This window comes from Pedobacter miscanthi, from assembly GCF_003315595.1.
Classification (GTDB): domain Bacteria; phylum Bacteroidota; class Bacteroidia; order Sphingobacteriales; family Sphingobacteriaceae; genus Pedobacter; species Pedobacter miscanthi.
Genome location: NZ_QNQU01000004.1, coordinates 57,672 through 115,342 on the forward strand (window position 1 = coordinate 57,672; position 57,671 = coordinate 115,342).

Consider the following 57,671-nt stretch of genomic DNA (forward strand, 5'->3'; position numbering starts at 1 on the left):
ATTAATACTGAAAAACGCATTCAAAACTGGCAAACCGCTTTGCGTGCTTATGTAGAAAACGGCGGAACGATGGTAATGCAGTACAACACCACGCAGGATATGGCTTTACAGGATTTCGGAATTTATCCGTTCTCTATCGGAGGCAAAAGGGTAACTGAAGAAAATGCCGAGGTTAAATTTTTAAATCCAAATCATAAATTGTTAAATTATCCGAATAAAATTACAGCCGACGATTTTAAAGGATGGGTACAGGAACGCGGCGCTTATTTCCCTGATAAATGGGATGCCAAATACGAACCGCTTTTCGAAATGCACGATACGGATGAAGAACCACTTCAGGGATCAACGCTTTATGCAAAATATGGTAAAGGAAATTTCATTTATACTCCTTTAGCTTTTTTCAGGCAGTTGCCTGCAGGTAATGTTGGTGCAGCCAGGTTGTTTTTTAACTTTTTGTCGGCTGGTAAATAATGAAAAATCAGTTTAAAAAATGGAATACCTGGTACATATTACTCGCGCTGGCACTGTTATTCCAGATCGTGTTTTATTACCTGTTTACTAAATTCTGGGCATGAGTAATATCGATTGGGCAGTATTGATATTTACTTTGTTTGCTGTAGTTGCTTATGGCGTTTTTATTGGGCGTGGGCAAAAAAGCAATGCATCGTACTTAAAGGCAGATAATAAAATGCCCTGGTACATTGTGCTGCTGGGTATTATGGCCACACAGGCCAGTGCAATTACTTTCCTATCAGCCCCGGGCCAGGCCTATACCGATGGTATGCGCTTTGTGCAATACTATTTTGGCCTGCCATTGGCGATGATTGTAATCTGTATTACGTTTATCCCGATTTTTCAGCGCCTGAACGTTTATACGGCTTATGAGTACCTAGAGAACCGGTTTGATAAAAAAACAAGGGTTTTAACATCACTGCTCTTTCTTTTTTCTCGTGGTTTATCAACTGGGATCAGTATTTATGCCCCTAGTATTATTCTTTCGAGTGTTTTAAACTGGAATATTTATTTAACCAACATCCTAACCGGTGGAATACTGTTGATTTACACTTATGTTGGTGGCGCCAAAGCCATTGCGCATACACAGAAACTGCAGTTTTTAATTATTTTGGGTACCATGGCTTTTGCCGGATACCTCCTGGTGCAGAATATGCCCAATGGAATTGGTTTTAAAGATGCACTTTACCTGGCGGGAAAATCCGGAAAGCTAAATGTAATTACCACCGAATTCGATTGGAAAGATAAATACAACATCTGGAGTGGTTTAATTGGAGGTTTTTTTCTGGCACTTTCTTACTTTGGAACAGATCAGAGCCAGGTAGGGAGATATATTACTGCAAAAGACAATACAAATGCAAAAATGGGACTGCTGCTAAACGGATTGGTTAAAATCCCGATGCAGTTTGCCATCCTGTTGATTGGAGCCTTATTATTCGCTTTTTTCTCTTTAAAGCCTGCGCCTATATATTTCAACGAACGATCTTACCAATATTTAAAAGAAACACAACCTCAGCAGGCTGCAGCTTTTGAAAAAGAACACAGTACCCTGGAGCAGAAGTTTAATGCGCAATCCAAACATATTTTGGAAGAAAAAGAAAAGCAATCTCCATCTTTAAATAACTCGATAGCAGATTTTAGGCTAACCCAAAAACAGGTTAAGGAATTGCATGGCAGGGTAGAGGAAGCAATCAATAAATCGAATTACAATGCCGAAAAAACAGATACCAACTATATCTTTTTATACTTTGTAAAAAATACGCTCCCCGTTGGGATGATTGGTTTACTTTTTGCAGTGATCTTTCTGGCCAGCTGGGGTTCAATTTCGGCAGCGCTGAATTCTTTGGCTGCATGTTCTTTAAAAGATGTGCATCTTATTTTTGGCAAAAAAGAAGTAGACGACGAAACCGAATTGAAATATAGCCGTTTGCACACTTTGGCCTGGGGTATTTTTTCAATAGCCGTTGCCATGTTTGCTACACAAATGGGCTCGCTGATTGAAGCCGTAAATGTTTTGGGTTCGCTTTTTTACGGACCAATATTGGGTATTTTCCTGGTGGCCTTTTATTTTAAAAAAATAAACGGCCCATTGGTGTTTATCGCGGCAATCCTATCAGAAATAGCGGTTATTGCAGTTTACGAATTTGATATTGTTTCCTTTCTATGGCTAAATGTGATCGGTGCTTTTGCCGTAATTTTATTCTCAGTATTAGGCCTGTTATTTTATCAGCCTAAAACCGAAGTGGGTAAATCACTTTAATTTTTACTTCAGGAAGATATTTGCCACTTAGTTGCATCAACAAAATTCGATACCTTTATTTTAACCAATAAATAAATTACGCGAAATATGAATAACGCCTGGGTTGACAGATGGAATGACCGGTACAGTACCAATGAATTTGCTTACGGCGAACAACCGAACAATTATTTAAAAGACCAATTAGAAAAACTTAATCCCGGTAAAATACTTTTTCCTGCAGAAGGTGAAGGTCGCAATGCAGTTTTTGCAGCCCGTTTAGGCTGGGAGGTTTCTGCTTTTGATATCAGCACGGAAGGTAAAAACAAAGCCTTGCAATTGGCAGTAAAAAACCAAGTAAATATCGATTATCAGGTTGGCGAATTACAGGAATTGAATTACAGCAGAGCACAATTTGATGCCATTGCCCTGATTTATGCTCATTTTCCTGCATCCATTAAATCATCCTATCATAAAACCCTTAATCGGTATTTAAAAAAAGACGGTATCGTTATTTTTGAAGCTTTTAGTAAAAAACACCTCGAATACCTGGCTAAAAATGAAAAAGTTGGCGGCCCAAAAGAACCCGGCATGTTATTTTCCATCGAAGAAATAAAAGCTGATTTCCCTGATTATGAAATCATCACTCTGGAAGAAAAAGAGATCGAATTAAACGAAGGTTTGTTCCATAATGGGAAAGGTTCGGTTATCAGATTTGTTGGGCAGAAAAAATAGAAAAATTGCCAGTAAAATAATAAAGCCATTTTAGCGTTTTTAGACACTGGGATTATAGTTTTATTCAACCTAAAGCCATAAATTCGTAAAATCAAAAAACAACAAAAACAGATAAATATAAAATTCTATGAAAACGATGATTAAATCAATCGCGTTGCTATTTACAGCAATTACCGTTTCTGTAAGTGCAATGGCTCAAGATGCTCAGCCTAAGCCAAGTCCTGCGGCTACTGCTACAGGAAAAGTGAAAAACGCTACCATCACCATTAATTACAGCAGCCCTGCAGTAAAAGGACGCAAAATCTGGGGAGGCCTTGAGGCTTTCGATAAAGTATGGCGTGCCGGTGCAAACGAGGCTACAACTTTCGAAACCGATAAAGATATTGTGGTAGAAGGTAAACCTTTGGCAGCCGGAAAATACAGTTTCTTCTTAATCCCTAAAGAAAGCGGAACCTGGACAGCAATTTTTAACAAAGAACCTAAACAATGGGGTGCCTATAAATACGAAGAAGCAAAAGATGCTTTACGTGTTGAAGTGAAAACCAAAGCATTAAAAGCTACACAAGAGCGTTTGGTTTATAAAATTACCAAAAGTGGTTTCTCTTTGGATTGGGATAAAATCTCAGTTCCGGTTAGCATTAAATAATAAAGGAAATAAATTTATTTAAAGCCGTTTCGATGTAAAATCGGGACGGCTTTTTTATTGATTGTTAGTCGGGATTTGCAATCCCGTCTCAAGAACTCAGGATTTGTAATCCTGCTAAGGTAAAACTGATCATAAACTCAGAATACTGGTAAATCTGTCTCGAGATAGATCTCTCCGTTCCACTGTGTTCCAGTCGAGATGACGATCTTTTTGTTGAGTTTGTCGTGCTGAGCGGAGTCGAAGGATTGTAAAGAACCTAACACATAATACCTACTTCACATTAAAACATTATTTTAGGCCGAATTACAAACAAACCCCATAATGAAGTTTTCCATTAAATTACTGGCCTTATTGCCGCTTTTTTCGTTAAACGTTTTAGCACAACAAAAAACGCAGAATTTTTCTGTTAAAACTGCGAAACCTGTAGATCAGGTAAATGTTTTTTTAGGCTCTTCTGCCGATCACGGACAGATGTCGCCTGCGGCTTCTGCGCCTTTTAGCATGTTGAGTATTGGTCCGCAAACTTATCCAAAAACGCACACCGGTTACGAGTACCTGGCAAAGAAATTTGAGGGCTTTACCCATAACCGTTTCGAAGGTGTGGGCTGTCAAGGATCGGGTGGAAATATTTTTATCAAACCTTTTCTGGGTAGCGATCCGGCTGAGTCCGAATTAATCAAAACCTCAGAAAAAGCAAGTCCTGGTTATTACGAAGTAGGCTTCGAAAATAAAATTAAAGCAAGTTTTACCGTTTTGGGCAAGGCCGGAAAACATGCCTATCAGTTTCCAAAAGGAGCCAAAGGCTTTTATTTTGATTTGGCTTATGCTTTTAACAGCGCTTTTGTAGCCGAATCGCATGATGTTAACGGAAATGCTGTGAGTGGCTGGATTACGTCAAAAACAACTTGCGGAGCCGGTAAATATAAAATATTTTATTACCTCGAAATTGCCGATAATGTATCGTGGAAAGTAATGGATGATCATAAACTGATCGCAACATTAAAAGGAGATCTAACCTCAACAGGCATCAATATCGCGCTTTCTTCGGTAAGTGTTGAGGCGGCCAAAGCTGCTATCAATAAAAATCCCTTCAATACCGTAAAAGAGCAGAGCAAAGCCGATTGGAATACCAATCTTTCTAAAATTGCAGTAAACGGTGATCTGGAAAGTGCAAAATTATTCTACTCGCTTCTGTACCGTACCATGCAATCGCCTTATGTCATTTCTGAATCCGATGGAACTTACCGGAATACCAAAGGAGAGATTCAAAAAGATAAGGAAATCCGTTACAATGGCTGGGCAATATGGGATAACTACCGCACACAGTTACCGCTCTTGTCGCTCATTGAGCAGGACCGTTATGCCGGCATGGTAACTTCTATCGCTGATCTCTATAATTCGGGCAAAAAGGATTATGCCGGACAAAACGAACCTTCAAATACAGTCCGCTCCGAACATGCTATAGTTGTATTGCTTGATGCTTACCGGAAAGGTTATGCTGTTGACTTTAACAAAATTGCCGATTCGCTCGTAAAAGAGGTGAATGGTCTTGATTATAAATCGTCTGATAAAGCATTGGAATCAAGTTATGATAACTGGGCATTGTCTGAAATCTTTAAAGTTTTAAAGAATAAAGAGAAATCAGATTTTTACCTGAATAAAGCTTTGGAATACAAAAAGTACTGGAATAAGGATTTTAAAGACCTGAGCAAAAATGATGTAGACCGCATGCAGGCCCGTGGTTTATATCAGGGAACCATCTGGCAATACAGGTGGTTTGTACCTTACGATTTTAAAGGATTGATCGAGCTGGATGGCGGGGAAGAATCGTATCTCGCCAAACTGGATGAATTTTTTGTCCGTGATCTGTACAACCACGCCAATGAACCCGATTTACAGGTACCCTTAATGTATAACGTAACCAGATCAGGCTATAAATCGCAGTATTGGATGCATCAATTGGCTGCCGATACGGTGATCCAGAACTATTTTAATGATAACAGCCGTGGCATTGGCAGTTACATCGGTAAAATTTACAGAAATCAGCCACATGCCTACCTGCGTACCATGGATGACGATGCCGGTGCGATGAGTGCCTGGTATGTATTTGCTGCAAGTGGGTTTTCGCCTGCATGTGTGGGCTGGCCGATATATTATCTTAATGTGCCCTTATTCCCATCTTTAAGTTATAATTTACCTAAAGGGAAAACCTTTACCATCGAAACTGAGAATTTTAGTCTGAAAAACAAATATATCAAAGCTGTTTTTCTTAACGGAAAACCTTTTAAGAAGAATTATATCACCCAGGAGGAAATCAATGCCGGAGGTGTATTAAAAATTGTTGCTTCAGCCAGTCCGGTTAAAATTTCGGATACAGAGAACTGGATTTCTAGTCTTGAAAAATAATTTTGTAAAAATTAACATCGAATGACAAACTTATTTTTAAAAATCATGTTACTCTAGTATAAATTCAAGATCATGGCACCTTTAAAATTAAGCGAAGAACAAAATGCAACACTAGGCAACAAAAGTACCTTAGAACAAGTTAATGAACAACCTTTAGAACTTCATCCTGAAGCCTATAAAGTAAAGGGCCCATCACCTGACAAGATGAAGACGGTATCGTCGTCATTAAGGAACTATGCGCACGGTTTGTACGGATTGTTGTAAAACGCCTCCAAAAAAATCTTTTCATACCAGATTATATAAAAGCAGTTAAACGTAAAGTTTAGCTGCTTTTTTTTCCTCAATTCGATTTTAATAACATTTAATCAGATTTTCTTATATGCTAAACTAAGGACCGTCACCCTGAATTCATTTCAGGGTCTATCTCGCAGGAAAGATGCTGAAATGAATTCAGCATGACGACTGCCTAAGGAATGGGGCTAAAAATTGATGATTTTGAAAATATTAATCTAACAAAGGTTCTGTATCTTATCCCCATGAAACAAAGCGCCGGAATTCTCCTCTTCAGAAAAACAGACCAAAATGTCGAGTTTTTTCTCGTACACCCTGGCGGACCGTTTTTCGCTAAAAAAGACCTTGGTTTTTGGACCATCCCCAAAGGTGAATTAAATGAAAATGAAGAAGCGTTAAAAGCCGCTATCCGCGAATTTGCTGAAGAAACGGGCAAAACTCTTTCAGGTGATTTTATAGAATTATCGCCGGTTGTTCAAAAAGGAGGTAAAAAAGTTTTTTGCTGGGCCATAGCTGGTGATATTGATCCTGCAACTATTGTTAGCAATACTTTCGAAATCGAGTGGCCTCCCCGTTCGGGCAAAAAGCAAAGTTTTGCCGAAATTGATCAAGCTGCATGGTTTATTTACAGTGAAGCCGTTAAACACATTAACGAAAAACAGGTTGCCCTGCTCGATGAACTCATTTCGAAACTAAGCAGTTAATTCGAAGCTTGAAATTTCTTTTTCAGCACCATTAATAATCATCGATATCTGATGATCGCCCAAATGGAATTTTCTTGTGGTAATCAGCACAAATTTTTGTTTGCGAACAACATTAACACTTGCACCGGCAGGATAAATCCGCTCCGAAATTTTGTAAACTTTTTTGGTGTTCTGGCCATTTTGTTTTTTATAATAAATGGCATATTCCAAACGCACTTTTTGTTCCGCAGGATTTTCATTCAGGATCGAAAATGAAAATTCGAGGCTTTCGCCGATTTTGATTTCAGGTGTAAGGATTTTAAAATCACTTAACAAAATTCCCTTATCATCTAAACCATAATGTTTAAGAATATCGGCGTGACCTTGTTTAAGCAAAGTCCGGCTGCCATGTTTAATAATCGCATCTGTTTCGTCCCCCAAACCCGACCATTTTTTTGCAATATCCAGCACTACTTGTGGATGATCTTTAGCAATATCGTTTAAGCTGTTGGCCACACTGCGGCGTACATATTCTGATGGATCAGTTTTCAGATTTTCCAGTATCGGCAAAATAGAAGTTGGATCTTTTTTGAGAAAAGGGATAGCCATGGCCCATGGTAAACGCGGCCTGCTGCCTTCACTGGCCAATCTCCTCACTTTGTGGCTTTCGTGTAACGACCATTGCTGCATCCTTAAAATCATCTCATTTCCGTACTTCAAAATAAAAGGACGTACTGCAAATTCGCAACTTACAAATTGTGTTACAAATTCTAAGGCTTCAACAGAGGTTGCAAAATGGTTAATGCCATAAGTTTCAATATAATCCGGCAGGAACATAAAAGCCAGGCCATCCTCACCAATCCCCTGAATCCTTAATTGTGAAATGGTCTTTTTGATCAGCTCAATACTTTGGGCGTAGTCTGCCGGCAAGAAATTGTGCAAAACCTTTGAAGTATGTTTCATCCGCTCTTTCAGTTCTTTAGACTCAAAATCCGGACTGAAAATCTCTTTAACGAATTTTCCTTTGTCGAAACCTGGAATGGTGACAGCCAAAGCTTTGGTTAAGCGATCGTAAAAAGCAGGAGAATATAAATCTTTAAGGGGGCTTGCCATATTGCTGGGAGTTGCTCAGTCTAAAAATCGAATTATAACGCGGCTAATTTACTAATATTATTAGTAAATGTATGTGGTTTCTCATAATAATCTTTTGCACTGGTATTTTTACTAATTGTTAAATTTTCTTTGCCACATTTGTTTATCATAAAAACAATGGAATGAACACAACAAAAATAGGTTGGATTGGCTTGGGTAACATGGGTATCCCAATGGCCGGACAATTGGTAAATGCAGATTATAAAGTTACGGTTTACAACAGGAGCAAAGATAAAGAAGCCTCGCTGAAAGAAATGGGTGCATCAGTTGCAGGAACGCCTAAAGACCTGATTAGCGAAATAGATGTATTGGTACTAATGGTATCAGATGATGCCGCAATTGAACAGATTTTTAATTCGGAAGATGGTCTTTTTAGCGCTGATATTTCTGGCAAAGTAATCATCAACATGAGTACGGTTTCTCCGGCAATTTCAAAAGAGATGGCAGCATTATGCAGGGATAAAGGTGCACAATATTTAGATGCTCCTGTTTCGGGAAGTGTAAAGCAGGCCGAAACCGCTCAATTGGTGGTTATGGTTGGCGGTGATGAAACTGCTTTCGGGCAGGTAAAGCCTATCCTCGAAAAAATGGGTAAAATGGCGGTACGTCTAGGGGATGTGGGTTCAGGGAATGGCGCAAAATTAGCCATTAACTCGCTGTTGGCATTATATACCCAAGGTTTGGCCGAAACAGTATTGTTTGCCAATCAACAGGGTATTAAAACTGAAGATCTGCTTAATTTGCTTAATAATGGCGCCATTGCCAATGTTTTTACTAAAATTAAAGGAGATGCCATTATCGCCGGTAATTATAAGCCTGCTTTTGCCCTTAAGCATATCGTAAAGGATTTGAATTTAGCCAAAGCCATCGGTTTGGATTCGCCCCTGGCTAAAACTGCATTGAATACTTTTGAAGCCGCATCGTTTAAATATGGAGAAGAAGACCTGATTGCGGTGATTAAAGAGGTAAAAGGGTAGAAAGTTACCCCTTCAAAATACCGTCATTTCGAATAAACATCAGGCTGTGGCCTGAAAAAATCGGAATGACGTTTTTATATGGTGGTTAAATTATTTCTAAATTTTTCCACCTGTAAAACTCAGGTGATCTCAGGTACCTAAGGTGGTGATAAAAAATAAACACTACTCTGTTTCATTTACCACCTAAGCCACCTGAGAACATCTAAGCTCTTAAATATCCGCTTTCGTAAAGTTGTATTCTGTTTGACCATATATTAATTTAAGAACTATATAAGCTTATATGCCCTTAAATGTCTTATATGGTAAAAAAAATAAAGCTGATTATCAATGGTTTATACGGGAGTCATTATAAGCGGAGTGCAGCTAAGTCGAGAACCCGAAGATTCAGCGAAGCTAAACCTGACTCGAGATAGATCTCTCCATGCCCGAAGCAGGCGGGCGCTCCACTGCGTTTCGGTCGAGATGACGATTCTTTTTATTGCAATACCCAGTACTGGTCTTAGCGTCTCGCTAAGACCTATTTCACATAGCATAATCTCTTTTGCCACAGAGACACAGAAAACACGGAGAAATTAATGCAAAAAGATTCTGAAACAAGTTCAGGATGATGACTTTACTTTAAACTTTCAATCCACCAAAAGTGCTGATCATGATAATAGCGAGGACAATTAACGTAATTATCACATAAAGTTTATCTTTTTCCAGGATGAAAGCAAAGAGCGAAAATATTATCCGCATAATCGGTGTAATGATCAAAAGCAAGACGCCAAACTGGATAATAGCCATGGGTTTAAAAGTAAAAAGACCCATAAAAATGCCTTTAAAAGTAATGAAATCGCTTTCTTCGCCTTTAAAAATATGGTAATCAGGCCGGCCTTGTGCTCCGTTCTGTACTAAAAAGAGTATACCACCCAGTAAAACAATCAGACTGGCAGTGATTACGCCAAACCTTAGCAATTTACCCACAATTTTCTCTACATCGCGGTCTTGTATAAGATGTGTTGAGATCATATTTTTCATTTTGTTCTGATTTAAAATTTATGATGATAACCATTGTAAATCATTTCGAGGGCAACGAAAGTAATGGCGATACAGAAAATAATCCTCAAGGTTGCAGGGTTAATTTTTGTAAGCAATTTGGCACCGGTAAATGCACCGCCCAGTACACCCAGTACTACCGGGAACGCAATCCCCGGATCCATATAACCACGCTGCAGGTACACCACGGCGCTGGCTGCAGCGGTAACGCCAATCATAAAGTTACTGGTAGTGGTACTTACCTTAAATGGGATTTTCATTGCAGTATCCATGGCCAGTACTTTTAAAGCTCCTGAACCAATCCCCAACAAACCCGACATTACTCCGGCCACGGTCATGATTGAAAAACCTGCCCCGATGTTCTTAAGTTTATAATCAACTGTTCCGGTTTGAGTTGGATAACTGCTGTTGAGTTTAAGTACAGCCGAAAGATTGCTGCCTTCGGTTAAAGCTTCCTGGTTTTTCTTTCTTAAAGTCATGGCAGCAGAAAACAAAAGCACTGCTCCAAAAAGTATGGCGATGGTATTGGTTGGTGTATAAACTGCAATTAATGCGCCAATTACGGCACCTATGGTAGTGGCGATTTCTAAAAACATGCCCAGCCTGATATTGGTAATTCCTTCTTTAATGTAGGCACTGGCCGCACCTGATGAATTGGCTATCGAAGCCAGCAGCGCCGCACCTATGGCATAGCGGATATCAACATGGAAAACAAGGGTAAGCAATGGGATAACAACTACTCCGCCACCGAGTCCGGTTAGCGAGCCCACCAGGCCTGCAAGATAGGCCCCGAGTATTAAGATGAGCGTGAAAGTTAAAATTGACATGATTTAATATTTAATGATTGTTGTTCAAAATGGTGGTGGTAATTTCGCGGGCAGCATCGGCATCATGGTTATATATCGCATTAAACAATGCCTGGTGTAAATGATGGCTCATGGCGAAATGGGTAATGCCCGATGGCGCACGTTTGGCAAAAAAATCGCGGATAACTACGGTAAAACTTTCGTAAAGACTGGCCAGCACATGGTTGCCTGAAGCCCGTGCAATGGCTAAATGAAATTCGATATCAGCATTGGTACATGCTGTTCTCAAACCATTTTCAATGGCTACTTTTCTTTTTTCAAGGGCTTCGCTAATGGCATTTAAATCGGCATCACTTCTGTTTTGAGTAGCCAGACGAACAATTTCCTGCTCGAGTAAAGCCCTCACTTGGTTAATTTCTCCAAAATCAGAACTCCGTAAACGCTGTTCAAAAGGTTCGGCAGGAATAGGGTTAACTTTGGTTCCAAAACCTTGTTGTACGGTAAGGATGCCTGATAAGGTTAATGATTTAACGGCTTCCCTGATGGTAGATCGGCCAACGCCATACAATTCCATTAAGGCTGGCTCCGAAGGGATTTTTTCTCCCACCTTAAACCTGCCTTCTTTAATATCGCTTCTGATTTTAACAGCAATTTGCTCAAAAAGCCTGCTTTCCTGTTTCATTTTATTTTCAATTAATGATACAAACATACGATGTTATTTTTAAACATCTGATGTTTTGTGTCTGAGCAATCTCATTTTTGATTTGTCTGATCAGGTCCTTAATAAAGGGACTCATTTTGATACTTTATGATTTTTATTTAATTTGATGAACAGCTGCTTCATCAGGCACTTATTGTTGTTGTGTACATCTACCATAATTATCATGACTATCATCAAAAAAACTAGATCCATCTTTAAACGCTTTATTGAATTTCTTTCACCAACAGAAAAATCACCTGATATCGCAGGGAAGCTCATTGTTGCTTTTGTGGTGGTTTTTTTATCGGTAATGCATGTTTTTTATCTTTATCAGCACATTTCATCCGCGTATCTCATTGCCTACCTGCTGTTTTATATTGCCTGTGGCCTTATTCTTTCGATCTTAATCGTGTGGCTCTTAAAGCTGTTCCGATGCATTCCTTCTGTTTACCAGGTTGCCATTGTATTGGGTTACCTGGCGGCCTTCAACTTTTTTCATCTTCCTGAAACCTATGGCTGGTTACTGATTGCTGCGATGGTTCTTTTACCAGTATTGATTTTAACGGGGCTTTACCAATGGAAAAAAGGTAGTTTATTTCCGTTAAAAAATGCAAAACGTATTTTTTGGTTTGCCGCGTTGATCCTCTCTTCGGGGGCATTTGTATGGGGACTTGCTGTTTTTTTAGGGCAGGGAAACAGCCCGCAGGATGTAGAAAATTATAAAATGAAAGGTAATTTGCCTGTTGCCTTGAATCTGCCAGATCCATCGCTAAAGGGCACTTACAACCCTACTTTTCTGACCTATGGAAGCGGAAAGGATAAATGGCGGACAGAATTTGGAGATGGTGTAGGGATAAAAACAAAAAGTATTGATGGATCGCGGTTACTTAAATCATGGGCCGGTATTTCGGGAAAATTGAGAACGATGTATTTTGGTTTCGATCAAAAAGCTTTACCCATGAATGCGCTGGTTTGGTATCCAAAAGAAAAAAAAGGACCGCTGCCCCTCGTGATGATTATCCATGGAAATCATTTGGGCCAGCAAGCTTCCGACCCGGGTTATACCTTTTTAGGAGAATTGTTTGCCAGTCGTGGCTATATGGTGGTTTCGGTTGATGAAAATTTCCTTAACCTTTCGCTTACTGATCTGGGCGAATTTGGTGGAGGCCTGAAAAATGAAAACGCAGCAAGGGCCTGGTTGCTTTTAAAACACCTTGAACTGTTGCGCAATTGGAACAATACTGCCGGAAATATCTTTTATCAAAAAATAAATATGGATAAGATTGCCATCATCGGTCATTCCAGAGGTGGCGAAGCAGTAACCCATGCTGCAATGTTTAATAAACTTCACCATTATCCGGATGATGCGCGAGAAGTATTTAATTTTAATTTCAATATTGGTGCTGTTGTGGCCATTGCTCCTGTTGATGGTCAGTATAAGCCAGGAGGCACTTTAACGGTTGCGAAGGACATTAATTATTTTGTAATCCAGGGTGCACTCGATATGGATATGCAAACTTATGGCGGTTTAGCCACTATGAAAAGGATAGAATTCTCACCAAATTTTAATGGATTTAAGGCCGGCCTTTATTTGAGTGCGGCCAATCACGGTCAGTTTAATTCGGTATGGGGCAGAAGAGATGATACCGGGCCAGGCATTAACCGGTTTAATTTAAGGCAATTAATGACTGAACAGGAGCAGCAAAAAATATTAAGCGTGTTTGTCAGTTCTTTTTTAGAAACTACGATTAATGATCAACCTGATTATAAGCCGCTTTTTATGGATTCGCGCTTCGGTAGAAACTGGTTGCCCAAAAAGTTGTATATGAGCCAGTTTGAACCTGCCCAAAAAACAGTACTGGCCAATTTTGATGAAGATGTGGATGTTAATTCGGCAACTATTAACGGCGGCCGGTTTACCACGAGCGGGTTGCGCGAGTGGAAAGAGCAGCAGAATAAATTTTTGTGGGGATTGCAGGTTACAAAAGCCGTTTACCTGGGCTGGGACAGCATAAAACCAAAACATCAGCCTGCTTTCTTTTCCCTCAGCCTATCAGCCCCGATTTCATTATCCGGCAAAATGCTGAGCTTTTCATTGGCCCAGGGGAAAGAAAATGACGGAAAAGCTAAACCGATCAACTTCACAATTTTGCTGGAAGATGGTAAAAAACGGCAATTTTCTTTTCCACTTAGCAGCTGTAGTTACCTGCAGCCACAAATGGCCAAAAACCTGAGCAAGTTTAAGCTGCTCAACGATTATCCAAACTCGGAAGCAGTGCCCGACTTTTTCTATTTTGATGTGGCTAAAATTTTGGGAACCGGTACATCGTTTCAGCTTAACGATGTGCGTAAAATCAGGTTTGTATTTAATAAAACGGTTTCGGGTGATGTTATTATGGACGATCTTCTGATCATTAATAAACCATAACAATAACCGCTGTTGAATAAGATCTTCATTCTTATTCAACAGCAAGGTATGCTAACCGAAGTAGGTTTCCTTTAACATTAAAGACCAGGGTTTGTGAATCAGTTTTTCGTTAAATATTTCATCAAGCTGTATATCGTGTTCCGATCTCAGGGCTAAATGTGGTTCGAGATAGGAGAGCAGCAGTTCTGCAGGGATCCGTTCGGATAAACCAGGGTACATGCGTCTGAATAATCGGGTTTTATTCTCAATGTTCTGCATCCTGAACAGGATATTCCTGTTGTTCGCATCGGCCATCGCATTGCGCAGCAGATAAAAGTTAAATAACGAATCGAGCGAAGGATACCAGTTACAACCTTCTTCAAGCTCTTTCTTATCTATAATCAATACAACAGTATCTTCAATAGCTAAAAGATTAAAAGTATGGTCGGTAAAGCTAAAATCATCGCAGATGTAAATGCTTCCGGGTTTGCCCAACCATATATTAGCCTGTTCTGCATCCTTATTCAGCAAAAAGCCATTTACCAATCCATCTGCTATAATAATGATGCTGCCATTTGCGGCAGTACTGTTTGGCCTGAAAAGGGGTTTTCCTTTTTGGATGGTAAAAAAGGCGGTATGCCTGTACAGAAAACGAAGCGCTGCCCTGTCTTTTACCCGGTCTAATAAAGGAAGAAAAACCTTATAAAAATATTTAATATAAGCTACATCCATGTTAATTTAGTTAAGTGGTTTAGTATCATCATTATTTGGTTTATTGTTTGTTATTCGGTATTGTTAAGCCCCACATTTTCAAACCTCACATTAATGTACACGCTTTAAAAACGTTTTAGTTTTTTAGCCATGGCCATGATTATAAATATTATACTAACCCTTTCAGATTAGTTTTTACTAAGTTCTGTATCTAAATTTAATTTCCCTCTGATCTTGGTCAACCCTTATCTTGATCTTTCTCATTTTTAACCAAAACATCAGTTTTTCATCATTTTTAACGCTTTTATATCCGTTACGATAATATTGTTGCCTGCTTTTTTAACTAAGCCCTCTTTTGTAAAATCGCCCAGTACACGGCTTAATGTTTCGGTTGCAATACCTACCAAACAGGCCAGATCGTACCTGGGTAGAATAAATCTGCCATTATCATCGTCCTGCCCGGGTTGTGTAAGACTGATAATGGCATTTGCAATCCGCTTGCGTACCGAGTAATAAGCTATATTTAACAGTTTTTCGTCGCGGTTGTTTAGCGTTTGGGCAAGATCTTTTGCAAAAACTGCAAATATTTCAGGATAGTCAGTAATTAAGTGTTGCACATCGTTAAAAGGGATGGTTAATATCTCGGTACTATCTATCGCTTCGGCAATTTCTTTGTTTTCGGTACCTAATAATGTGCCCTGAAGTCCAAAATACTCGTGCGGGCCATAAATGCCTGTAATCAGTACATTCCCGGCGGTATCTGCCACATAAGTTTTTATCTTCCCCGACACAATATAATGGAGGCCAAGTGCACGTCTTTCTCCTTTGTAATAAAGCACCTGGTTTTTTTTAAAATGCCTGGGCAAACTTCCTTCAAACCGCGATCGTAACCACGATAAATCGTCTTTGGTGTTGTGTATATTTCTTAACTGGGTATGTTGTTTTAAAAATAATTCGTGTTGTAATCTTTTTTTTCTGAGCCTAACCTCAACCTGGTTAAGCAGTTCTCCATCATCAAAGGGGTTCATCAGGTAGCCATCGGCGCCAAGTTCCATTACCCTGCGGGCAAGGTCGTAATCTTTGTTATTCAATAGCATTATAAAATTTATTCCCGCGGTTTCCCTAAATTTATTAATAACCTGTAACAACCCGATCCCATCTATTTCATTAACATTTACTCCTGAAATGATAATGTCAACAGGTGTAGTCCTGATCATCTCTATCGCCTGCTTTCCACTGTTTGTTGATTTTACATCGTATTTTGCGATAGTAAGTATTTCTGTGATTTTTATCCTTAAATCAAAATCCTCGAGTACAATCAAGACTTTAGATCCCTCCATTTAAATTTTATGTTTAACCCTAAGGACAATCATTGTTATTTGAATAAGTAAAAAAGGCATTAAGGCTTATTCCCGGATACTGTTTTTATCTGATTAATATTTTTGCTGCAAGCCAGGCTGTTAACGCTCGAAAAGGAAGATGGATGATTGGGGATGATATAAGAAGCTGCAGAAATTGAAAGTAATTTATTTTGGTTGTGCGCAACTTTTGTAAAACAAAGCCCGACAAAATTGGCACCAATAGGTATGCGGTGATGTAATAGACTAAAAATTTTCATTTATGAATATGTAGTTAAAGCGATCAGCCGTTGCCAGTTTATTTGCAAATGGAGATCAGGAGCAAAAAACATCTTGATTAAAAAGGAGATCATATTGATTAGCCTATCAAAAAAACTACAGGTTTTTTTAACGCGGGATTGCAAGAAAAACATTTCCTTTAGGTTTTAATAGGGATTAATAGACAAATTTCCAATAAAAATGATGATAAATATGCATAAATAGATTGATAATTGTCAAATTATTTATTGATTATAGTTAAAAATACCCAAATTAAGCTGCCGCAGGTATTATTTAAGTGCTTTGCCTAAGTTGAAAATGCTGTTTACAGTAGTTAATTAGTGGTTTCTATAGCCTGATTAACTTTTCGCGCTGTTTTATATATTATGATACTTCTCTGCTCGGTTGGTGAATAATAAATATTAAAAGATGAGGTGCTGCCGATAAAAACAACAGGACTGTTTGCTTTTTCAGCGCAGGAGTTCTGAACGGCTCCTAAATTCATTGTGCTGTTTAAACAGTTTTGAATACAGTTGTCAATCCGGTTAACAACCATAAAAGTGGTTAATATACAGCAGGAGATAAAGAGGTGAATGGATAAATAGCTGAACTGGAACATCCTGATGTGAAAGAGGATAATCCACAAAACAAGTAAAAGGATCAATGAAACCCCAATCAGGAGCAACGATGTTCCGGTTTGTTCGGAACTGATGAGTGCAGGCAAAAAAGAAAATGGTAATATTCCGATCAGAAAAGCCAGGTTTCGGGCACGTTTTAACGTCGTAGTATCAAAAATCCATAAGTGCATGATAAAGCCAAGCGTAATGAAAAAAGGTAAAAAAATCAAAAAAACTGATGTTTCCCAATGATTGAGGCCCCTTTGAGACGATATCAGGTCGCTAATATCATCAAAGTTGAGGATTTCGACATTAAGACTGGTAAAAAAGTAATATTCACCAAATCCTGTAAGCAGCACAAGGTAAATGATTGTTAATATCAGGTATCTGAGAAACAATCCATAAATAGAGTCCATTTTAGCTGTCATTTTAAATTGATAAGCCAGTAAAATGTAACCCGTAAACAAAAACTGGGAACATAGGGATAGATTTAACTTCAAATTTGCTAAGCTATTGCCGGATTTCCCTTGATAGAAATTAAGGTGATTGGTGATTGTGATCAAAATGGCTCTTCACCAGATACTACCTATAAAACTCAGGTGATCTCAGATGCCTAAGGTGGTGATAAAAAATAAACATTACGCTATTTGATTTACCACTGAGTCACCTGAGAACATCTAAGCTATTCAAATAGTCGTTTTATGAATTGCACGCTATTTAACCATATAAGGAATATGAGAGCATGTAAGCTTATATACCCTTAAATGTCTTACATGGTAAAAAATGGCCTGGGTGCAATGAAGCCAATATCCATCTTAATACTCAGCGGGGTTAAATCGAGATAGATCTATTTGTTCCATTACAGATGTAAAATCGGTACAAGTAGCGTTTCGATCGAGATGACGATTTTTTTCGAGAGTATACCATTGGTATTAATTTGAGTTTAATTTATTTATCTTGTAATCAGTTTGTTATGTGTTTTTAATAAAATTATTAATCCTAATATTTGTATCGTACGAAAAACATCGTACCTTTAGGATATGAAAAGTATTCAAACTGATAATAATCTGCCCGAACCTACCAAAGCTGAACTTGAAATCCTTCAGGTACTATGGGAGTTTGGACCGAGTACTGTTCGGTTTGTAAACGATAAACTGAACGAAAAGAGGGAAGTAAACTATACTTCAACTTTAAAGCAGATGCAGATTTTAACGGAAAAAGGAATTTTAAAACGTGATGAGAGCCAAATGAAACACATTTATATTCCGGTAGAGGCAGAGGAGAAAACCAAAGTACAGTTGCTTGATCGTTTCGTAAATACGCTATACAAAGGATCTGCTTCGCAATTGATGATGCAGCTTTTGGGTAATGAGAAAACGTCAAAACAGGAAATAGAAGAGATTAAGCGGCTATTGGATAGCATGGAATAATTAATAACAACAGATTCTACAAAGAACCACAATTATGGAATTCAAATTAATTAACCTTTTGCCCGAAAACTGGCTTCATGCCCTGGGTGCCACCTTGTTCCACTCGTTATGGCTTGGGGTAATTTTAGCTTTGCTTGCCGGTTTGGTAATGTTTACCACCCGTAAGGCGAGCGCAGCATTACGTTATAATTTACTTACAGTATGTTTAGGGCTTTTTGTTATTGCAATCGGTTTTGCCTTTTATACAGAACTTCAAAAACCAGTATATCCTGCTCAATCGCAGGTAGTGCACCAAACGGGGATTAACCTGCCCAATGCAATAACCGATCAGCAGGTAGTTACTAATGTGCAGCAGGATATGTATTCAGTTATTAGCAAAGTACTTTCGTTATGGAATGCTTATGCCTATCAGATTGTTTTGGTGTGGTTCCTGATCATCTGTGGAAAAAGTATCCAGTTAATGGTTGGCTTAAACGGTGTGTATCATCTACGCAGGCATAAAACCTATGCTGCGGGTCAGAAATGGGACGAAAAATTAAATGAACTGGCTGCAAAATTAGGCTTAACACAGCAGGTTAAGCTGGTGCAGTCGGGCATTGCACAGGTGCCCATGGTAGTAGGGCATTTTAAGCCTTTAATCCTTATTCCAATAGGGTTAATCAATGGTTTGTCGAATGCCGAAGTAGAGGCTATCCTCTCACACGAACTGGCGCATATTAAACGTAAAGATTACCTGGTAAACGTATTACAGAGTTTTATCGAAATTGTATTCTTCTTTAACCCGGCGGTACTTTGGGTATCGCAATTAATAAAAACAGAGCGCGAACATTGTTGCGATGATTTGGCCATTGCCTGTGTTAACGATCGTAAAAACTATGTTCAGGCCCTTATCGTGTGCCAGGAGTTTAAGCAGCGTGCACCTGCTTACGCCATGGCGGTTACGGGCAGGAAAGGTAGCCTGCTGCACAGAGCAAGCAGGATGTTATTCAATACCAATTCAACTTTAAACAAAATGGAAAAAACAATATTAACCATCGCCCTGATATCGGTAGTGGTTTGCACTGCAGCCTTTAAAAGCGTAGGCAGTGCAAAAACAGTTACCAAAAAAGAAATAGCCAGTTCAATTGTGGCTTTACAGGATACCATCAGGAAAAATAAACCTGCAGAAAAAAAGTCAGGAGATCAACTGGAAAAAGAGATCAACGCAAAAATGGACCGCCAGTTGAAACAGCTGGATGAAAAACAAAAACAACAGGAAACGAAGGAAGATTTAAAAGCCAGGCAAGCCGATGAAAAAGCTTTAAGGGGTGATGCAAAAAAAGCAAGGGAAGATGCAAGGGTGAGAGAAGAGGATGCCAAAGCAAGGATTGCAGATGAAAAGCTTAGAAAGGAAGACGAGAGGTTTGCAAAAGAAGATGCTAAATTAGCTGCTGAAGATGCAAAATGGGCTAAGGAGGATGAGAAATGGGCAAAAGCAGATGAGAAATGGGCTCAGGATGATAAAAATAGTCAAAATCATCAGGTACCTAGACCACCTCGTCCGCCACGCCCCGCCAGAGCGCCAAGGGCACCTAAAGCACCGCAGGTATCAGGAGCTGCAGTAGCTGTACCTGCCACGCCGGCAACTCCACCCACACCTCCAACTCCTCCGGTTTATAATGAAAGTACGAGCACAAAAACGGGTTCGCAGCGAACAGTTACTTCAAAAACGGTAACCAATGGCGATGGACATGATTATACCAGCGAAATCAATCAGGAGCTGATGAAAGATGGTATAATCAGCAGTACCAACAAACTTTCTTATAAGCTTAACAAAGATGAATTGATTGTAAACGGTATAAAACAAAATGCTGATGTTCAGCAAAAATATAAAAAGAGGTTTTTAAAGAATGATGGCCACTCTTTGATGTATAATTTCCTGGTCGAAAATAATAAAAACTAAAATCTAAAAGCGCTAATCCAACCCCACATCATGAAATTTAAACTGATGGCTTTTTTAGCCGTATGGATGAATATTGCCTTTACTTTTGCCCAGGTTCAAACACCTGCATCCAGAATTTATGGTCGTGTATTGGATGCCGAAGGAAAAAGTATCGAATTTGCTACGGCAGCCCTGCTTAAAGATTCGGTTTTGCTTAAAACAACCTTCACTGAGAAAGATGGTGTATTCAGTTTCGATAAACTGGCGTATGGGAAGTACCTCATTAAAATATCAGTGGTTGGGTCGCCGATATACAAAACAGATACCCTGGTTGTAGATGCCAGCCATACGGTTATGGCTTTATCCGATATTAAAATCAGTACCGGAGGAACCAATTTGAAAGAGGTAAATGTTTCAGGGCAGAAAGCTTTTGTAGAACGAAAGATAGACCGAACGGTAGTAAATGTTGATGCCCTGATTTCCAATGCCGGAACAACTCCTTTGGATGTATTAAGTAAATCGCCGGGGGTGAATGTAGATCAGAACGGCGCAATTTCGCTGAAGGGCAAAAGTGGAGTGGCTATTTTTATTGATGATAAACCAACTTACTTATCGGGATCTGATCTCGAAAATTACCTGCGGTCGTTGCCCTCTTCATCGCTTGATCAGATCGAACTGATGACCAATCCGCCTGCCAAATACGATGCCGCAGGAAACGGTGGGGTAATCAACATCAAAACAAAGAAAACGAAATCTGCGGGTTTTAACGGAGGGATTAACTTAAGCCTCAACCAGGGAGAACTTAGCCGATCGAACAATAGTTTTAATTTTAACTACCGTAAGGATAAAATTAATGTTTTCGGCAATTTAAGTTACAACCTAAACAACAGTTTTACCGACCTTGATCTGAACCGGAAATATAAGAACAACGATGGTAGTGCCAAATCCTACTTTAATCAAAACTCTTATTTCCGCAGGCATGGCAATACGTTTAATTTAAAAACGGGGCTCGATTATTATGTTTCTGATAAAACTACCTGGGGTGTTGTGTTTACCGGCATGAACCGGATTTCTAAACAGGTAAATAACAATACCAGCAATTTATCAAACGCATCGATGCAGCTCGATTCGGTAATCAGGGCCGAAAACATCGACCAGATTAAATACCAGAATGCCGGAGTAAACTTAAATTACAGGCATAATTTAAACAAACAGGAAGGGAGCTAACCTTTGATGCAGATTACCTGCTTTACCGTAACCAGACTGATCAGACTTATTACAATTTCAGTTATCTGCCCTCCGGAACTTTGAAATACCAGGACATTTTAACGGGTAATTTGCCTTCGAATATCGATATCTATACCGCTAAAATTGATTATTCGCATCCGCTTGAAAATAAATGGAAAATTGATGCAGGTGCTAAAACAGCTTATACTAAAACCAATAATATTGCTGATTATTTTAATACCGCAGGAGGAAAAACGAGTGCAGATTACGAAAAAAGCAATCACTTTTTGTATGAGGAAAATATCAATGCCGCGTACCTGAACATGAGCAGGGAAGGGAAGAGGTTTTCGCTTCAGGTTGGTTTGAGGTACGAAAATACGGTGTCAAACGGTCACCAGTTAGGGAACCTGATTAAACCCGATTCGAGCTTTAAAAGAACATATAACAGCCTGTTTCCAACAGTTTATTTCACTTATAAACTTGATACTGCCGGACATAATGAGTTAGGTTTAAACTATGGACGCAGGATTGATCGGCCATATTATCAGGACCTTAACCCGTTTTTTTCTCCATTGGATAAGTTCACCTATTATGTTGGAAATCCTTTTTTAAAGCCATCATTTACACAAAGCATCGAGTTATCACATACTTTTGAGAGTAAAATTACCACCACTTTCGGTTACAGCTGGGTGAAAGATGAAGTAAATGAAACCATCGAAATTGTAGATGGAACATATTATAGCAGGCCGGCCAATGTGGGTAAAACCAGGGTAGCAAGTGTTTCAGTAAATGCGGATATCGATTTTACAAAGTGGCTTAAACTTAACGCTTATGTGGAGTATGCAAAAATAGTTTCGAAAACAGATTTTTACACAGGTTTTTTGGTTACCAATGGCAGCTATTTAAGGGCCAACCCGAATTTGCAGTTTAAAATCAGTCCAACGTGGAATGCAGAAGTAAACATGCGTTACCAGAGTAAATTATCTAATGTGCAGTTTCTATTGGGCGAGGTACACGAATTTGGTGCAGCAGTACAGAAAAAACTGTCGGCAAAAAGCACCTTAAAATTAACTGCGAATGATATTTTCAGAACCAGGGTATTCAACGGTGTTATCAATAACCTTGCAGCAACAGAGGCAAACTGGGTTAACAGGCAAGATTCGCGATCGGTTGTGTTGAGTTACAGTTACCGTTTTGGTAAGGCCTTTTCTACGCCATCCAAGCATGAATCTTCTGGTGCAGATGCAGAAAAAAACAGGGTAAAAAATTAATACGTTGGTCGGGGTTTGTAATCCCGATCTCTTTATTGTTCTTAGCATCCCCAATGCTATTGACTTAGGTTTTTTTAACCACAGATTCACACAGATAAACACGGATTTTATCTGTGTGCATCCTTTTTATCTGTGGTTAAATTATGTTTATCGGGGGTTATTGGCTTAACTTAATAGCATTGTAAGTATCTCGCTAAGACCTTCGTTTTTTACCACTGATTCACGGAAAACACGGAGGAACTTTTGCTTACTTGCAGTTTCCTAATAATGATAAAGTCCTCCAAAGAGGGGCGTCATCTCGACTGTAGCGAAGCGGAACGCCCGCCTGCTCCGGGCAGGAGAGATCTATCTCGAGTGGAGTTTTCGCGGCAGATTTCTCCACTTCGTTACACTACGGTCGAAATGACGTATTGAGGGAAGTTTAGTTTGTAATGACATGCATGATAATCAGCATGCTTTTTGCTCTTATTGGTCTTAGCGTCTCGCTAGGACCTTCGTTTTTTGACAAGGAGACTCCGAAAATACGGAGGAGCTTTTGCTTACTTGCAGTTTCCTAATAATGATAAAATCCTCCAAAGAGGGGCGTCATCTCGACTGAAGCGTAGCGGAACGGAGAGATCTATCTCGAGTGGAATTTTCGCGGCAGATTTCTCCACTTCGTTGCACTCCGCTCGAAATGACGTATGAGGGAAGTTTAGTTTGTAATGACATGCATGATAATCAGCATATTTTTTGCCCTTATTTGCCTTAGCGTCTCGCTAAGACATTCGTTTTTTGCCACTGATTCACGGAAAACACGAAGGAACTTTTGCTTACTTGCAGTTTCTTAATAATGATAAAGTCCTCCAAAGGGGGTTGTCATCTCGACTGAAGCGTAGCGGAACGCCCGCCTGCTTCGGGCAGGGAGAGATCTATCTCGAGTGGATTTTGTTCGCGGCAGATTTCTCCACTTCGTTGCACTCCGCTCAAAATGACTGTATTTTTTGGGGGTAAGTATTAATTTCTTTGTCGACCATATCGATCTTTATACAATGAATTATCCCTCGAAATGACGATGAGTTTAAACAAACTGGTTCAATACCAACACCCCAACAAGCCCTAATACAGAAACCAGGCTTTCCATCATGGTCCAGGTGCGGAAAGTTTCTTTTAGGCTGAGATTAAAATATTCTTTAAACATCCAGAAACCAGTATCGTTTACGTGCGAAAACATTAAACTTCCAGCGCCTACCGATAAAACCATTAACTCTGGCGGTGCGCCCGGGCCAATAAGTGGTAATACCATGCCCGATGCAGTTAAAGCTGCAACCGTAGCTGAACCTAAGGTTATACGCAATGATGCAGTAATCAACCAGGCCAGCAATAATGGCGATAAATTTAAACCTCCGGTAAGTTGTTTAACGGTTTCGCCCATACCACTATCAATCAAGATCTGTTTAAATGCACCACCAGCTGCAATAATCAAAATAATCATGGCGATACTTTTAACACCTTCTGCACAAGATTCCATGGCTTTGGAAATACTTGTTTTTTGAACAGCTAGCGCAATGGCGACTGAAATTAAAAGTGCTGCCGTAGGATCGGACAGAAATACGAATAAAGCTTTGCCGGTATAATCCATTTTAAAAGTGCTTCCTACTGTTCCGGCAATGATCAAAAATACAGGTAAAAGTGCTGTAATAAAACTTCGCGAGGCTGAAGGCAGATGTTCTTCCTCATCAATTTTGAAATCCTGAAGCGCAGCAGATTGATCACGTTTAATAATTAACCTTGGGAAATAAATTCCTGCAATAATAGCAATCGGAATGCTTAGGGTTAATCCATAAATTAACGTTTTACCAATATCAGCATGGAAAATGCCTGCCAAAGCTACCGGACCCGGGTGAGGCGGTAAAAAGCCATGTGTTACCGAAAGTGCGGTAGCCATCGGGATACCAATATAAAGTTTCGAAATGCCTGTGGTGGCCGAAATGGCAAATACCAAAGGGATCAAAACCACAAAACCTGCATTATAAAATAGGGGTATACCCACCAGTAAACCGGTTAATAACACGGCCCATTGGATATTCTTTTTACCAAAAGCCCTGATCAGGATAAAAACAATCTTTTTTGCCGAACCACTGTCTTCAATCAGCTTGCCCATCATGGCACCGAGTGCTAAAACCATCACCATACTACCCAGTGTACTGCCAATCCCGTTGCTGATCGAAGTCATTACTTTTGTAGCAGGCATTCCCAGTAATAAACCGGTTATAATGGCTACGGCAATTAAGGCAATCATCGGGTTGATCTTTTTCAAAATCAAGATAAAAAGCAGCAGGATACCGAAAAGTAGGATAAGTAATGACATTTGGTTAGGGATTAGGTAGATGTTTTTTTACAGCAGATGCACACAGATGTTAATTTCTGGTGTTTACTTTTTTACAGTAATGGTTCTTCCGGTAACGAGGTTAAATTCGTAAATACGGTAAAGGCCATCATCACTAATCTCTATATTTTCTACCAGTCCGGTTTTGCTGAAGGTATCGGTTACCATATCTCCGACTTTTACATCCTGGAGAATATCATTTGGTGTATCGTTGTTTAATCTGATCATAATGGTAAAAGTATCGAAATTTGCTTAAATAATTGAAAATGGAGTAAATGATGGATGGATGTAAGATGTAAAATGGATGATGGAATTAATCACCAATGATCAATTTTCAATGAGCAATCGCGATCGCAGGTAGATGATTTTCTGCCACGGATGCACTTAAACCACGGAGAAATAATCGCATTTTAATCAAACCTTACAGATAGGCCCAAGTAGACAAAGGTGATATTAATTCTGCGGTGATCAGCGAAATCAGCGGGAGATTATAAATATTTTTCCCGCAGATTTAAAAAGATAGGCGCAGATTGTTAATCACCAATGCTCAATTTTCAATGATCTATTATGATCATAACAATAGCTTATCTTTTGCCACAGATTCACCGAAAACACGGAGACGTACTCGCGTTTTATCAAACCTTACAGATGAAATTAATTCTGCGGTGATCAGTGAAATCAGCGGGAGATTATAATATTTGTTCCCGCAGATTTAAGAAGATAGGCGCGGATTGTTAATCACCAATGCTCAATTTTCAATGACTAGGTACTACCGCTGACAAGAGGCCTTAATGTTCTTAATTCCTTAATGGTAAAAAAATGTAAGATGTAAAATGGTTGATGGAATTAAAATCACCAATGACCAATTTTCAATGACCTGGTACTACCGCTGACAAGAGGACTTGATGTTCTTAATTTCTTTATCGTAAAAAAAATGTAAGATGGTTGATGGAATTAAAATCACCAATGACTAATTTTCAATGATCAAGTGCTAACCGCCGACAAGAGGCCTTAATGTTCTTAATTCCTTAATGGTAAAAAAATGTAATATGGTTGATGGAATAAAATCATCAATGATTAATAGTAATCGTTTGATATATAGGGCTTTGAGTTTTATTCGATAAAAAAAGTGAAATTAATCCTCTCCCGGCTTTGTTTCCTCAATGCCTGTATCTGCTTTCCCGATGATTAAGTTAACGCAAAACGCCACACGCTAATCGCATGGCACTTCCCGCTTTTTACCCCTCCGTTCTCAATATCTTCAATGGTGGCTGGTTTAAAATACTTCTCGTGCTCAATACACCCGTAATCACCACCAGCAATACTATAGAGCCAAATAACAACAGCGTTGGTAAAAATGGCGGAATAAATGCAGCGTCGAAAATAAATTTAGCCAGTGCCCAGCTTCCGCCAACGGCTAAAATCAATCCTGCACCAGCTGCAAATGCACCCAGAAAAAAATATTCAATTGCATTTATGGCCAAAATCTGTTTTCTGCTCGCGCCCATGGTTCGCAGTAAAATACTTTCTTTTATCCGTTGGTTTTTACTAGTTAATACGGATGAAATGAGCACAATCCACCCGGTAACCATACTAAAGCCAGCCATAAACTGAATGACGAAACCAATTTTGCCCAACAGCTCATCTAATAATTTTAGAACCAAATCCAAATCGATTACCGAAACATTAGGGAACTTTTGTACCACTTCGCCCTGAAAACGTGCAGAAACTTCGCCCGATGGTACCCTCGTCATCAATACATGGAACTGTGGTGCTTCTTCCAGTACACCAGCCGGAAAAACCACCCTGAAATTCGTTTGCATGCGGCTCCAGTTTACCTCCCTCAAACTGCCTACAACGGTCGGGATCATCATGCCCTGAACATTAAAAAGGATTTTATCATTTAAACCTACATTGATAGATTGGGCATAACGCTGGTCTAAGGAAATGTAAACCGTTTCATTGGGTTTTATTTTTCCAGTCCATTTACCTGAAGTAATTTTCTCCGCTGCGGTTAAGGTATCCTGATAAGTAGCCCTGATCTCGTTGCGGTAAGCCCTTCTGTTATTGGTATCTGCACTGGCTTTCTTCCCGTTAATTTCTTCAATCCGCATGGTAATTACAGGCACCTGGTTCATCAAGGGTAATTTAAAGGCTTTGGTTAAGCTGTCTAACCCTTCTTTTTGCGTATTCTGAATGTCGAACATCACCATATTGGGCTGATTGGCCCCCGATGAAAGTGTAACACGGCTCATCAATATGCCCTGCACAAAAAATAACGTACAGATAAATGCGGTAGATAAACCAATGGAAACCGTAAGCATCAGGGTTTGATTGTTCGGACGGTAAAGATTAGCAAAACCCTGTCGCCATAAATAACCCGAGGAGTTGGGCAAGAGTTTCCTTACAAGAAACATCAGTAGTTTTGACAATACAATTAACAGTACAAAAGCAATGGCTATACTCAGCGTAAAAGCGAATGTTTGTATCCAGGTTTTCATCTGTAAATGGGTAAAACCGGTAATAAAGGCAGCCATTAGCATATAAACCAGCCAGGTTAGTGGATCTCTTCTGCCTCCTGTTTTCTCGAATGATGCCCTGATGGCATTTAGCGGAGAAATTTTCCTGACCGATAGGAGTGAGGGGAGTGCGAAAAGAATGGAAATAATCAGGCCAAGTAAAATCCCCTGACCAACGGCCATCCACGAAACCTGCATGGTAATTTCGACCGGAAGAAAATCTTTAAGCACTAAAGGTAACAGAAACTGTATACCCGTGCCTAAAATAGCTCCCAAAACTGATGCGATTAATCCAATAAAAAATACCTGGATGAGGTAAATTAAAAAAGCATGCCGCGCTTTTAAACCTAAGCAGCGCAAAGTGGCAATGGCACTTAATTTCTCCTGAATGTATACATGAATAGCGCTGCCAACGCCAACACAACCTAATAATAAAGCAATAAATCCTGATAAGGCCAGAAAACGGTTTACATCTTTAAATGATCGCCCCGTTTGTTCTTTCCGCGACGCTACTGTGTCGGCATCAAAACCTTCTTTTTCTAGTCTTGCATCCTGTTTTTTAACCCAGGCATCAATTCCGGCTGGATTATCATACCTGAAATAAAATTTATTGTTGATCCTGCTTCCGGTTTTAATCAGGTTGGTTTTATCGAGTAATTGTAGCGGAATATATACCGTAGGGGCAATGCTCGAGCCGATTCCTGTTTGTCCGGGCGCTTTAATTAAAGTACCTAAGATTTTAAAATTAAGATCGCCCACTTTAACCGAATCGCCCACTTTAGCATTATACTGCAGCATCAGGGTTTGATCAACTAGGGCGTTTCTTCCGGATTGAAAATTCTTTGCTGCGGCCAATGGAATGGTTTCTATTGTGCCATAATAAGGATAGTTGCCCTGTAGGGCTTTCATTTGTACTAAACGGCTGCCACCACCTTTCTGAAAATAGATCATCGAGGCAAATGTTTTCTCCTGCGAGCGCTCATCGCCCAATGTATCGAGCATTTTTTGCATCGCTTTGCTTACCCCTTTGCGGCTATCCAGCACCAGATCGGCACCCGTAAGTTCTTTCGCCTGTGCATCTATATCCCTTTGCAGATTATCTTTAAACGAATACACCGCCACAAGTGCTGCAATACCTAAAACAATTGATGATATAAAAAGCAGTAAACGTGCGCGGTTTTTCCGGCTATCGCGCCAGGCCATTTTAAACAGCCAAGAAAATTTGATGCTTTGCGTTGGATGGCTATTAGGCATAAGTGAGGTTTTCATCTGAAAGGATTACACCACCTTTAATTTTGATATTTCTTGAGGTTTTGGCTGCAAGTTCAAGGTCGTGTGTTACGATGATTAAAGTGGTTCCGGCATCTTTGTTTAAATCGAACAGCAATTTGATTACTTTTTCGCTTGTTTCAGCATCGAGGTTTCCGGTTGGCTCGTCGGCAAAAAGAATAGCCGGTTGATTTGAAAATGCCCTTGCAAGCGAAACCCTTTGCTGCTCGCCGCCTGATAACTGGATGGGGTAATGATGGGAACGATCGGCCAGACCAACTTTATCCAGTAGCTCCAAGGCATGGGCTTTAATATTTTTTGCCCCCCTCAATTCTAAGGGCACCATCACATTTTCGAGTGCGGTTAAAGTCGGTAGTAGCTGGAAATTCTGAAAAATAAAACCCACATATTGGTTCCGCACTGCAGCACGCTCATCTTCATTGAGTTTTTCTAAGGCAATACCATTCAGTTCAACCGTTCCGCTGCTGGCCCTGTCTAATCCGGCACATAAGCCGAGTAGTGTAGTTTTTCCACTTCCTGATGGACCTGTAATGGCAACGGTTGATTCGGCAGTAATAGAAAAATTGATGTTATCCAAAACGGTGAGTTCCCGTCCGGCACTTTGGTAAATTTTGCTTACATTTCGGATGTTCAATATGCTTTCCAATAGCTGATTTATTTAGGGTTTGCGTATAGATTTTTGCCAAACATAACGGGCCAGTGCCTGTTAAGATAATGTTTAACGATAATTAGATATAGATTTATTAGATATGTTACGAAAACGATTAATGGGGCTATTTGTTTTGAGCCTGATACTCTTAAGCTGTGGAAATCAACAAAGTAAGAGCAATAAGGATAAAACTTTAGATTCGGCTGACCAAAAAACATCTGTTACAGCTGTTAAAAAGAAAAATATCCTCTTTTTTGGTACAAGCTTAACGGCAGGATATGGGCTCGACCCAACTGAAGCTTACCCGGCATTGATCCAGAATAGGATTGATTCTTTAAAAATGCCCTATAATGTAATTAATGGTGGTTTAAGTGGCGAAACTTCTGCAGGTGGCAAGGGAAGGATAGATTGGTTATTGAAACAGCCTGTTGATATTTTTGTGCTCGAACTGGGGGCCAACGACGGTTTAAGAGGCTTACCTGTTGTGCAAACAATAAAAAACCTTCAGGATATTATCGATCGCGTAAAAGCCAAATATCCGAATGTGAAGCTGGTAATGGCGGGGATGCAGGTGCCACCGAATATGGGCGCTAAATATGCTTCGGATTTTAAGAACATATTCCCTGATCTGGCAAAGAAAAACCAGATGGCTTTGATACCGTTTTTATTGGATAAAGTTGGCGGTGTACCGAAATTAAACCAGGCAGATGGTATACACCCAACGGCAGAAGGGGATAAGATTTTAGCAGAAAATGTTTGGGTGGTGCTGAAAGGATTGTTGTAGTTTTTTCGTTTTAACTCAGAGAGCACAAAGAGAAAAGGCGCTGAGGACAGAGAACTGGGTGCAATAATCTAAGCTTAGCGTCTTGCTGAATTTATTTCAGCATCTTGCGACTGTAAGACCCTGAAATAAATTCAGGGTGACGACCGATGATGGCTACAATTGGCTTGTTCATATTCTCATTCCTTCCTAAAACTTTTAAGTGTTCCGTCATTGTTAAACTGGATTTCGAAACGTTCCCGGTTACCATTAATACTTTGTGGGAACCAGCGCATATTTCCGTCCCAGATTGAAATGTAAACAGAAGTTGCCGGTTTTGCATCCTCAACCTGTGCTGCTTTTTCATTATAGATTTCGAGCACTTTCCGGGCATCTTCAAAATGCATTTTGCTTAAAGGGAATGTTCTGCGTTCGATATCTGTGGCCAGTACTGGTTTTGGCGCAGACCATGCCCCGTCCTCATATTTGTAAGCATCAACATACTTAGGATTTACAGGATGCTGCAACATCAGGTTTATGGAACCATCACCGTAAAAATGAACCGATTGGTATACCATTATTTGTTTGCTTTGGTATTGAGGCAACCGCTTTAGTTGTTCCTGGGCCAATGCCAGATCCGGAATACTTAACAATGCTTTCTTTGCTTTTACTACCGGTTTTGCTGCGTTAGTGTTTTTAAGGCCTCCCTGAGGAAGCTTCATTTCTTTTAGAAACTCATCTACTCTTTTCTGTATTTCTTTAGCCGCTGCAGGATGTTTTTGCTGCTTTAATAATTCGATGTCGTGGAACATTTCTTTCGCTTTCAGCTCCATTTCGGGTGTATTAATGGTATCGCCATTTATTACGATCGTATTTTCCTGGTGGCGCTGTACAGCTGTGGCTGTACTGGTTTTAGTAGATCCGGTATATTCGCCATTTGAATCAAAGTGATTCTCTTTATTATATTTTTTAACCAGCGAATCGTTTGGATGAAAGGTTTCATCAATGCTTTTGGTAATATGGCTGCAACTCAGCATAAGCAAGCTGAAAAGTATAAACAGGCTATAAAATTGCTTTGGGTTTTTCATCAGAATTCTCCTTCAACTTCATTTAAATCTCTTTCAAAAGCAGCATGCTGCGGATCCTCTTTAAGATAAAAAATAGAAACATATTCCTGTTTGGTCATATCCAGATCGAGCAGGTTTACAATCCTTTTAATATTCACCCTGTGCTTATGGTAAAACTGATCTGTAAATTCGAGCTCAAAATTGACCAATGGCTGCTCATTGATGTAAGTTCCGGTTTGGCTGGCTTTGATCAACCGGGCGGTAGTTTGCGTACCTTTAAACTTAATCAGGAACAAATTATCAGGTTTGCCGATAAATTTTCGAAGGATAAAAGTGCCAAAAGCACGGTAAAGTAGTAATGTAAATGCACAAGTTAACAGTGGGTGGCCAATACTCATAAAACGCCAGCCCATGCCCTCGCTTTCCGAATAATAAGAATAAACATAATAAGCAACAACAATGGCAGCAAAGCTTAGCCATGCCAGGTTCGTAAGAGCAATAATCATTTTCCTCATGCTTACTTCTGTTGAAGCAAAAATAAAATAAGGGGCATTTTTTACCTCTCTATCTAACAAAATACCAACGGTTTTGCCTATTTCGTAACGGCGCTCGTAAGGTTTCGCATCGTTTACCGTAGTTATTTGAGCAACAGTACTGCCCACCAGGTTTTTAAACTGCAGCGCAAGTTCGTAGCTATCGTAAGCTGCTCCCGGTTTCGAAATTTTTGTCGATTTTAATATTTTGGCCTCACGCGGTTCGCCGGTGGTTTTAAGTTTTTCTATGTTGCGTTTGATCAAAAATGGACGGACTACCCATTTGCGGTAATAACCAATTAACAATATAGTCCAGAACAGGATAGATAGGGTAAGCAAAGCAAGCGGATACCAAGGATTGCTGTCTACCAGATTGGGCATGTTTTCGCTTTTGATATTGTAATATAATAACATGGGGAATGGGATAGCGAAAAAGAACATATAGATGCTCCAGAATATCGAAAGTCCTTTACTGATGTTATGGGTCATTACTGCTTATTAATTTAATGTTTTGTATTGTTCAAAACTCTGGTCCATAGCGGTGTAAAATGCAGGATTGATTTCCTGTATCATCGCGTATATTTTTAATCTTCATTAAAATACTGTCCAAACCATTTGTCGAAATTTTCTTTGTGTTTTTCCTGTGCGGTTTTAATTAATGCGTTAGGCTCTTCAATCTGGTTGAGGTGGTAATCGCCTTTCATCCATTTTAAATACTGATCCAGGTCTTCACTTTCTTCGTAGCTGTTTTTATTCTTAAAAAAATAGGCCTGGTCAAATTCAACCCAGATTTCGGCATCGTAAGTGAGCAGGTGCAAAAGCTGTAAAATGTTTTCCGCAACTACATGAACACCGCCTTCATCTCCGAAAACCACAATAGGCATCTGGTTTAAAGACTGGTTACTTCCATCGTTCCATATCGTATAAAAAGATCCTGTGCCATTGGCCTGTGCAAAAGGCAATAATCGGTTTAAGAATTCTTCATCTTCGCTCCAGCTTTTTAAGCCCAATTTATTATCGATTAAAACACCAAAGCCATTGCTGTAATTTTCGAATGCGGAAATATTGTTCTGAAAGTAAATCAGTTTTTCCAGTTCAACAGGAATCTCGTTGAGCCCTAAATTTTCTTTAAATGCTGTAATGTTGATCATAGGTAGGTGAATTAGAATTAATGAATAATGGAATGATTGAGTGATTGAATGTGGGAATGATTGAATGGGGGAATGATTGAGTGATGGAATGTAGAATTAATGAATGATTGAATGAAATTGCAATTATTAAAAAGGCATCTTTTTTACTTCGATTCCGTTATCTTTCGCATATACATCGGCAATATCCCAAAGCTTATTGTATTTCTGTACAAAGGAATCATAACTTTTATTATTCAGTTCGATTATTGCATTATTAATTTCGGCTTCGGGTGCATGCTCATCGATCATTTTAGCAATTTTGAGGTGATCGGTTTGATAACTTTTCAATACAAAGGCATACAGATCAAGCGCTGCATCAATCATTGGTCTGGTTTTTTTAGTTGGCCGCATATCCTTTATCTTGGTGATGTTCTGTTCTACCCTTGCAATCGAATTGTTTTCCAGGTATTTTTCGCAGGTGTTAAAATCAGGTGTATTTACGCCGCTTTTGATATATTTCAGATAAGTTTTAAAATACTCGCCACCAAAACGCGATATAGAATTGGTATTTAGGGCCACACGGTCAAAATACTCTTCCGGCGTATTCAACGAGAATTCGCATGCGGTGATGGTTAAAACCATCACCATTAGCATGACATTTTTGAAGTTGAGGCGCATAAACATCTTAGTATTTATCTGCTGGAGAATATTTTTCTTCGAACATTTTACCGATAAGCGGAACAGGTTTTAATGCGCCGTTTGCAGCATTAATGATGCCCATGATCCATAGCACAATAAACACGTAGCCGATAAGGCCTAAAAAAGATAAAGCAGGTACTGTAAATGCAATGATATTGAGAACAATGCCAAAGATGATGTTTACAATGGCCAGTCCTAACGATTGTCTTAAATGATATTTAAGCAATGCATCGGCTTTATCTTTTCCAATAAAATAAGCTACCAGCCAGCCAATAATGGTGATGTACGAAATAATTGCAAGAGATTTGTTGTTCATGATAAATGTTTTTTAGGTGAAAAATTTGTTGATCCAAAGTTGGGGCTAATGCTTAGGATTTTAAAGGTTTCAGTGCCTACAGAGCATCTACAGTTTGGTTAAAAAACGTCTACAATACATCTACAATTGTATTTAATGTCTTGATTGTCAGGTTGTTATTTATTTTAATAATTTTTGTTTTTCGTCTACAACTTCATCTACGGATCAATCTTTATGTTAATTTTACAATATGAAGCATCCTATCTTTAGAAAAATATTTCTTTTAGCCATTACTCTACTTACCTTTCGGGCGGGTGCACAAACCTTGTTAGACAGTACCGCGCTCGATAAACTAAGTGATCAAGATAAACCGGCCCTGCTTACGCAACTGGCAGAGCGAAGCAGGATTAACGGCGAATACGATGCTGCCATTGCCAAAGCCAGAGAAAGCATGGCCCTGGCAATAAAATCCAAAAATATTAGCGAGGCTACAAAAGCTTACGCGGTACAGGTAAGTGTATATGCTACAACTAAGCAGTTTGTATTATCAAAAAATGTAAGCGATACTACTTTATCACTTGCCCAAAAATCGAAGCAGCCTGTTGCCCTGGCTTATGCTTATTATGCGCAGGCACTTTTTTATAATGCCATTGATAATGCCGAGGAAGTAACTAAATACTGCCAGCTGGCACTTAAATCGTTAGGTAAAAAAGACGATCCATACCTCAGTGCCAAGTTATATTACCAGTTATATATGCTCAGCTCGCGCAGGGATGACGTTAAAAATGTAAATAAATATGCCCGGGCTGCTGCCGGAAACGCTTTAAAAACCAATGATTATAATTTATTGGGCAATTGTTATATCGCTTTATCAATTGCTGCAGATTACAATTATGCCGGTAGTAAAAACGAATTATTTAGGGATAGCATTATCTATTATTTAAATAAAACACAGGGGCTTTACCGGGAGTATCCAAAATATGTTGCGCGGAAAACCTATGCCATGTCCTGTATCAATAGTGCAGATTACTACCTTCGTTATTTCTCAGATACCGATCTGCAGGCAAAGGCTAATGCCATACGTTATGCCGGTTTGGCCAACGAAGTGATGAAAGCGGCTATAAATGGCGAAGAGATCAGGGCGAGTGGGCTGGGCATTTTAAGCGAATATGCCAAAAGGGATAAAAACTTTATTATGGCAGAGGCTTATTTGCAGGAAGCTTATAGTGTACTTAAAAGCAAGAAAGTGCCCTATTATTCAACCATGATTACTGTGGTAACCGCATTGTCGAATTTTTATGAAGAGCGCGGAAGTTATGAAAAGGCCCTCGAATTCCAGAAAAAAGCAACAGAATACAGCAACAAATTTTTTGATGAAAAACGTACGTTAAATGCCCAAAAACTGGAAGTACAGTACGAGGCCGAAAAAAAAAACAATGAAGTAAAGCTATTAAAACAAAGTGAAAAATACGCCCGGCAGCAAAAGTATCTGTACATTGGTATTGCTATTGCCTCTTTGCTGGGGTTGATATTTATGTTCCGTTCTTATCATTTCAGGTTGAGGTACTCGCTACAGCGCGAAAAACAACTGAACCTGGAGAAACAGGATGCAGAACTACAGATGAAACTCGAAAAGGAAGAAAAGGCAAGGTTAAAAGCCGAACAGCAATTGCTGGAAAGCCAGCAGCAGCAACTGCAGAAAGAAGTAATGGCCAACCAGCTTCAGCTGGAGCACAAAAAGGAAATGCTTTTCCAGATCAAAGAAAAACTGGGCGTTGCGCCACAACTCAATATCAATAAAATATGGAACGAGGAACTACTTTTGGACAATGATTTTGAAGAAGCAAAATTTCAGATCCAGCAGGTACATCCCGAATTTTTCTCGTTGCTCAACCAGAGGGCACAGCAGAAATTAACTGCCCTCGACCTAAAATTATGTGCTTACCTGCATTTAAAAATGGATACCAAAAAAATTGCGCAGCTGATGCATGTGGAGGCCAAAAGTGTGCGCATGAGCCGTTACCGTATTAAACAAAAACTAGGGCTTGGCAAGGAAGAAGACCTGAATCTGTTTTTGCAGGATATAGGATAGTTTTAGTCAGCAGTTTTAAATGCGTCAAAACATTAAAGAGCTAATCCAAATGGTTAACCGAATCAAATTTCTTTTTTGCATCGGCATATAACTGCTCTTTTTTACTGATGATTTTATGCATTTCCATTTTATCCTTTGATAACTGTAGCTGCTTGTGTGTGGCAGCATCGCGTACGGCTTCGGTATTTGCCTTGTTTTGGCTTATCAGTTGCTGGGCAATAGTGAAACGTTCAGAAATTTCCAGTTCTTTAACCGCAGTATAATAATTGGCTGCTGCAGTTTTTAGCTCGTTGCCATGTTTAATGTCTCCGGTTCGAAGCGCATTTATTTCACCAATAATTTTATCAAAAGCTCGTTCCTCTGCATCTATTTCCCGTAAAGCACATTTGTAATCACCCATAGTTAAACATGCCAGCTTCCGGTCGCTTGGACCGTTTTTGCCCACCATGACATTGAATACTGCCCGGTCTTTCTGTTCGAATACAGTTTTCAGATTTGCTGCTTTTTTAGACTGACAGGAAGCCATCATCAATATCAGTATGGCTAAAAGGATGCGTTTCTGTTTCATAGGTTTTATCTTATTTTCAAGGTTATGTACTTTTAAAATAGTGAACTTATTACTATCTGCTTACGGTTATTAGTAATCTTATTTTAAACACTTATATAATTGATCAAAATCTGTTATTTTTGATGTAAAGGCGTTTTTCGCAGGCGAAAATCAATAAGCCTTTCTGGTAATAGTATTCATAATTTCATGAGCCCGCTGCCTTGTCGCCATCGCCAATTCCTTTATCGCATGTTGCGAGTATGATAAGATGGAGAACAGTATTTTCTGCTGGTGGTTTTTCACTGATGAATTTTGATTAGTCGTAATGAAAAGGTGTGCCTGTTAATGTATTAAACCTATACCTTATTCGCCTGCAGCTAAAACCTGATCACTACGCATATTTTGTTACCTGTTCTTCAATCCAGTTTTTAAATGCTACGTTATTAAAATCAGCGATTTCGCTTCCCCTTACAGGTACCTGAACATTAAATTCTTTTTCCACCCAGGCCCTGAATTTTGGGTTAATGCCCGCGTCTTTTTCCTGCCCGATTGCTGTATTCCACTCTTCTATGGCCATACTTAAATCAGCAAATCCAATTTCATCGTATCCTATAGCTAAAAGTCTCAGGAAATCTATAAAGTTTTCGGCCAGAATGTACAACTCCCCGCCTTCTGAACCCAAATGAACTATTTTTTGATTGTTCTCATCGTCAATCCAAAATGCATACAACGAGCCGTCTCCACCGGCACCAAATATTCCGAACCGGTCTGACACGTTATTGAAACCAAGCCAATACTGCATTGTAGCTCCATCGTCGGCCCTTAATTCAAAATATCCGCTAATGGGGTAACCGTTTTCGTCCGTCCAGTTACATAATTTTTCGAGCGCAGCCGGAATAGCCACCTGGCTTGGTATGCCCTGAAGTATTTTTTCGTAGGTATTCATAATTATTCCTTGTTTAGGTTTAATAACATTTCATTTAACATTACCAGCTCCGTGACATGTTTTATAGGATATAGCTTTATTTTCTGTTCAAATCGGTTATTAACAATGGGTTACTTTCTTTCAATCTGTCGATCAATTCACTTACTGCACCTATTGTGGGGCTCTTTTTGAGCTGTTCAACTTCAGTATCGGTAATACCCACTAATTGCAGAAAGCTTACCTCGCCATGTGGCGTTTCTATTTTGCCCAGTTCTGGATCTAAAGCAAAAACAAAGCCTGTTATTTCCGTGTCGGTATTTAACCTTATCGGCCCGTTGGCAGGTATAAAATGATTTTCTTCAAACCATTTACCACTCGAGAAAACATATCTGGCCAGGTTATTCATGACGTTTATAGCCCAGATAGGATCATTTTCATCATCTTTAAACGGTGCCAGCCTGAAAGTGAATTCGAAGCCCCATTTACTAAATTCGCCACCTGCCTTTTCTTCGTTATAATAAAGCTCGCTCATACCATAGCTAACGATGTGCCGGTGAAAAGTTTGATGGTTGGAATCGTAAATGCTTGCACCATCTATCGGATCGGTTCCGCCCGCCGCATAATGGATTCCGCACAATGGCGGATAGTGACGGGCTTCTGTATCGCCATATATTTTTTCTAATTGATTATCGATAGACTGCCATCCAGGTGTATCGTCTGTAGTAAATTGCTGTTTGTAGGTTTCCGGATTCATCATTTTTTAATTTAGTTTTCAGGGTTACGGTTCTTCAAAGATGTTGCCATTTTATTTTTTGAGCAACAGCTGCCACATATCACCGTTGGTTACCTGCTGCACAATATTTTTTTTGTTTTCCCAGCTTGTTAAGCTGTTCTGCAGTTTTTCAAATGCCGTATTTATTGCACTGTAGGCGCCGTTAATATAATCTTCATTTTTAGCTGTATGTGCATCATGAAATTTTGCTTCAATAAAATCGAGATGGATAAGTGGGTTGAGCAGTTCAAAATTCATATACCTGTAATAATTGTTTAGATTGATCCCAATATATATTTTGCCTGTAGGGGCAACGAACAGATATTTTCCGATAAAAGAGTCATTCATTTTTTGCCATATCTCAAAATATTCCCTTCTTTCGGCATAGTGTTCAGCATAACCCACGATCCAGTTTTTATCCCAGAATATGTATTTTTCAATCAGATATTGCGCTATCTTGTATTTTTCCGCTTCAGGAATACTCTCTTCAAAACACCGCAGGGTTTCACTGGTAATCATACTCCATTGATTAGCCATCGAATTGTAATACGCTTCCAGTTGGGATGTTCTTATTTCATTTTCGAGCGGGGCGAGGTATATATCCTGCAATAAATCGGTTATTGATGTGTAATGATGTTGGAAAGCAGATATTACTGCTTCCATTGCTTGTTTTTCAAGATTTAAGATCAGGTAAACTCGGGCGATGGTATGAAAAATCTTTGGAATGAGCCAGCACCATTGCTGCACCATTTCATAAATAATCCGCGCATCCTGTAAATATTGTACATCCTTAAAATTCAGGTACATTTCCCAGCAGGAATTAAAATACCTGTTAAGAATATCGTAAAACCAGGGATCAGATTTATAACGCTCTAATTTTTGTGAAGTATTTTCGGAAAGCCAGGGGTTAAATTGATTATAAAATGTTTCTGCAGTACCATTATGATCGTAATTGGGTGTTTTTAAATGTCTTTCTACCTGTGATACATCTTTTTTAGTGTTGAAATGCTGTTTTTGCTGCTGCAGAAAATCATCAAAATCCAGAACTCTTTCTATTTTAACCTGTTCGTAGAGATTTGTCCGGTAAATAAAAAAAACACCATGTTTATCACTACATTTTCTGAGGAACAGGTAACCGCTTCCCAAACCTGCTGACGGAAGTCCGGAGTTATCATACTCCAATATTTCGAATGTTGCCGCATTTACGCTGGTGAGTTTTTCGTTGCTGCCCATCCATATTCCTTTTTCACCGATCAGCATTACATCTTTATAATAATAACCGCTGCGGTCAAACCTGTATGCCCCAACTTCATTTTTCGAAAAAGGCTGGCCGTTGAGGTATAAAAAATCTTTGTCGCTTGCCAGATAAGGGTTTAAAAGTTTGAAGGTTGCCGGATCTGCTTCTGGCAATAATTCGAGCAATCCATTATAAACCGCCCAGGTGGTGAGGTAATATACCGATCCATCATTCCCATTTTTAAGGATTTTAAGTTTACCTCCGTTTAACGGGATCTTGCCCTTAGGTAACACTGCAAAGTTTTTGTTGCAGAAACCGTAATCCGTTTTTTTTAGTGAATGGATATCTATATCTCCGAAAATTTTTGGTTCGGTGTAATTGTAAAAAGTATAGAGGTAGCTGCCGTTGTAAAAATAATTTTCGCCAAGCGGAACCGGGTTGCTAAAGGTTGCTGTATGGAGGTTATTTTTTAAAAATGTAAGCATAAACTGCTGCTGCAGATATTTAACTTCTGCAACTATTTCACGGTCGACCATCCGGCCTGCAAAAAGATCGCTTTTAAAATCACTGAAATTAACTGCTTTTTTAAAAAGAAAAATATCTGCATCTTCTCCAACAACTTTCAGCTCGTTGCTTTCCAGATTTAACTTTAATGCCTTTCCGTTATTAATCCGGTAAGAAAAATCTATATATTCGGCATCATCAGGTGAAGTAGCCCAATAAGTGCCGATGCAATAGCCTGTTGCAGATGCTGGAAGAACAGATAAAATATGCTGAAAAACATTCCACTCTGCGGTCAGTTCGAGGTTTACATCGCTGCCATAATTAAACCAGGCAAGAGCATAAAAAGCGAATTGTTTTTTATGATAACTGAAAAGATAAAAATCACGATAATCGCTGTGTTCCTGCAAGGAGATGAAAATACAGTTTGCAAAAAAAGCTTTTGCCTTTTTAAGCAATTGCCTGTAATCTGTTTCAGCAAGATGTATTTTGGTAATGATAGCGGCTGGTTCTGACATTTAACTAGATAGGGGTTAGGTAACTTTAATGCATGGTTACGTTTATTACGTATTCACTTCTTGTTTTGCTGGTATTATTGGTTTAGTTTGTTTCTGATTATTTTTATGCCTTCTTTTTTGTCAGTCTTCCATAAATGGATTTCATAAAAATCTTCTCCATCAAGTCCGTCGTCACTTATTTTATCAAGGTTTCCATAATAAATCCTCAGCCTATATATACCATTTGCAAGTTCGATTCTTTTTGCATCCGGGAAATAGTCTGTATAACCAGCAACTACAATTTTACCTGAACTAACTTCTAAATCACACTCATTTATTTGTCCGATTGCGTGCCCATTGTCTACCAAAAATGGAGGCTCGCTGTTAACTATTTTCAGTCTTACCGGAACGTTCATATTCCGCACTGTACCAATTCCAACCGCTCCATCTGCTGTTGCTAAATAAAGGTTTACAGCTTCATCCGTCCATTTATCGCTCAAATCGCCGACTGCATTTTCATCCTGTATATAAAATTGAAAATAGTCTGCAAAAAGCGTTAAGTTAACTTCATTTATTATTTCCATATCGGTCATAGTTATTAATTAACAGGAAGCACCCTTTGATGTTTGATTAACTATTATCTCTTCCGGGAAATTAGAAGTGTAATTCAATTTGATCTTCTTCTATTTCATCAATCAGCTTTGCACTGGTACCTTTTTACCTCAGTAATTTGCAACTATCCGGATATAAAGTTCTTTGCTGAACAAAGGCATCTTTATCTGGTTAAAGTAATGGTTGTTGAGTAGCGGTTATTACTTTCTTCATCGGTTCTGCGCAATATCATACGGGTTTCGCCCAGTTCGGATATGGTAAAGGCACCTTCGCCACTTATGCTTATTTCAGTATCGCTGTTAAAGTTGTAACCAAGGCTTTTTTCAGCACTTGCATTCATTACATAATATATTTTTCCATCAGCCGCAAAACTCCAGTAATCACCAGGTTTGCCTGGCTTAGTTGTGGTTTTCGTCGGATTTGGCGGGATCGTGGTTTCATTTGCCTGCGATATATAGTTCCACTTGCCAATAATTTTTTCCTGATTGGTTTTTTCAGGCATTTTATCTTTTTTACAGGCAGTATAACCCAGGGTAATGATGCCTAGCAGACATACTATTTGCAAAGTTTTCATAGCGTAAAGGTTTTATAGATAATATCTGATTATTGTTAACCGGCTTACTGCGTGTTATTTACCTGCCCAGGCTAAAAATGATTTTGTAGGTTGTGCCATCGCGGTTGCTGCCTGCACTAAACACCAGCTTATTATCGGTAAATTCATCAATATCATAATCCTGCCCAAACAGGTTAAATATAGTGCTGTTACTTTTTACCGAATAAGGCGTTTCTTCATCTCCCTCAACATTTGTTTTCGCGGTACCATCTGCCCTGAAATCGAAATAATAGCCAGGTTTACCCTCATGTATAACGCTTTTTGCAGGCTGTGGGGGTGTAGTGGTCTCCTCTGTTATTGATGTAACATTCCAGCGGCCCTGTATTTTAGTCTGGGTGGTAACTTCCGGATCTGTACTTTTATCTTTTTTACAACTGGCAGCTGTAAATACCAGCGCTGTTAAAAATGTAAAGAGCATGGCAATATTATATTTTCTTAGTTTCATAATAATCGTTATTAGTGTATTGCTATGGTTGAATAAAAGCTTTGATTTTACATTTTCGTCAATACATACGTTTGCGATTCTTCGTAGGTAATGTTGTTTTGCGTTACGGTTTCACTCTGTTTCAGTGATAATTGTGTGTCAGAATCGAAATTGTATTTAAAAAAAACAGCTTCACTGCCATCCTCACGGAGTACAATCTCATTGGCTTCTATCACGTAACTGTAATTCCCGATCACATTGTTACCTTCTGTTAAGTTTAGCCTGTTACCCGAAAATTCGAATATCATCTTGCCATCAGGTTTTTCTTCATTCTCCACCACCTTGCCATTTTGTAAAGTAGTGCTTTTTAGATTGGTAACCAGCCATTTACCCTGCAGCTTCTGATTGCTGGCTTCATTTTCGTTTAGTTTTTCTTTTTTACAACTGGTAATCACCATAAGGCCTACCAAAACGGTTAACATATATCTTTTCATGTGTTTTGCTTTTTATTTATCCTTATTTATTTTTTTACATAGATGGTTTCGAACGTACTTCTCATTTTTACCTTGTTGGTGCTGTAAAAACTTTCCTCAATATGCGAATGCCGGGTATCTGAATAGAATTTTAACTGATAGTATATCCCCGCGTTACCTTCCCTTAACCTTATTTCTGTACCGATAATGGCATAGGAATAAGTATCTCTTAGTTGCCCGCTGCGATAGTAGGAAATGTTTTTATCCTTATATTCTATGGTGCGGCTATTGGCCGGATAGGGCGTTATTTCTTCAGATACGAGTTTGTTACTATCTTTTTCGTATTCTCTTTCTATCGATTGGGTAGCTTCCCATTTACCCTGCAACCTGGCTACCGAAGTATCCCCATTATCGGTAACCTCATCTTTTTTACAGCCGGTATTGGTTAGTACAAGTGCTGTAATCATTGCAAACAGCACTGTTATTTTATATTTTTTCATATTCATAAGCGTTGTGTATTTATTGCTCCTTTCGATTTTACATTTCGTTAATGTCTCTATTTGGTAAAGTTGTAGGATATTGTTTGGGTATCATCGTAATTGTTTTTGCGGATACTCAGTTTCAATTTATCGTCAGTTAGTTTATCAATGGTGTAGTAGTTATCGTCGAACTTAATCTGGCCGTTACCTTCAATAGTGTAGTTAGTAGTGTTTTTTGCTGCATACAGCACATAGGTTAATTTTCCTTCAGTATCAAAAAGGAAGTAATCGCCAGGTTTGCCATATATAATTAAAAGTTTCACTTCACCTGGTGATGCAAAATCAGACTGGCCTTCTTCTGAAATAAATTTCCATTTGCCCAAAATTTTTTTGCGAACTGTTTCTTCTGAAAATTCGTCCTTTTTGCAGCCTGATATGGCTACCAGAGATATCATAAAAAGCATTGCAATCATCAGTTTTTTCATTATCATAAAGCTTAATGTTTTTTTTTAGCAAAAAAATTAAAACCATTATCAATGCTTTTAAAGCCTGGGATGGCTCCGGTGGTAAATTCTGCCCGGATTGGTGTTTCGTTAAATCCTTGATCTGGTTGATCCTGGGATAACTCGTTTTCGGTTCTGTTTTTATTAATTGATATCAGGTATGTAGTGCCTTCTATTTTATCCACGCGGATCCACGTCCACAACATTTTTGAAGCCGCACCCGTTGCATTGTTCTGTATAAAATAGCCGTAATAAAGGTCTCCCTGCCGGGGCGGCACCGTTAATTGCGCTTCCTGCTTTTGCTCTTTCTTCCGGTTAGAAATTGTTCTCACCGCTAAAATGCCAGCCGTTAAAAAAACAATCAGGGTAAAAGCAATAAAAACTTTTCCAAACGGGGTATAACGTAAACTTTTTGGGTCCCGTGCTACAGTGTTTTCACGCATTTGGGCATGGCTTTTCATTTCTTCAGTCCACTGCCGGCGGGGAATTTCCCGGTTGCTTCCGCCGTCAAAATAAACACTTCTAACTTTGTTAAACACGGTATAACCAAAGCCTGTAGACTGGTGCAACTGGTAAACCACCAATACGATATAATCGGACGAATACAGCCCGGGGTTGGAAAAATTGTTTAACTTTTCCTCAAAAATGGGTTGCTCTATTTTACGGTAAAAGATAATCATAACATGTTTTTACTGTTACTCACTGGTTGTTTTTGTGGAGAAAATACCGTGGTTCCATCAATGGCAAGCGTTTTAACATAAAAACTAAGCTGTGGAGAGGTGCTGCCATTGGTACTGTAAAAGCTTTCGGACGATGCGGCAACCTGGCCATCGGTAAAAGCCATTTTCCGAAGTTTTTTGATATCGTTAATCGTTGCCATTGTAATCTCGCCTGATGTATTTTTCAGCCCTCCGGCCATCCATTTCAATAAAAATGCATCAGGTGCCTGGCCAAGTTCCATAGTGATACTGCAGCTGCCGTTATTTATAATTTTGCCTTCATCTGGTGAGTAAAAAGGACTGTTTAATGAATAGCTGGCGCCATAAAGTTTATAATTGTGGCTTGTATTGGTACTTTTATCTGTTAACTTTAATTCGATTTCTGCCTGTGCTTCATCCTGTGCAACTGCACTAAACGCACATAACAATAACAATAAAGTTATTGCCCGGCTATACCATTTTGTTTTCATAGGAGATGTTTTTTGATGTTAAGTAGCGAAATTGAATTTTCCTTCGAATATTTTTCCAATCAGTGGAACGGGCTTTTCCAGTTCATTATTGGCTGCTATTATGCCGAGCAATAACAATACAAAAGGAATTAATAAAATAAGATAAAATACGGCGCCCAAGGACGGGATAATGGCCAGGATAACACCACTTGCAATACTGAGTAGGATAGAAGTAATGATCAGTCCGAGCGATTGACCAAGATGGTAGTTAACCAGTTTGCTTTTTTCTGCTGACTTTTTAAATTCGAGGTAAGAAATGATCCAACCGATAAATGTAATGTAGGCTACAATTGCCATTGTTTTCTGTTTCATAGGATTAAATTTTTGTTGATGAATTGATAACTCAAAATTACCGGGGCTTAAACCTTTAGCCAAGAAAACAAAGACTACACAGCAACTACCTGTTTAGCAAAAAGCGACTACAAGGAGTCTACAACAAGCGTTTAAATGGTTATATTTCAGTTATTTGTTGTAAATCTGCTTTTATAACCATGTTTCTTTTTTCTATTTTTGAATATGCAGCTACCACTGAAAACACTATTGATTACCACATTCTGTCTCCTTATCATGCTCAGGGTTGCAGAAGCTCAAAAAATATATCTCGATTCATTGGGCAGCCTGCTTCATCACAAAAGCCTTGCTAAAGAGGAGCGTATAAAAATTCTTTGCAAAATGGCGCGGGCCAATTTCGAAAAAAACCTTCCGCTTTCATTTAGACAAACGGATGAGGCACTAAAGCTTAGCACAGGATTAAAGGATGGAAAAAGCAAGGCTGTGATATTTGCAACACTTATTCACCTTTATGTTTGGAAAAAAGACCTGAAACACGCCTATCAAAGTCGTGATAGTGCCCTGTATTACAGCAGTAAAACCAAAGATCGTGTTGCTTTAGGTTTTGTGTGGTTCCGTAACGGATGGCTTGACCTGATTAATGATGAAAATGATAAAGCCACAACCAAACTCCTTAAAGCAATCGACTACTTTAAAGGTCAGGATGCTTATGAGTATGAAAGTATGGTATACCATTATCTGGCCAGTTTTTACGGTTACGGCAACAATCCTGCTAAACAGGAAAAATATGCTGCCTTATGTTATCAAACTGCTATTAAAAGTAAACAGGTAGATGTTTTGAATAACGCCTATTTTACCATCGGACAAACTTATTTTGATCGTTTTAAGCTGGATACCACCAAAAGGAATCTGTTAGATTCTGCGTTGTTAACCTATAAAAAAGCACTTATACTTTCTAAAAAACAGGAAGGGCGTTTACTGATTTACAGTAATACTGCTGCGGTTGCCCTCAATACCGCCAATACCTATTTTCAGTATTTTCCGGCAAGTTATCGCGATAGTGCAGAGAAATATGTAGATATTGCTATTGAAATTGCTACAAAAACCAATCTGCAGGAGGTTTTATTAAATAGTTATGGCTTAAAAAGTGAATATGCCCTGCGTGATGGAAATTACGATCAGGCAGAGAAAATATTATTGGCAGGTTTGGGCAAAATAGCCGATGGTGTAGTAAAAATGCCGCTTACACAGGCCAGGATATACCAGGGATTGTCGAATATCGCAGAGAAAAAAGGCGACAATAGAGCGGCACTTAATTATTTAAAACAGTATGTAGCCTTTTATAAAAAAGCCTTTGATGAAGAAAAAATAAACAACACCATCAGCATAGAGGCAGAATACCAATCTGAAAAGAAGGAACAGGAAATTGCCTATCTGCATCAACAGACCGCTTATACCAAAAAACTCAATATTTTTTATATTATTTCCGGACTTACGGGCATAGCAGCACTACTTTTTCTGTTAATTTCTTACAACTACAAACTTAAGGCCTCGGTACGTAAACAGGAATTGATTGACCAGCAAAAAGATGCTGCAGAATTAAAGGCGCAGTTAAAAGAAGCCGAAGCTTTGCAGTTGCAGGCCGAGCAGGCATTGCTTAAAGAGCGGCAGGATAGGTTAGAAAGGGAGGTTTTGGCAGGAAATTTACAGATCGAAGAAAAAAACGAGCTTTTAGAACTCCTGTCTGGCAAAGTGAACAATGAAAGTGACCTCTCGCTTGATGATCAGATTAAGAAAGTAATCAACCAGCAGAAAAAAATGGATAAGGATTTTGAAGAATACAAAGCTGATTTTTTTGATACTAATCCTGCTTTTTTCGAACGTTTACAGCAAAAAGCCAATTATACACTTACCCGTCTCGATTTAAAATACTGTTCGTACATGTTGATGGGATTATCAAATAAGGAAGTTTCTATCCGGTTAGGAATCGAACCCAAAAGTGTGCGCATGAGCCGTTACCGCCTCAAACAAAAGTTGGGCTTGGGTAAAGATGAAGACCTGAACCTCTTTTTACAAAATATAGGATAGGTGGAATCTTTGGTCTATAGTCCAAAGTCCTGTCTGTTTTATCCTGTAGTGTCAGATGCGGACATCCGAAATAAATTAAGATAAGGCGAAAAATGTCTGGCCAAAATCTACCTACTGTTTAGTGAAATATACATCTATCCGAAATTTTTAGGATGGGAGATGGAAGAAAATGTTTTAACCGGTTTATGCTCCCTGGGAGAGAGCTGGTAGAACAACACCCAATAAGTGATGGCCATAATCAATATACCTAAGAGCGCACTGACTATATCTTTCCTTTTCATACCAGCCTTTGTAACAAAAATAATGCCGACCTAAAGCTAAAATGAATAAAAAATTTATGTTTTCAACCAGATTATTGAAAATGATTGCTTTGTGTATTTTATAACAATTAAATTTTGTCCGCTTATTCTGTCAATTTTATTCATGAATCATAAACGATTAATAAAAAATAAATATTTATTGTTTTTCGATAAATATTATTATTTTTGTTTGGTATTATTAATCAAATTATAGAATTAAGAAAGCTGGTACACCGCAGATACTTAAAGTATTACACATCCTTTCGTGGATTATATTTGTTGGTTTATGCATCCAGGCAGGAGGCTTTATCGTAACAGCCATTTTTACCCTGCTGAAACCAACAGTTGTAGATCGTTTGTGGCAACAGGTAGATCTTGCTGCACTCTTTCAGTACGATCGCGGACATTTTTTTGTGGAGATACTGCTGCTCAGCATTGTTGCCGTTGTAAAAGCCTGGTTATTTTACCTGATTGTTAAACTTTTATACGATAAAAAATTAAGCATGGAGCAGCCATTTAATAACGGTGTAAGGAACTTTATTTTTAAAATAGCTTATGCCGCTTTTTTAATCGGATTGTTTTCTATGTGGGGATTAAATTATGCCGGGTGGTTGGTTAATAAAGGCGCACATATTGCTGATCTTAAGGCTTTGGGCGGCGGCGATACCTGGTTGTTTATCAGCGTTGCACTGTTTGTAATTGCACAGGTTTTTAAGAAAGGGATTGAAATGCAGACAGAAAATGAGTTAACCATATAATTTATGCCGATAATAGTGAATCTGGATGTGATGATGGCTAAACGTAAAATGTCATTAAATGAGCTTTCCGAAAAAGTGTGTTTAACCCTGGCCAATCTTTCCATACTCAAAACAGGAAAAGCAAAAGCCATGCGTTTTAGTACACTCGATGCGATATGCCGGGCACTCGATTGCCAGCCGGCAGATATTTTGGAATACAGGGAAAAAGTATAAATTAATAAATTTGATGCTGAAACTTAACTTAGATACCATCATCCTTTTTGTACAGGATGTAACGCTTTTAAAATCTTTTTACGTCGATATTTTAGAATTGGAGATTCTGGAAGAAACCCGATCAGAATGGCTGCTGTTAAAAGCGGGCAACTGTAATATCGCACTTCATAAAATTGGCGATCAGTATAAAAGTAAGGAACCTTTCAAATCCGACAGCAATACCAAGCTTGTTTTTGAAGTGGATGATATTAATGCGGTAAGAGATTACCTGCTCAGCGAAAAAACGCTGATCAATGAAATCAAAACCTTTCCTGATTATAACTATTGGCTTTGTGATGGCGAAGATCCCGAAGGCAACGTTTTTCAGTTGAAGCAAAGAAAATAAGGGATCGAAATGAAACTCCACAAGTCGTCATCTCGAGTGGAGTTACTTGTCCCGATTTTACATGGGTAGCATACCCGAGGACCACCTAAGTGTTCAGCGAAGCTAAATCTGTCTCGAGATAGATCTCTCCACTTCGTTTCGGTCGGGATGATGTACATTTTATTAAGTTGTTATCCTTGAGTTGAGTCGAAGAATCTCCATTCCGTTATATTCCATCTGACCGCTATCGTATCGTAAAGATCAGCTACGAAAAAACAGCATCTCCTTCCTTCCAATTTAACGGCAATATCACTTATAAAATAGGGTGATTATACGGTGTTTTAATACATAAAAATGTAGTTATTTAGGATAGTATATGTCTATCTCTTGTAGGACATAATTATCCATCTACAAACATAAATTGCTCGAAAATGATAACACTAAAACTGGAAGAAAGATTAGATGAAGTATGGAAACATTGTCAGCGCGGATTGGTTTACCCTTCACCATTCGCTATTTTTACCACCCTCTGGACCAAAACACGCGTAAACCGCTCGCAACTGGCCGATCTGATGGCTTCCCTAAGGAAAGAAATCAATACCCATCCCGAACTTAAAGACCGCAATACCTCTGCAATACTCGGTATTTCCTTTAAAAACTGGGCTGCCATTTGCAATAACGATAAATTGCCTTTACCCAAAGGCATGCGCCTTAATTTTCCAACAGAGGCTGATCCCTACACTTCTGATGTTTTTGATGCCTCAAAAGGTGTATTTGATGATACCGAAGGCGACCTTTGGTTCCACATTAAAAGTGATAGCAAAAATGCCTGCGAACTGGTGTTAGATCTGATTTTAAATTCGTTAAAAGAAGTAACCAAGCATTATTTCGCACAGGATGCCGCTTCAAAATCAAACAGTAAAGATGGCAACAAAGGTAAAGTGCTGGGCTGCCGTTTCTCCGAAAACCTCAATAATCCTTCCGATCCGATTACCATTGCCAAACATACCCTCATCGGGGGAGAAGATATGGACCATTTCGGCGGTTCATTTGTACTGGCGCAACGTTTTGTAATCAACTGGAACCAGATCAATATGATGACCGAAGATCAGATTGAAGACCTGATTGGACGTAAAACCGACGATACCATTATTCCCGACCGCGATTCGCGAAGCCACATTAAATCGGCCAGGTTGCAGGATGAACATGGTAATACTACACCGATATTGCGTTTAGGTTTGCCATTTGGCCGTGCTAAACAGTCATCTATTGGTTTCAGAGCACCAAAATCGGTTACGGTTTCTGATGAAGAAGGTATTTATTTCGCCGGTTTCGCCAAAGAAGCTTCTATTCTCGAAAACATCATGAGCAACCAGATCGGTGGCGATAAAGGTTTTATGAACGATCGCTTATTCAACCACTTAAAATCAGATCTGGGTGGTTTTTTCTATATTCCGAGCATCGAAGATTTGCAACTCGATCAACATGCCGCCTACACCAACAATTTCGCTTATGTAGATAATGGCGATTGGTCGAGGTTCCCGGGGGTAGATTGGTCTCGTTTAGATCGTCATTATCAGGATGCTTCCGAAAACGGACTGATGTATTACAACCATCAGAATTACCTTTTTACCATGGCTACCGGGATTAACAGGCACAATCAATATTTTAAAGTGCCCAGCAACCGGATCCTCAGTTTAATGGAAAATATTTTTTCTTTATGGCAGGATAACTGGTATTTCAACCGTAAACAGGAAGAAATTAAAGAAGATCTTCAGTACTATATCAATGCATATAAAGGTAACGATAAGCCTGCCGATATCATGAAAGAATCGATTATGGTAAGAAAAGGCTGGGCTGTTCGTATGAGCTTACAGTTATTCAGTTCGCCTGAATATGGTTTCCGCGGGCGTAAAATCCGTTTTCCGGATGGGAGCTTACATGCCTATTCGGCCTTTATCGAATCAAAGGGCGAATGTGTTTACGGATCGGATACCTACCGGATTTCGCCGGAAGAAATTATAGTAGGTGCCATGCCAAACCTGTCGCTGGGCGAAGGACGATATGTAATGAAATACCTTTCAGAAACCGAACGTATGGACGGCTTTTTAAATAACCTGAGTGAGGCTTCCGGCGTTGGCCACGTCATTCCGCATTACGAAAAAGCCATACAAAAAGGTTTGAAACAGATGAAGGAAGAGGTATTGGCCTACGAACAAAAAGCTACGACCAAAGAACTTCAGGATTTTTACCGTTCTTCTTACCTATCGCTACAGGGCATTACCGAATATATCCTCAACTACGAAAAATTAGCAAGGGAAACCGCCGCTAAAATGGCCGAAGGGCAGGCCTGGGAGAAAGCCAACCTGCTTGCCATTGCTGAGCGTATGAAAAAACTAGCTACCGATAAGCCCGAAACTTTTGTAGAAGCGGTACAGTTTATTTTCACTTTACACTCGTGCCTGCACTTAAACGGCGAACCTACTGCCATTGGCCGTATGGATCAGCTATTGGAACCTTTCTACAAAAAAGGCGATGTTACGGAAGATGAAGCACAGGAAATTATCGATGCTTTTTACATCAAACTGGATGAAAAAGTACAGCAGAACAGGATTTTTATGGAAGATCACCAGCCTTTTGGTAACCTGGCCATGGGTGGGGCTTCTGGTCCATATCCACAGGGTGCTTCATTAGGTCAATGGATCCAGCAGATTACCGTGGGCGGAACCGTGGCCGATGGAACAGAAGATTTTGCGAATTCAAAACCAGCTTATAACCACGTGACCAAGCTTTTTATCCGTGCTTCGGGCAGGTTACCTTTAAATGCGCCCTGTTTATCGTTGCGTACCCGTAAAGATATCCCCAAAGATATTCTGGAAGAAGCAGCACACGCTATCCTTTCGGGCGGTGCACACCCGATATTGCTGAACGATGAAAAAATTATTGAAGGCTTGTACCGCAGTGGCGATGATGTAGGTGGAAGCCTGGCCCACGATCATAAAAAATGGAATTCGGCCGTTAGTATGAAATCGGCACAGAATTATGCCTGTGATGGCTGTTACGAGCCTCAGTTCCCGGGTGAAAACTGGTTCTCGCTGGGAGGTTTTTCTACTTTGCAGCCTTTAGAATGTGCTTTAAACCAGGGTCGTACTTATTCGTCGGCAGGGCAATCGTACCTTTTCGGACAAAATGTTTCGCTCAATTCGAAACCGGCCGATCAGATCAAAAGTTTCGATGAACTGGTTAAGATTTATTTCCAGCATTTCGAACTGTTAAACCGTAAAGCTTTTAACGGCCAGCTGATGGGCTTTGGCGCCAATACAAAATTCTGCCCTTCGCCGATATTAAATGTGTTAATGGACGACTGTTTAGGCAGAGGGCTCGATTTTTACAGCGGTGGTACCAAATACAATATCTACGGGCCATGTTATATTTCTCTAAGTTCGGCAATCAACTCGTTATATGCCATTAAAACCATGGTGTTTGATGATAAAAATGCGGTAACCACCTTGCCCGAACTGTTGGAATGTTTATGCTGCGATTGGGGTTACAAAATGACAGAACCATTTATCAGCACTTTAGCAGGCGAATCGCGTATCATCAGCCGTTCAGATCGTTTTAAACGTTTAAGGGATATTGCGCTGAGTTTACCTCGATATGGCCGCGGTCACCACGAAATTGATACTTTTGGTAATACCATTGTAGAAGGTATTGCAAGAATTTCGGTAGAAACCTTTACCAAACCGCTGCCTCAAATGTATAGCGCTTTGCAAAACCTGGCTGCACGTTACGGTACTGAAGAACATCCTTTCGGGATCCAGATTCAGCCAGGTGTAGGTACTTTCGAAAACCATGTAGAAATGGGTGCCTGGAATGGTGCCAGTGCCGATGGACGTAGATTGGGTACGGCAGTAGCTTCAGATCTGAGTTCGGCACCAAGCCCGATGGATTTACCTATCGATCACCAATACGCAGGTTTCGAAACTTCACTTGCCGGTTTCGAAGGTAAAGGTACAGATATGATGACCGATGGCGCGCCAACCGATTATAATATTGACGAGAATTACCCTGCTTATAAAATTGTAGCGGTAATGCAGCAATTTGCCGAAGGTCGTTCATCCAATATCTTAACCATTACCGTAGCCAGTCCGGATACTTATGGCCAGGCCATAAGTTCGCCAGAGCAGTTCGATCTGTTGCGTGTACGTACAGGTGGTTGGTCTAACTTCTTTACCTCAGTGTTTCCGCTTACGCAGGATCAGCACCGCAGAAGACCTGTTTCTACACCAGCTGTTGTTGCACCAGCAGTGGCTGAAAAGAGAGAGGGTGATATTAGTAAATGCCCGTTCCATCAGCAAATGGCTGTAAATAATGGATAAAATTAAACCGCCTGTAGGAAACTACGGGCGGTTTTTTTGTTTATAGATTTCTGTTATTTTTAGTGTTAGTCGGGATTTGTAATCCCGTCTGTTGAGCTAAGGATTTTTAATCCTTAATAATAGATTTTGCCTCGCAGGTCCTTCGACTATGCTCAGGATTGACAACTTGGATTGAAAAAAATAATATTAACCTATTAACTGTTCGTATTAAAACTGTTCATTGTATGTACTTAAACCCCCGTTTTTAAGATTTATTGAAAAGTCTATTTGTTTAAATGTGGCAGAATAATTAGCTTTCGGTATGATCGCTACTTTTTACTCTCATTATGTTGGTTTCGATAAAATTATTGATACCCTACACGAACTTTATCCTAAAGCACTATTAACCACACGTAAGGATAAAGAAAGTCATTATGCCGAACTTATCATTAAAGGAGGTTTATTCAGTACCGACAAAAAAATAAACATTTCATACCGGCAAAAGGAAAAACCTTCCTATGTGTTTTCTGAAGAAGACAGTAGCCCGCTGGCTGTTAATATAAATGGACTTTATAACTACGTATCGTCGTTACCCACCACTAAACCTGAGGTGAAGAACCTGTTGCTCCGTAAAATAGAGACGATTAATTGCGAATTTTCAATATGGCAGGAGGAAGGTGATACCAAAAAACTTAAACCATTGATTGAGCGCCTGGCATTGGCTTTTGATGCCATCATTTTTGCCCAACCGGATACCCCAATCAGCAGGTCGGATAACCAGCATTTTCTTGATAAATATTTAAACCTGATTTTGGATACCGATGGCCGTTGTGAGGTCGAAAAACTGGATGTTCAGATTGAAAGCAAATATTATGATGCCGATCAAAGTAAGATATCCGCTGAACAGCTCGAACGGAAAGCCGCAAACGAAGCTTTCCTCATCAATAAAAAAATAAAAATCAACAGTCATTTGCCATGCATTGAATCAGAAGCCGAAACCACCATCAGAACACCCCGCGAAATTGCTACCCGCGTTTGTGTACTGGCCGTGATCAATTTTGTGGCCTTTGAAGTTATTTCGGCAGAAAATGCCATCGATTATCTGAAAGAATATCAACTTTGGGATGATACCACCCCCAATGAAAAAAACTTTCTACTAAATCCCACGGTCGAAAAGCGGATTGCTGAAACATGGAAAAGTGAATGCATTTGGACGCTATTTTGGGCATTGGGTAAGGTAGATGAACTTGGTTTTCCGGAGGAGCTTTGCAACCTTAACGATATTCCCCCTAGCGAATATCCTGTTGGTGGCGATAAAGATCCCAACATTTTTATCAATGCGGCCAATAACAGCAAAACTGTAAAAGAACTCCTTGATATTAATGATTTATATTACCGTTTGGATTGGGCCTGTGTAGATGCGCGGTTGAATGGGCATGCGATGGAAACGGTTCAGCCTGGTGTGGTTTACGAGCGGCATTATGCGTTGAACTGGCTTATCCGCTATGCAGATGCAGAATGGGATGAGGTAACCTGCGATACATAAGCCATTGCTCTAAGTATACCAATATTAACAACCCAAATTGCTGATTCAGTTACCCCCGGCCCTGAAAAATAAAAAGTAAAAAACCATGATTAAGGCTTTCCTTACGTCCGTGCTCGTGCTATATCTGTTAACACCTGCACCTACAAAAAGGATCACTGTGCTTAACCACATTAAGGCGATGAAACTTCATCCGGCTTATTACACCAAAGATGAAGACAGCATTTTGCACAATCGATTTCACCAGAAGTGAAAGAGGAATCACTGATAATTTTAAAAACGCATAGAACAGAAAAGGAGAAAAATTATATCAAGGCAGATTATCCAAAAAGTACTTTAAATTTTATTGATCAAACCATTAAATTATTAGAAAGCGTTTAAATAGGTTCAACAACATCAATAACACACCTTAGCCGTTCTGCTACCGTGGTATCTCCCTCAATTTTTATAACCGGGCAATTTACACCTTCCAGCCAGCTTTCGTGGATGCCGATATTCCGGCCCGTAAAAGAACGGTCGTCGTATTTTGACGCCCAATCTATAAACTCCAGAAATAGTTTGTGGCGCTGCGGATCATCGTAAATATCATTTCCATAACGTTCTATTTCTCTTTGCACTAAACGTTCCATCCTGATCTCTTTCGGCAGGTAAAGGAAAACAGCAAGGTCGAACATTTGTTTCCATTCTTCACCCCAGCTAACCAGCGAGCCACCAACAATATAATTTTCTAGTCGATTCAATTCATCCTTAAGCAACTGGTTCCGCAATTTGGGCTCTCGCTTTACCGTATATGGAACTACAGCTTTTTCCCAGAAATAGGTATCGGTATCAAAATAAGGGATGTTTAACCTGGTAGATAGCGTTTTTCCCAGAGTGGTAGAGCCTGCACAGGATGCACCAAGGATATGGATTTTCATGGCACAAAGATATTGCAAATTATTTTTTAAACTTCAAAACGCCTTTTGGTGTAGGAGCTTACCGGCATTATCCTAAGGAGTATAACTTGCCCGTATACAAATAAAAAATGCCACCCAAAGGGTAGCATTTTGTTATGCGGAGAGCGAGGGATTCGAACCCCCGGACCTGTTACAGTCAACAGTTTTCAAGACTGCCGCATTCGACCACTCTGCCAGCTCTCCGCTGCAAAAGTAGGAATTTGGAACAAATCTGCAAACCTTTTCCTATCAAATATTTTAATTAATATTTTAAGCCTTGCTAATCATTTAGTTATGATGGATAAAAAAATGAAAAAACATGAATATACAGCCAATTTAGGCCGTTAGTAATCGAAATTTGTTTCTGTAATACTAACTAAATTGCCTCCTTTGGGAGAATTTTTTGCCGTTCAACTGATAAATATCCATTTCCTTCGATCGCGAAACAGATTAATCCGGCCAGTACCGAAATTGAAAACCAGAATTCGGAGTAGGGTTTAAAAATGCCTCCTGAAATATTGATGAAGAATACGGCACCAATCAGTATCGGTAAATTAATAAGGCAAAACGTACGCGTGTAAGTGCCCAGCGTAATGGCTAAACCACCAACAATATGTAAAACGATAATGAAGTGCGCGAGCAAACTGATGCTGATTGCCGTACCTAAGAAAGCCCCCCTCATTAAATTGCTGAAAGCTTGCATATTGACATAAAAATCAATGCCTTTCCACATTAAAACAAGGCCTAATAAGATTCTGAAAAAGTCAAGCCATTTTGGGTGGTGGTGATCGCCCCAGTTTTCGATTTTCTTAAGCATGTTCATAACTTTTATATTTTGGTTAATACAATTTACGAATAAAATAGGATAATCACAATGGGTAGATAATTGTTTGATTTTGAGAGAGAAAATGTTTATTTCCAGCGATCGTCATCTCGACTAAAACGAGGTGGAATGGAGATCTATTTCGAGATAGACAATTTGCCCTCTGCTTATAATGATGTTTATTTAAAAGGTTGAATATCCGTGTTTTTTACCATATGAGACATTTAAGGAGCATATAAGCTCAAATGGCCTCATACTTCTTACAGAGCGAAAACATATGCATTGAAGGTATCCACAAATAATGTCTGTTTAGTGGCTTAGGTGTTCTCAGGTGGTGAATTAAACGCCGTAGTTATTTTCATGACCACATTAAACACCTGAACTCACCTGAGTTGACAAGGTTTGCAATATTTAATCCTAATATTAACGGAGAGACCTATCTCTAGTTAGATTTCTCCATTTCGCGTTGCTTCAGTCGAAATGACGGTGATTTTAGGGGTTAACCTTTCTTCTTCTCGGCCATTTTACTGTTCACATAGTCAGTGGGCGACATGCCAAACTGTTTTGCGAAATTGCGCCCGAAATGTGATTGAGAACTGTAACCCACCATTTCCGAAATTTCATAAATCTTTAGCATTCCTTCGTTTAAAAATTCTGCCGCTTTCTTTAACCTTGCCAGATTGATCAGCTCGTTCGGGCTCAGGTTCGAGATCGATTTAATTTTCCGGTAAAGGGTTGGGCGGCTCATGTTCATCTTTTCTGCCAGATGCTCCACATCCAGATCGGGGTTGCTGATGTTTTTATTGATCGTATCCTGCAGTTTCTCTAAAAATACCTCATCTGCTTTCGAATAGGCTATGGTTTTGATGTGAAGCAGGGGAGAACTGGAGAAATATTCTTTGAT

Annotated in this window: 53 protein-coding genes and 1 tRNA gene (2 of these 54 cut by a window edge); 21 read left to right on the forward strand and 33 right to left on the reverse strand. The window is 39.4% G+C overall.

The features are described from left to right. The 7 genes from DRW42_RS05585 to DRW42_RS05615 form a co-directional block, all read left to right on the forward strand. Positions 1-471, forward strand: partial view of a PIG-L family deacetylase gene (locus DRW42_RS05585; RefSeq protein WP_113947851.1) — the final stretch only. The gene continues 1,998 nt to the left of window position 1, outside the view; only the last 471 of its 2,469 coding nucleotides appear in the window; the start codon falls outside the window, past its left edge; the stop codon is at positions 469-471. 100 nt (positions 472-571) lie between these two features. Next, positions 572-2,272 (forward strand): sodium:solute symporter family protein, encoded by a 1,701-nt coding sequence (locus tag DRW42_RS05590; RefSeq protein ID WP_113947852.1) that lies wholly within the window; start codon positions 572-574, stop codon positions 2,270-2,272. A gap of 87 nt (positions 2,273-2,359) precedes the next feature. After that, the gene (locus DRW42_RS05595) at positions 2,360-2,983 is read left to right on the forward strand and encodes a class I SAM-dependent methyltransferase (RefSeq protein ID WP_113947853.1); all 624 of its coding nucleotides are present in this window, start codon (positions 2,360-2,362) and stop codon (positions 2,981-2,983) included. A 127-nt stretch (positions 2,984-3,110) separates the two neighbouring features. Continuing rightward, positions 3,111-3,629: a DUF2911 domain-containing protein gene (locus DRW42_RS05600; protein ID WP_113947854.1), complete on the forward strand. Its 519-nt coding sequence runs from the start codon at positions 3,111-3,113 to the stop codon at positions 3,627-3,629. A 321-nt stretch (positions 3,630-3,950) separates the two neighbouring features. Then, entirely contained in the window at positions 3,951-6,035 is a 2,085-nt protein-coding gene (locus DRW42_RS05605) for a glycoside hydrolase domain-containing protein (protein ID WP_113947855.1), read from the forward strand. A 72-nt stretch (positions 6,036-6,107) separates the two neighbouring features. Next, entirely contained in the window at positions 6,108-6,299 is a 192-nt protein-coding gene (locus tag DRW42_RS05610) for a hypothetical protein (protein WP_113947856.1), read from the forward strand. 272 nt (positions 6,300-6,571) lie between these two features. Next, the gene (locus tag DRW42_RS05615) at positions 6,572-7,030 is read left to right on the forward strand and encodes an NUDIX hydrolase (protein ID WP_113948063.1); all 459 of its coding nucleotides are present in this window, start codon (positions 6,572-6,574) and stop codon (positions 7,028-7,030) included. Here the strand turns inward: DRW42_RS05615 and DRW42_RS05620 are convergent. Next, on the reverse strand, positions 7,019-8,122 hold the full coding sequence (locus DRW42_RS05620; protein ID WP_113947857.1) for a DNA alkylation repair protein: 1,104 nt from the start codon (positions 8,120-8,122) through the stop codon (positions 7,019-7,021). The genes DRW42_RS05615 and DRW42_RS05620 overlap by 12 nt on opposite strands. Before the next feature lie 161 nt (positions 8,123-8,283). Here DRW42_RS05620 and DRW42_RS05625 point away from each other — a divergent pair, with 161 nt between their 5' ends. Next, positions 8,284-9,138 carry an NAD(P)-dependent oxidoreductase gene (locus tag DRW42_RS05625; protein WP_113947858.1) on the forward strand — a complete coding sequence of 285 codons (855 nt, stop codon included), beginning with the start codon at positions 8,284-8,286 and terminating at the stop codon, positions 9,136-9,138. A 618-nt stretch (positions 9,139-9,756) separates the two neighbouring features. On the opposite strand, the gene DRW42_RS05630 is transcribed toward DRW42_RS05625, so the two are convergent. From DRW42_RS05630 to DRW42_RS05640, 3 genes are read right to left on the reverse strand one after another with little or no spacing between them, the layout of a single operon-like run. Next, positions 9,757-10,158 carry a DUF1634 domain-containing protein gene (locus DRW42_RS05630; RefSeq protein ID WP_113947859.1) on the reverse strand — a complete coding sequence of 134 codons (402 nt, stop codon included), beginning with the start codon at positions 10,156-10,158 and terminating at the stop codon, positions 9,757-9,759. Between the two features lie 11 nt (positions 10,159-10,169). Beyond that, positions 10,170-11,003: a sulfite exporter TauE/SafE family protein gene (locus DRW42_RS05635; RefSeq protein WP_113947860.1), complete on the reverse strand. Its 834-nt coding sequence runs from the start codon at positions 11,001-11,003 to the stop codon at positions 10,170-10,172. A 10-nt stretch (positions 11,004-11,013) separates the two neighbouring features. Continuing rightward, complete coding sequence (locus DRW42_RS05640; protein WP_244215200.1) at positions 11,014-11,691, reverse strand: FadR/GntR family transcriptional regulator; 678 nt, start codon at positions 11,689-11,691, stop codon at positions 11,014-11,016. A gap of 175 nt (positions 11,692-11,866) precedes the next feature. On the opposite strand from DRW42_RS05640, the gene DRW42_RS05645 reads away from it, so the two are divergent. Next, complete coding sequence (locus DRW42_RS05645; RefSeq protein WP_158544282.1) at positions 11,867-14,110, forward strand: poly(ethylene terephthalate) hydrolase family protein; 2,244 nt, start codon at positions 11,867-11,869, stop codon at positions 14,108-14,110. A 51-nt stretch (positions 14,111-14,161) separates the two neighbouring features. Here DRW42_RS05645 and DRW42_RS05650 read toward each other — a convergent pair whose 3' ends face one another. From DRW42_RS05650 to DRW42_RS05665, 3 genes are all read right to left on the reverse strand, one after another. Continuing rightward, positions 14,162-14,821 (reverse strand): cyclic nucleotide-binding domain-containing protein, encoded by a 660-nt coding sequence (locus DRW42_RS05650; protein WP_113947862.1) that lies wholly within the window; start codon positions 14,819-14,821, stop codon positions 14,162-14,164. A gap of 257 nt (positions 14,822-15,078) precedes the next feature. Next, positions 15,079-16,140 (reverse strand): response regulator, encoded by a 1,062-nt coding sequence (locus DRW42_RS05655; RefSeq protein ID WP_113947863.1) that lies wholly within the window; start codon positions 16,138-16,140, stop codon positions 15,079-15,081. A gap of 610 nt (positions 16,141-16,750) precedes the next feature. Then, the gene (locus DRW42_RS05665) at positions 16,751-17,449 is read right to left on the reverse strand and encodes a hypothetical protein (RefSeq protein ID WP_147243671.1); all 699 of its coding nucleotides are present in this window, start codon (positions 17,447-17,449) and stop codon (positions 16,751-16,753) included. A gap of 624 nt (positions 17,450-18,073) precedes the next feature. Between DRW42_RS05665 and DRW42_RS05670 the strand changes: the two genes are divergently transcribed. Genes DRW42_RS05670 through DRW42_RS05685 form a run of 4 tightly spaced genes read left to right on the forward strand, consistent with a single transcriptional unit; the run spans position 18,074 to position 22,882 of the window. Continuing rightward, positions 18,074-18,463: a BlaI/MecI/CopY family transcriptional regulator gene (locus DRW42_RS05670; RefSeq protein WP_113947866.1), complete on the forward strand. Its 390-nt coding sequence runs from the start codon at positions 18,074-18,076 to the stop codon at positions 18,461-18,463. A gap of 34 nt (positions 18,464-18,497) precedes the next feature. After that, positions 18,498-20,405: a M56 family metallopeptidase gene (locus DRW42_RS05675; RefSeq protein ID WP_113947867.1), complete on the forward strand. Its 1,908-nt coding sequence runs from the start codon at positions 18,498-18,500 to the stop codon at positions 20,403-20,405. Positions 20,406-20,435: 30 nt separating this feature from the next. Further along, positions 20,436-21,611 (forward strand): carboxypeptidase-like regulatory domain-containing protein, encoded by a 1,176-nt coding sequence (locus DRW42_RS05680; protein WP_113947868.1) that lies wholly within the window; start codon positions 20,436-20,438, stop codon positions 21,609-21,611. Positions 21,612-21,628: 17 nt separating this feature from the next. Further along, positions 21,629-22,882, forward strand: a complete 1,254-nt coding sequence (locus tag DRW42_RS05685) for an outer membrane beta-barrel family protein (protein WP_113947869.1) — start codon at positions 21,629-21,631, stop codon at positions 22,880-22,882. A gap of 1,060 nt (positions 22,883-23,942) precedes the next feature. Here DRW42_RS05685 and DRW42_RS05690 read toward each other — a convergent pair. The 4 genes from DRW42_RS05690 to DRW42_RS05705 form a co-directional block, all read right to left on the reverse strand. After that, positions 23,943-25,232 carry a gluconate:H+ symporter gene (locus DRW42_RS05690; protein WP_113947870.1) on the reverse strand — a complete coding sequence of 430 codons (1,290 nt, stop codon included), beginning with the start codon at positions 25,230-25,232 and terminating at the stop codon, positions 23,943-23,945. 63 nt (positions 25,233-25,295) lie between these two features. Further along, positions 25,296-25,478: a hypothetical protein gene (locus DRW42_RS05695; RefSeq protein ID WP_113947871.1), complete on the reverse strand. Its 183-nt coding sequence runs from the start codon at positions 25,476-25,478 to the stop codon at positions 25,296-25,298. 1,010 nt (positions 25,479-26,488) lie between these two features. Next, entirely contained in the window at positions 26,489-29,038 is a 2,550-nt protein-coding gene (locus DRW42_RS05700) for an ABC transporter permease (protein WP_244215201.1), read from the reverse strand. After that, the gene (locus DRW42_RS05705) at positions 29,016-29,705 is read right to left on the reverse strand and encodes an ABC transporter ATP-binding protein (RefSeq protein ID WP_113947872.1); all 690 of its coding nucleotides are present in this window, start codon (positions 29,703-29,705) and stop codon (positions 29,016-29,018) included. Before DRW42_RS05705 ends, DRW42_RS05700 begins: the two co-directional genes overlap by 23 nt. 103 nt (positions 29,706-29,808) lie before the next feature. Here DRW42_RS05705 and DRW42_RS05710 point away from each other — a divergent pair, with 103 nt between their 5' ends. Next, a complete protein-coding gene (locus DRW42_RS05710; RefSeq protein WP_113947873.1) occupies positions 29,809-30,492 on the forward strand; it encodes an arylesterase in 684 nt (227 codons plus the stop codon). A 176-nt stretch (positions 30,493-30,668) separates the two neighbouring features. On the opposite strand, the gene DRW42_RS05715 is transcribed toward DRW42_RS05710, so the two are convergent. The 5 genes from DRW42_RS05715 to DRW42_RS05740 form a co-directional block, all read right to left on the reverse strand. Continuing rightward, positions 30,669-31,505 (reverse strand): hypothetical protein, encoded by an 837-nt coding sequence (locus tag DRW42_RS05715; protein WP_158544283.1) that lies wholly within the window; start codon positions 31,503-31,505, stop codon positions 30,669-30,671. Positions 31,506-31,555: 50 nt separating this feature from the next. Beyond that, a complete protein-coding gene (locus DRW42_RS05720; RefSeq protein ID WP_208643509.1) occupies positions 31,556-32,557 on the reverse strand; it encodes a hypothetical protein in 1,002 nt (333 codons plus the stop codon). Positions 32,558-32,652: 95 nt separating this feature from the next. Continuing rightward, the gene (locus tag DRW42_RS05725) at positions 32,653-33,219 is read right to left on the reverse strand and encodes a hypothetical protein (RefSeq protein ID WP_113947875.1); all 567 of its coding nucleotides are present in this window, start codon (positions 33,217-33,219) and stop codon (positions 32,653-32,655) included. Positions 33,220-33,345: 126 nt separating this feature from the next. Further along, the gene (locus DRW42_RS28700; RefSeq protein ID WP_158544284.1) at positions 33,346-33,846 is read right to left on the reverse strand and encodes a hypothetical protein; all 501 of its coding nucleotides are present in this window, start codon (positions 33,844-33,846) and stop codon (positions 33,346-33,348) included. A 37-nt stretch (positions 33,847-33,883) separates the two neighbouring features. Further along, positions 33,884-34,213 carry a magnetosome magnetite crystal formation protein family gene (locus tag DRW42_RS05740; protein WP_113947878.1) on the reverse strand — a complete coding sequence of 110 codons (330 nt, stop codon included), beginning with the start codon at positions 34,211-34,213 and terminating at the stop codon, positions 33,884-33,886. A gap of 229 nt (positions 34,214-34,442) precedes the next feature. On the opposite strand from DRW42_RS05740, the gene DRW42_RS05745 reads away from it, so the two are divergent. Next, the gene (locus DRW42_RS05745) at positions 34,443-36,284 is read left to right on the forward strand and encodes a helix-turn-helix transcriptional regulator (protein WP_113947879.1); all 1,842 of its coding nucleotides are present in this window, start codon (positions 34,443-34,445) and stop codon (positions 36,282-36,284) included. A 40-nt stretch (positions 36,285-36,324) separates the two neighbouring features. Here DRW42_RS05745 and DRW42_RS05750 read toward each other — a convergent pair whose 3' ends face one another. From DRW42_RS05750 to DRW42_RS05810, 13 genes are all read right to left on the reverse strand, one after another. Then, positions 36,325-36,852 (reverse strand): hypothetical protein, encoded by a 528-nt coding sequence (locus DRW42_RS05750; RefSeq protein WP_113947880.1) that lies wholly within the window; start codon positions 36,850-36,852, stop codon positions 36,325-36,327. A gap of 370 nt (positions 36,853-37,222) precedes the next feature. Then, a complete protein-coding gene (locus DRW42_RS05755) occupies positions 37,223-37,777 on the reverse strand; it encodes an SMI1/KNR4 family protein (RefSeq protein WP_113947881.1) in 555 nt (184 codons plus the stop codon). Between the two features lie 76 nt (positions 37,778-37,853). After that, positions 37,854-38,513 carry a suppressor of fused domain protein gene (locus tag DRW42_RS05760; protein WP_244215202.1) on the reverse strand — a complete coding sequence of 220 codons (660 nt, stop codon included), beginning with the start codon at positions 38,511-38,513 and terminating at the stop codon, positions 37,854-37,856. A 48-nt stretch (positions 38,514-38,561) separates the two neighbouring features. Beyond that, the gene (locus tag DRW42_RS05765; RefSeq protein ID WP_113947883.1) at positions 38,562-40,784 is read right to left on the reverse strand and encodes a DKNYY domain-containing protein; all 2,223 of its coding nucleotides are present in this window, start codon (positions 40,782-40,784) and stop codon (positions 38,562-38,564) included. A gap of 74 nt (positions 40,785-40,858) precedes the next feature. Next, on the reverse strand, positions 40,859-41,347 hold the full coding sequence (locus tag DRW42_RS05770; protein ID WP_113948067.1) for a hypothetical protein: 489 nt from the start codon (positions 41,345-41,347) through the stop codon (positions 40,859-40,861). Between the two features lie 191 nt (positions 41,348-41,538). Further along, the gene (locus DRW42_RS05775) at positions 41,539-41,949 is read right to left on the reverse strand and encodes a hypothetical protein (RefSeq protein ID WP_113947884.1); all 411 of its coding nucleotides are present in this window, start codon (positions 41,947-41,949) and stop codon (positions 41,539-41,541) included. Positions 41,950-42,007: 58 nt separating this feature from the next. Next, positions 42,008-42,433, reverse strand: coding sequence for a lipocalin family protein (locus DRW42_RS05780; RefSeq protein ID WP_113947885.1), 426 nt, complete (start codon positions 42,431-42,433; stop codon positions 42,008-42,010). A 47-nt stretch (positions 42,434-42,480) separates the two neighbouring features. Next, a complete protein-coding gene (locus DRW42_RS05785) occupies positions 42,481-42,906 on the reverse strand; it encodes a hypothetical protein (RefSeq protein WP_147243672.1) in 426 nt (141 codons plus the stop codon). Between the two features lie 26 nt (positions 42,907-42,932). Further along, complete coding sequence (locus tag DRW42_RS05790) at positions 42,933-43,385, reverse strand: hypothetical protein (RefSeq protein WP_113947887.1); 453 nt, start codon at positions 43,383-43,385, stop codon at positions 42,933-42,935. 56 nt (positions 43,386-43,441) lie between these two features. Continuing rightward, positions 43,442-43,849 carry a hypothetical protein gene (locus DRW42_RS05795; protein ID WP_113947888.1) on the reverse strand — a complete coding sequence of 136 codons (408 nt, stop codon included), beginning with the start codon at positions 43,847-43,849 and terminating at the stop codon, positions 43,442-43,444. 11 nt (positions 43,850-43,860) lie between these two features. Next, a complete protein-coding gene (locus tag DRW42_RS05800) occupies positions 43,861-44,547 on the reverse strand; it encodes a hypothetical protein (protein WP_113947889.1) in 687 nt (228 codons plus the stop codon). Next, entirely contained in the window at positions 44,544-45,056 is a 513-nt protein-coding gene (tssD, locus tag DRW42_RS05805; protein ID WP_113947890.1) for a type VI secretion system tube protein TssD, read from the reverse strand. The genes DRW42_RS05800 and tssD overlap by 4 nt, the downstream gene beginning before the upstream one ends. A gap of 18 nt (positions 45,057-45,074) precedes the next feature. Next, positions 45,075-45,407, reverse strand: a complete 333-nt coding sequence (locus DRW42_RS05810) for a magnetosome magnetite crystal formation protein family (protein ID WP_113948068.1) — start codon at positions 45,405-45,407, stop codon at positions 45,075-45,077. A gap of 255 nt (positions 45,408-45,662) precedes the next feature. Here DRW42_RS05810 and DRW42_RS05815 point away from each other — a divergent pair, with 255 nt between their 5' ends. From DRW42_RS05815 to DRW42_RS05840, 6 genes are all read left to right on the forward strand, one after another. After that, positions 45,663-47,474, forward strand: a complete 1,812-nt coding sequence (locus DRW42_RS05815; protein ID WP_113948069.1) for a helix-turn-helix transcriptional regulator — start codon at positions 45,663-45,665, stop codon at positions 47,472-47,474. A gap of 655 nt (positions 47,475-48,129) precedes the next feature. Further along, complete coding sequence (locus DRW42_RS05820) at positions 48,130-48,531, forward strand: DUF2975 domain-containing protein (protein WP_208643510.1); 402 nt, start codon at positions 48,130-48,132, stop codon at positions 48,529-48,531. 3 nt (positions 48,532-48,534) lie between these two features. After that, entirely contained in the window at positions 48,535-48,744 is a 210-nt protein-coding gene (locus DRW42_RS05825) for a helix-turn-helix domain-containing protein (RefSeq protein ID WP_113947892.1), read from the forward strand. A 13-nt stretch (positions 48,745-48,757) separates the two neighbouring features. After that, complete coding sequence (locus DRW42_RS05830) at positions 48,758-49,129, forward strand: VOC family protein (RefSeq protein WP_113947893.1); 372 nt, start codon at positions 48,758-48,760, stop codon at positions 49,127-49,129. A 410-nt stretch (positions 49,130-49,539) separates the two neighbouring features. Further along, positions 49,540-53,487, forward strand: coding sequence for a Dyp-type peroxidase (locus DRW42_RS05835; protein ID WP_113947894.1), 3,948 nt, complete (start codon positions 49,540-49,542; stop codon positions 53,485-53,487). Positions 53,488-53,788: 301 nt separating this feature from the next. Beyond that, on the forward strand, positions 53,789-55,012 hold the full coding sequence (locus DRW42_RS05840; RefSeq protein WP_113947895.1) for a DUF4272 domain-containing protein: 1,224 nt from the start codon (positions 53,789-53,791) through the stop codon (positions 55,010-55,012). Between the two features lie 374 nt (positions 55,013-55,386). Here DRW42_RS05840 and DRW42_RS05845 read toward each other — a convergent pair whose 3' ends face one another. From DRW42_RS05845 to DRW42_RS05860, 4 genes are all read right to left on the reverse strand, one after another. Then, entirely contained in the window at positions 55,387-55,926 is a 540-nt protein-coding gene (locus tag DRW42_RS05845; protein WP_113947896.1) for an AAA family ATPase, read from the reverse strand. 137 nt (positions 55,927-56,063) lie between these two features. Then, positions 56,064-56,148: transfer RNA gene (locus DRW42_RS05850), tRNA-Ser, on the reverse strand. Positions 56,149-56,320: 172 nt separating this feature from the next. Continuing rightward, positions 56,321-56,761 (reverse strand): DoxX family protein, encoded by a 441-nt coding sequence (locus DRW42_RS05855; protein WP_244215203.1) that lies wholly within the window; start codon positions 56,759-56,761, stop codon positions 56,321-56,323. Positions 56,762-57,266: 505 nt separating this feature from the next. Beyond that, positions 57,267-57,671 carry the 3' portion of a response regulator transcription factor gene (locus tag DRW42_RS05860; protein WP_113947898.1) on the reverse strand. 420 nt of this gene lie beyond the right edge of the window, so the window shows 405 of its 825 coding nt (coding positions 421-825); the start codon falls outside the window, past its right edge; it ends in the stop codon at positions 57,267-57,269.

Bases quoted from the DNA above. Each gene is read 5' to 3' on its own strand.
- DRW42_RS05590 (WP_113947852.1), top strand. From the start codon at position 572: ATGAGTAATATCGATTGGGCAGTATTGATATTTACTTTGTTTGCTGTA.
- DRW42_RS05595 (WP_113947853.1), top strand. From the start codon at position 2,360: ATGAATAACGCCTGGGTTGACAGATGGAATGACCGGTACAGTACCAAT.
- DRW42_RS05600 (WP_113947854.1), top strand. From the start codon at position 3,111: ATGAAAACGATGATTAAATCAATCGCGTTGCTATTTACAGCAATTACC.
- DRW42_RS05605 (WP_113947855.1), top strand. From the start codon at position 3,951: ATGAAGTTTTCCATTAAATTACTGGCCTTATTGCCGCTTTTTTCGTTA.
- DRW42_RS05610 (WP_113947856.1), top strand. From the start codon at position 6,108: ATGGCACCTTTAAAATTAAGCGAAGAACAAAATGCAACACTAGGCAAC.
- DRW42_RS05615 (WP_113948063.1), top strand. From the start codon at position 6,572: ATGAAACAAAGCGCCGGAATTCTCCTCTTCAGAAAAACAGACCAAAAT.
- DRW42_RS05620 (WP_113947857.1), bottom strand. From the start codon at position 8,122: ATGGCAAGCCCCCTTAAAGATTTATATTCTCCTGCTTTTTACGATCGC.
- DRW42_RS05625 (WP_113947858.1), top strand. From the start codon at position 8,284: ATGAACACAACAAAAATAGGTTGGATTGGCTTGGGTAACATGGGTATC.
- DRW42_RS05630 (WP_113947859.1), bottom strand. From the start codon at position 10,158: ATGAAAAATATGATCTCAACACATCTTATACAAGACCGCGATGTAGAG.
- DRW42_RS05635 (WP_113947860.1), bottom strand. From the start codon at position 11,003: ATGTCAATTTTAACTTTCACGCTCATCTTAATACTCGGGGCCTATCTT.
- DRW42_RS05640 (WP_244215200.1), bottom strand. From the start codon at position 11,691: ATGTTTGTATCATTAATTGAAAATAAAATGAAACAGGAAAGCAGGCTT.
- DRW42_RS05645 (WP_158544282.1), top strand. From the start codon at position 11,867: ATGACTATCATCAAAAAAACTAGATCCATCTTTAAACGCTTTATTGAA.
- DRW42_RS05650 (WP_113947862.1), bottom strand. From the start codon at position 14,821: ATGGATGTAGCTTATATTAAATATTTTTATAAGGTTTTTCTTCCTTTA.
- DRW42_RS05655 (WP_113947863.1), bottom strand. From the start codon at position 16,140: ATGGAGGGATCTAAAGTCTTGATTGTACTCGAGGATTTTGATTTAAGG.
- DRW42_RS05665 (WP_147243671.1), bottom strand. From the start codon at position 17,449: ATGGACTCTATTTATGGATTGTTTCTCAGATACCTGATATTAACAATC.
- DRW42_RS05670 (WP_113947866.1), top strand. From the start codon at position 18,074: ATGAAAAGTATTCAAACTGATAATAATCTGCCCGAACCTACCAAAGCT.
- DRW42_RS05675 (WP_113947867.1), top strand. From the start codon at position 18,498: ATGGAATTCAAATTAATTAACCTTTTGCCCGAAAACTGGCTTCATGCC.
- DRW42_RS05680 (WP_113947868.1), top strand. From the start codon at position 20,436: ATGAAATTTAAACTGATGGCTTTTTTAGCCGTATGGATGAATATTGCC.
- DRW42_RS05690 (WP_113947870.1), bottom strand. From the start codon at position 25,232: ATGTCATTACTTATCCTACTTTTCGGTATCCTGCTGCTTTTTATCTTG.
- DRW42_RS05695 (WP_113947871.1), bottom strand. From the start codon at position 25,478: ATGATCAGATTAAACAACGATACACCAAATGATATTCTCCAGGATGTA.
- DRW42_RS05700 (WP_244215201.1), bottom strand. From the start codon at position 29,038: ATGAAAACCTCACTTATGCCTAATAGCCATCCAACGCAAAGCATCAAA.
- DRW42_RS05710 (WP_113947873.1), top strand. From the start codon at position 29,809: ATGTTACGAAAACGATTAATGGGGCTATTTGTTTTGAGCCTGATACTC.
- DRW42_RS05715 (WP_158544283.1), bottom strand. From the start codon at position 31,505: ATGCTGAGTTGCAGCCATATTACCAAAAGCATTGATGAAACCTTTCAT.
- DRW42_RS05720 (WP_208643509.1), bottom strand. From the start codon at position 32,557: ATGACCCATAACATCAGTAAAGGACTTTCGATATTCTGGAGCATCTAT.
- DRW42_RS05725 (WP_113947875.1), bottom strand. From the start codon at position 33,219: ATGATCAACATTACAGCATTTAAAGAAAATTTAGGGCTCAACGAGATT.
- DRW42_RS28700 (WP_158544284.1), bottom strand. From the start codon at position 33,846: ATGGTGATGGTTTTAACCATCACCGCATGCGAATTCTCGTTGAATACG.
- DRW42_RS05740 (WP_113947878.1), bottom strand. From the start codon at position 34,213: ATGAACAACAAATCTCTTGCAATTATTTCGTACATCACCATTATTGGC.
- DRW42_RS05745 (WP_113947879.1), top strand. From the start codon at position 34,443: ATGAAGCATCCTATCTTTAGAAAAATATTTCTTTTAGCCATTACTCTA.
- DRW42_RS05750 (WP_113947880.1), bottom strand. From the start codon at position 36,852: ATGAAACAGAAACGCATCCTTTTAGCCATACTGATATTGATGATGGCT.
- DRW42_RS05755 (WP_113947881.1), bottom strand. From the start codon at position 37,777: ATGAATACCTACGAAAAAATACTTCAGGGCATACCAAGCCAGGTGGCT.
- DRW42_RS05760 (WP_244215202.1), bottom strand. From the start codon at position 38,513: ATGATGAATCCGGAAACCTACAAACAGCAATTTACTACAGACGATACA.
- DRW42_RS05765 (WP_113947883.1), bottom strand. From the start codon at position 40,784: ATGTCAGAACCAGCCGCTATCATTACCAAAATACATCTTGCTGAAACA.
- DRW42_RS05770 (WP_113948067.1), bottom strand. From the start codon at position 41,347: ATGGAAATAATAAATGAAGTTAACTTAACGCTTTTTGCAGACTATTTT.
- DRW42_RS05775 (WP_113947884.1), bottom strand. From the start codon at position 41,949: ATGAAAACTTTGCAAATAGTATGTCTGCTAGGCATCATTACCCTGGGT.
- DRW42_RS05780 (WP_113947885.1), bottom strand. From the start codon at position 42,433: ATGAAACTAAGAAAATATAATATTGCCATGCTCTTTACATTTTTAACA.
- DRW42_RS05785 (WP_147243672.1), bottom strand. From the start codon at position 42,906: ATGAAAAGATATATGTTAACCGTTTTGGTAGGCCTTATGGTGATTACC.
- DRW42_RS05790 (WP_113947887.1), bottom strand. From the start codon at position 43,385: ATGAAAAAATATAAAATAACAGTGCTGTTTGCAATGATTACAGCACTT.
- DRW42_RS05795 (WP_113947888.1), bottom strand. From the start codon at position 43,849: ATGAAAAAACTGATGATTGCAATGCTTTTTATGATATCTCTGGTAGCC.
- DRW42_RS05800 (WP_113947889.1), bottom strand. From the start codon at position 44,547: ATGATTATCTTTTACCGTAAAATAGAGCAACCCATTTTTGAGGAAAAG.
- tssD (WP_113947890.1), bottom strand. From the start codon at position 45,056: ATGAAAACAAAATGGTATAGCCGGGCAATAACTTTATTGTTATTGTTA.
- DRW42_RS05810 (WP_113948068.1), bottom strand. From the start codon at position 45,407: ATGAAACAGAAAACAATGGCAATTGTAGCCTACATTACATTTATCGGT.
- DRW42_RS05815 (WP_113948069.1), top strand. From the start codon at position 45,663: ATGCTCAGGGTTGCAGAAGCTCAAAAAATATATCTCGATTCATTGGGC.
- DRW42_RS05825 (WP_113947892.1), top strand. From the start codon at position 48,535: ATGCCGATAATAGTGAATCTGGATGTGATGATGGCTAAACGTAAAATG.
- DRW42_RS05830 (WP_113947893.1), top strand. From the start codon at position 48,758: ATGCTGAAACTTAACTTAGATACCATCATCCTTTTTGTACAGGATGTA.
- DRW42_RS05835 (WP_113947894.1), top strand. From the start codon at position 49,540: ATGATAACACTAAAACTGGAAGAAAGATTAGATGAAGTATGGAAACAT.
- DRW42_RS05840 (WP_113947895.1), top strand. From the start codon at position 53,789: ATGATCGCTACTTTTTACTCTCATTATGTTGGTTTCGATAAAATTATT.
- DRW42_RS05845 (WP_113947896.1), bottom strand. From the start codon at position 55,926: ATGAAAATCCATATCCTTGGTGCATCCTGTGCAGGCTCTACCACTCTG.
- DRW42_RS05855 (WP_244215203.1), bottom strand. From the start codon at position 56,761: ATGCTTAAGAAAATCGAAAACTGGGGCGATCACCACCACCCAAAATGG.